The sequence below is a fragment of the Variovorax sp. Varisp46 genome, from assembly GCF_059491885.1.
The window spans coordinates 4,960,996-5,017,360 of record NZ_CP168515.1; the positions used below are offsets into that span (position 1 = coordinate 4,960,996).

Below are 56,365 nucleotides of genomic sequence, written 5' to 3' on the forward strand. Positions count from 1 at the left end.
ATTGAAAAGTCGGGAAGGCCAGGATGGTCGATTCGTCGGCAACAACTGCGAGCTTGCATCGGGAAGCGCCACCGCACAAGTGCGGAGAGCGCCCGGCGTTGCATGCGAACCGCGGTGGCAGCCGGGCCGCCGCCGCTGTGTTGAACCCCGAAGTATCCGTCAGACCACGGCGCCGGCGTTCGGGTCGTCCTCGGATTCGCCGTCGCGCTTGGCCGGGCCGCCCTTGATGAGGTCTTCGCGCTTCACGCCGAGCCACATGGCGATCGCCGCCGCCACGAAGGCCGACGAGTAGATGCCGAAGCAGATGCCGATGGTCAGCGCCAGCGCGAAGTAGTGCAGGGTCGGGCCGCCGAAGAAGAACATCGACAGCACCACCAGCTGGGTGGAGCCGTGGGTGATGATGGTCCGGCTGATGGTCGAGGTGATCGCGTTGTCGATGATCTCGGTGGTCGACATCTTCCGGTAGCGGCGGAAGTTCTCGCGGATCCGGTCGAAGATCACGACCGATTCGTTCACCGAATAGCCCAGCACCGCCAGCACCGCCGCCAGCACCGCCAGCGAGAACTCCCACTGGAAGAAGGCGAAGAAGCCCAGGATGATCACCACGTCGTGCAGGTTTGCCAGTACGGTGGCCAGCGCGAACTTCCACTCGAAGCGGAACGCCAGGTAGATCATGATGCCGACGACCACCATGCCCAGGGCTTTCAGGCCGTTGGTGGTGAGTTCGTCGCCGACCTGCGGGCCGACGAATTCGTTGCTGCGCAGCTCCACCGTCGGCTCGGCCACCTTCAGCGCGTCCATCACCTGTGCGCTCTGCTGGGCGGAGGTCACGCCCTTCTTCACGGGCAGGCGGATCTGCACCGACTTGCCGAAGCTCTGCACCTGAACTTCGGTGTAGCCCAGCTTGCCGACGATGTCGCGCACCTTGCCGACGTCGGCCGACTGCGTGTACGCCACTTCCATCACCGTGCCGCCGGTGAACTCCACCGACAGGTGCAGCCCGCGGTGGAACAGGAAGAACACCGCCAGCGCGAAGGTGACGAAGGAGATGATGTTCAGCACCAGCGCGTGGCGCATGAACGGGATGGTCTTGTGGATGCGGAAGAATTCCATGGCTGTCTCTTCTGCCTCTTACTTGGTTTCGGCCACGGCCGCGCCGTCGGTCTTCGGCCGCCAGACCGTGCCGATGGACACCGTCTTGAGCTTCTTCTTCTGGCCGTACCAGAAGTTCACGAGGCCGCGCGAGAAGAACACGGCCGAGAACATCGAGGTGACGATGCCGATGCAGTGCACCACCGCAAAGCCGCGCACCGGACCCGAGCCGAAGGCCAGCAGCGCGATACCCGCGATCAGCGTGGTCACGTTGGAGTCGAGGATGGTGCCCCAGGCGCGTTCGTAGCCCGCATGGATCGCCGCCTGCGGCGACGCCCCGTTGCGCAGTTCCTCGCGCACGCGCTCGTTGATCAGCACGTTGGAGTCGATCGCCACGCCGATGGCCAGCGCCATGGCCGCGATGCCCGGCAGCGTGAGCGTGGCCTGCAGGATCGAGAGAATGGCCACCAGCAGCATCAGGTTGACGGCCAGCGCGATCGACGAGAACAGGCCGAACAGCGCGTAGTAGATGCACATGAACACCATGATCGCGGCGAAGCCGTACATCACGCTGTCGAAGCCCTTCTTGATGTTCTCGGCACCCTGCGTCGGGCCGATGGTGCGTTCCTGGATGATTTCCATCGGCGCGGCCAGCGAGCCGGCGCGCAGCAGCAGCGCGAGGTCGTTGGCTTCGGACACGGTCATCGAACCTGACACCTGGAAACGGTTGCCCAGTTCGCCGTTGATCGACGGGGCCGTGAGCACTTCGCCCTTGCCCTTCTCGAAGATCAGCATGGCCATGCGCTTCTTGTAGTTCTCGCGGCTCACGTCACGCATGATGGTGCCGCCCTTCGAGTCCATGGTCAGGTCGACCTTGGGCTGGTTGCTCTGCTGGTCGAAGCCGGGTTGCGCGTCGGTGAGGTTCTCGCCGGTGACGAGCACCTGCTTCTTCACGATCACCGGGCGGCCCTGGCGGTCGAGGAATTTCTCGGAACCGAAAGGCACCGGCCCGCCGCTCAGTTCGGCCGAACGGCCTTCGGCGCTTTCGTCCACCATGCGCATTTCGAGCGTGGCGGTGCGTCCGATGATGGTCTTGGCCTGGGCCGGGTCCTGCATGCCGGGCAGTTGCACGACGATGCGGTCGATGCCCTGCTGCTGGATCACGGGTTCGGCCACGCCGAGTTCATTGATCCGGTTGTGCAGCGTCGTGACGTTCTGCTTGAGCGCCGCGTCCTGGATGCGGCGCGCGGCCTCGGGCTTGATGCTGGCCACGATGCGCCATTCGGCGCCCTGCTGGCTCTCGACGGTGCTGAGGTCCGGCATCGTGTCCTGGATCAGGCGCCGGGTGGTTTCCAGGCTGTCGGCGTCGCGCAGCGTGATTTCGACGGTCTGGCCGTTGCGGTTCACGGCGCTGCCGCGCACCTTCTTCTCGCGCAGCCCCATGCGGATGTCGCCGGCGAAGGATTCGGCCTTCTTGTCGAGCACGCCGCGCATGTCGACCTGCAGCAGGAAGTCGACGCCGCCGCGCAGGTCGAGGCCCAGGTACATCGGGAAGGCGTGCAGCGCGGTCAGCCACGAGGGCGAGCGCGACACGAGGTTCAGCGCCACCACGTAGGAGGGTTCGTCCGCGTTCGGCACCAGGGCCTGCTGCAGCGTATCGCGCGCCTTGATCTGGTCGTCGGTGGTGGCGAACCGCGCCCGCACCGCGGTGGGTTCGAGGCTCAGCAGTTCGGGCGTGAGGCCGGCCGTCTTGAGCAGCTCCTGCACCCTGGCCCGGGTCGACGCGTCGATCTTGACGGTCGACTTCGCAGCCGACACCTGCACCGCAGGCGCCTCGCCAAAGAAATTGGGCAGGGCGTAGATGAGCCCCACGAGCAACACGACCACGATGATCGCGTACTTCCAGACCGGGTAACGGTTCATGAGAAAGCGCTTTTTCTGAAACGGAACACGGCGTGAATTGGGGCCCTGCGCCGCAAGGCGCAAGGTTCAGCTCACGCTTTTATTGCTTGACGGCGCCCTTGGGCAGGACCTGCACCACGGCGCTGCGCTGGATCTTGATCTCGATGCCGTTGGCGATTTCGAGGCCGAGGTACTGGTCGCCGATCGAGGTGATCTTGCCGAGCACCCCGCCGGCGGTGGCGACTTCGTCGCCCTTGGCCAGGGCCTCGATCATGGCGCGGGCTTCCTTCTGGCGCTTCATCTGGGGCCGGATCATGACGAAGTACAGCACCACGAACATCAGCACCAGCGGCAGCATGCTGCCGAGGGAGGACAACATGTCACCGCCGCCGGCTGCAGCGGGCGCGGTCTGGGCGAAAGCAGAGGAAATGAACAAGAGAGTCTCCAGCAGAGGGAAGAGAAAACGATGGGAGCGCAGGACGTGCCCGCGGTTCCTTGGGCTTCGCGGCCGCGAAGGAGGCGGACCGCAAGTCAAAGCGCGGCGCGGCTTGGCCGCGCACAGCACCGGCCATTGTATTCGGCGCAGATGACCGCTCCGCGCGCTTATCCGGCGCGGCCGGGAGGGCTTTCCGGGCAGAGGATTGCGCGCCGTTTCGCTATCTTTTGAATAGCAACGGGCGCCCATCGGGCGCCCGTTGCATGGTCGACCAGCCCTGAAGAGCCCTGAAGATCAGGCCGCCGCGCGCTGCCCCTGCGGATTGCGCCACTTGGCCATCAGCTCGCTCCAGCGGGTGCGGGCCGCCGCCAGGTTGCGATCCTTCACGTGGCCGTAACCGCGGATCTGCTCGGGCAGGGCTGCGATTTCCAGCGCCAGCGCGTGGTTGTCCGCGCGCAGGCCTCCGATCACTTCCTCGATGCTGGCGCGGTACTCGCCGATCAGCGCGCGCTCGGTCTTGCGCTCCTCGGTGCGGCCGAAGATGTCGAGCGCCGTGCCGCGCAGGCCCTTCAGCTTCGCGAGGAAGCGGAAGCCCGTGAGCATCCAGGGGCCGAACTTCTGCTTCTGGAGCTGCCCCTTGGCGTCCTTCTTCGCGATGAGCGGCGGCGCCAGGTGGTAGTTGAGCTTGTAGTCGCCCTCGAACATGCCTTCGACGCGGTCGAGGAAGCTGCGATCGGTGTGCAGGCGGGCGACTTCGTACTCGTCCTTGTAGGCCATCAGTTTGAACAGATAGCGCGCGACCGCTTCGGTCAGCGCGGTGCTCTTGCCGGCGGCCGATTCGGCCTGCTGCACCTTGCCGACGAACTGCCTGTATTCGTCGGCGTAGGCGGCGTTCTGGTAGCCGGTCAGGAACTCGACGCGGCGCGCGACCAGGCTTTCGACCGATTCGCGCTTCTTGAACTCGATGACCTGGCCGGGACGCACGCGCTTTTGCAGCTCCTCAGGACGCACCGCCGCCTGGCGGCCCCATTCGAACGCCGTCTTGTTGTTCTCGACGGCCACGGCGTTGAGTTCAATGGCGCGCATCAGCGACTCGTGCGCCAGCGGGATCCAGCCCTTTTGCCAGGCGTAGCCCAGGATCATCGGGTTGACGTAGATGCTGTCGCCCATCAGCGTGGTGGCGGCGGCATCGGCGTCGAAGGTGCCCATGCCGTCGACGCCCACGGCGCGCGCGATCTCGGCGGCGCAAGCGTCTTCGGGGTTCTGCCAGTTGGCGTTGCGCACGAAAGCCGCCGTCGGCGAGCTGTGGCTGTTGAGCGCCACGTGCGTGCGCCCTTCGCGCATGCGCGCCATGGTTTCGCCGTTGACCGTGACCAGCGGATCGCAGGCCAGGATCAGGTCGGCCGCCGCGGTGCCGACGCGCGTGGTGCGGATGTCGTCCTGCGTGTCGCCGATGAGCACGTGGCTCCAGGTGGCGCCGCCCTTCTGCGCGAGGCCGGCCGCATCCTGCGTGACGATGCCCTTGGCCTCGATGTGCGCCGCCATGCCGAGCAGCTGGCCGATGGTGATCACGCCGGTGCCGCCGACGCCCGCCACCACCACGCCCCAGACCTTGCCGCCGACCAGCGACGGAATCGCGGGCTCGGGCAGCAGGCCGAACTCGGCCGGCGTGGCGCCCTTGTTCTTGCCCTTCTTCTTGAGCTGGCCGCCTTCGACGGTGACGAAGCTCGGGCAGAAGCCCTTCAGGCAGCTCATGTCCTTGTTGCAGCTGCTCTGGTTGATGGTGCGCTTGCGGCCGAACTCGGTCTCCAGCGGTTCGACCGACAGGCAGTTGCTCTGCACGCTGCAGTCGCCGCAGCCTTCGCAGACCAGCTCGTTGATGACCACGCGCTTGGCCGGATCGACGGCCGTGCCCCGCTTGCGGCGGCGGCGCTTCTCGGTCGCGCAGGTCTGGTCGTAGATGATGGCCGTGGTGCCGGGGATCTTGCGGAACTCGCGCTGCACCTCGTCGAGCAGGTCGCGGTGCTTCACCTGGACATGGTCGCCGGGGATGCTCACGCCCTCGTACTTCTCGGGCTCGTCGGTCACGATCACGACCTTCGCGGCGCCCTCGGCATGCAGGCTCTCGGCAATCTGCAGCACCGAGTGGCCTTCCGGCCGCTCGCCGACCTGCTGGCCGCCGGTCATGGCGACCGCGTCGTTGTAGAGGATCTTGTAGGTGATGTTCACACCCGCCGCGATGCTCTGGCGGATGGCGAGCAGGCCGCTGTGGAAGTACGTGCCGTCGCCCAGGTTCGCGAAGATGTGCTGGTCGGTGGTGAAGGGCTGCTGGCCCACCCATGGCACGCCCTCTCCGCCCATCTGCGTGAAGCCGATGGTGGAGCGGTCCATCCAGGTCGCCATGAAGTGGCAGCCGATGCCGCCCATGGCGCGCGAGCCTTCGGGCACCACGGTGCTGGTGTTGTGCGGGCAGCCCGAGCAGAACCAGGGCTGACGCGTCGCGTCGGCCACGCTGGTGGAGGCTTGCTGCACCACCATCGCGCGTTCCTTGGCTTCGAGGATGGCGAGTTGGGCATCAATGCGCGCGGCCATGTCGGCGCCGGCGGCGGCCAGCAGGCCGGTCTTCTTCAGGCGCGAGGCGATGGCCTTGGCGATCAGCGCGGGGTTCAGGTCGGCATTGGCGCGCAGCAGGGTGTGCGCGGTCGGGTTGGGCATCGACCATTCGCCGCCCGAGTAGCCCTCGGCCGCGTGCACTTCGCCCTCGTCGAACTTGCCGACCACGTTGGGGCGCACGTCGGAGCGCCAGTTGTAGAGCTCTTCCTTGAGCTGGTATTCGATGACCTGGCGCTTCTCCTCGACCACCAGGATCTCCTGCAGGCCGGTGGCGAATTCGCGCGTGAGCTGCGCCTCGAGCGGCCACACCACACCCACCTTGTGCAGGCGGATGCCGAGCTGGCGGCAGGCCGCGTCGTCCAGGCCGAGGTCGATCAGCGCCTGGCGCGTGTCGTTGAAGGCCTTGCCGCTGGCCATGATGCCGAAGCGGTCGTTCGGGCCCTCGATCACGTTGTGGTTCAGCCGGTTGGCGCGGATGTACGCCAGCGCGGCATACCACTTGTAGTGCATGAGCCGGGCTTCCTGCTCCAGCGCATGGTCGGGCCAGCGGATGTGCAGGCCGCCGGGCGGCATCTCGAAGTCGGTGGGGATGACGATCTCGACGCGCTCGGGGTCGATCATGGCCGTGGCGCTCGACTCGACGATCTCCTGGATCGTCTTCATGCCCGACCACACGCCCGAGAAGCGGCTCATGGCGAAGGCATGGATGCCCAGGTCGAGGATTTCCTGCACGCTTGTGGGGAAGAACACCGGCGTGCCGCAGGCCTTGAAGATGTGGTCGCTCTGGTGCGCGGCCGTGCTGCTCTTGGAGATGTGGTCGTCGCCCGCCACCGCGATCACGCCGCCGAATTCGGTGGTGCCGGCCATGTTGGCATGCTTGAAGACGTCGGAGCAGCGGTCCACGCCCGGGCCCTTGCCGTACCAGATGCCGAACACGCCGTCGAACTTGTTGGTGCCCGCGGGCGAGAAGCCCAGCTGCTGGGTGCCCCACAGTGCGGTGGCCGCCAGCTCTTCATTCACGCCGGGCTGGAAGACGATGTTCCGTTCCTTGAGGAACTTGCTTGCCTTCCACAGCGCCTGGTCGTAGCCGCCAAGCGGAGAGCCGCGGTAGCCGCTGATGAACCCGGCGGTGTTCTTGCCAGCCTGCTTGTCGCGCAGTTGCTGCAGCATGGGCAGCTTCACGAGGGCCTGGACGCCGCTCATGAAGGCACGGCCGTAGTCGAGGGAGTACTTGTCGTCGAGCGTGACGGTTTCTAGCGCCTTGCGGATGTGCTCGGGCAGCGGGGCGTTCATGGTGTCTGTCTCCGTATGGCAGGGCCTTGTGGGCCTGGCTGATTGCTTGGGTCTGTGCCCGGTAGGGCGCGAGCCCATGGTCACGCAAAGTGTATGCCGGGGTCGGCGACAGGTGTTTGCGTTCTTTGCCTCGAAAAAGCGGCTTCCAGAAAGAATCTTGCTTAAAATCCGCGCTAATGGAAAGCATCGATAAGTTCGACCTCGCAATTCTGCAAGAACTGCAGGCCGACGGTCGCCTCACCAACGCCGAGCTTGCGCAACGCGTGGGGCTCTCGGCCGCGCCCTGCTGGCGCCGGGTGCGGGCACTCGAGGAGGCGGGCGTCATCAAGGGCTACCACGCCGAGATCGACCGCCACAAGATCGGGCTCGGCGTACTTGCCTTCGTGCGCGTGGACACCGAGCGCGTCACCCACGAGGCCACCCGCAAGCTGGAGGACGCGATCCGCAGGATGCCCGAGGTGGTGGCCTGCCACTACATCAGCGGCACCGGCACCTTCGAACTCCAGGTGGTGGCGCAGGATCTCGACAGCTTCTCGTCCTTTGCGCGCCAGCAATTGATGAACCTGCCGAATGTGAAGGACCTCCACACCAGTTTCTCGCTGGGCGAGGTGAAGGCGAGCAGCGCGCTGCCGCTGGGGCATCTGGCACGCTGAGTGCATGCGGCGACGCGGCCGCCCGATAGCGACAGCCTAAAATCCCCGCCCACCACCTCCCGCCGGACGGCGAAAAACAAGGACCCCCGAATGAACTCCCTCCGCCGCGCCCTGACCCTCGGCCTCGCTGCCGCCACGCTCGCATTCAGTGCCCAGGCCCAGAACCGCGAACTCACCGTGGCCTCCAGCGCCACCTACGCGCCCTTCGCCTTCGAGAACAAGGACAAGCAGATCGTCGGTTTCGACATCGACATCATCAACGCCATCGCGAAGCAGCAGGGCCTGAAGATCAAGATCGTCAACACGCCCTTCACCGGCATCTTCGGCGCGCTGAACAACGGCGACGTCGACCTCGTCATCTCGGGCGTCACCATCAACGAGAAGCGCAAGCAGAGCTACGACTTCACGCCGCCGTACTTCGCGGCCCGCCAGCTGATCGCGCTGCCGAAGAACAGCAAGGTCGCCTCGCTGAAGGACCTGGCCGGCAAGAAGATCGCCGTGGTCAGCGCCTCCACCGCCGACGACATCGCCTCGCGCGAGTTCGGCAAGACCAACCCCGACATCCGCCGCTTCGAGAGCACGCCGCTCATCATTTCCGAGCTGGCCGGCGGCGGCGTCGATGCCGCCATGGGCGACAACGGCGTCATCGCCTATCGCGTGGCGCAGAACCCCGACCTGAAGACGCTGGACGACAAGTCCTTCCCCGAAGAGGGCTTCGGCATCGTCGTGAAGAAGGGCGACAAGGCCCTGCTCGACAAGCTCACGGCCGGCCTCGCGGCCATCCGCGCCGACGGCAGCTACGCGACGATCTACAAGAAGTGGTTCAACAAGGACCCGAACGTCCGCTGAGCCGCACCCCACCTGTGATCCGATCACGGCCGCCACGATGCGGCCGTTTGTTTTTTGAGTTTGACGCGATGAAGCGGAGGCGATAGATGGAACAACCAATTCTTCTTTTCGGATGGTTCCGATGGGACATCCTGGTCGAATACAAGGACCTGTTCTGGCAAGGCGCCTGGATGACGCTGCGCATGACCGTGGTGTGCGTGCTGCTGGGTTCGAGCTGGGGCCTGTGCCTCGCGCTCGCTCGGCTCGCGCATCCGCGCCACGCACCGTGGACCTGGGTCGCGCGCTTCTTCCTGCGCTGGCCGGCCACTGTGTACGTCAGCTTCTTCCGCGGCACGCCGCTGTTCGTGCAGATCCTGCTGATCCACTTCGCGGTGATGCCGGTGTTCATCCACCCGACGACGGGCATCCTGATCGACGGCGAGCTCGCGCGCACGCTCAAGCAGGAGCACGGCGCACTCATCTCCGGCGTGGTGGCGCTCACGCTCAATTCGGCGGCCTACATCTCCGAGGTGTTCCGCGCCGGCATCCAGTCGATCTCGCGCGGACAGTTCGATGCGGGCCGCTCGATCGGCTTCTCGCCCGCGCAGGTGATGCGCTACGTGGTGCTGCCGCAGGCCTTCCGCCGCATGCTGCCGCCGCTTGGCAACAACGCGATCGCCCTGCTGAAAGACACGTCGCTGGTCTCGGCCATCGGCCTGGCCGAGCTGGCGTACGCGGCGCGCACCGTGGCGGGTGCCTACGCGCGCTACTGGGAGCCGTACCTCGCGATCTCGGTCATCTACTGGGTGATGACGCTGGTGCTGACCACCATGCTGAGAAGGCTCGAGCACCGTCTGGCGCGCAGCGATAGAACCTAGGCACACCCCCAGGCTTCGCGCACTTCGTGTCGCTTCGCCAACCCCTTGCAGGGGGCAACACCTGAGGCCCGGCAAAGCCGGTTCCTCGGTGTTCGCGGAATGGCGGGATCGCGAAGCCTGCAGGCGTCGGGGCCAAAATAGCGCCACATGCCACCCATATCCCCCGAAGAGACACCGATCCCGCCCGTGCGGCCGCAGCCGGCGAAGCTCGCGGCCCTCGTGCCGCTCCAGCTTCCCGTGTTCCGCATGCTGTGGAGCACCTGGCTCGTCGCCAACATCTGCATGTGGATGAACGACGTGGCTGCCGCGTGGATGATGACCTCGCTGACCACCTCGCCGATCTGGGTGGCGCTGGTGCAGTCGGCCTCCACGCTGCCGGTGTTCCTGCTGGGCCTGCCCAGCGGCGCGCTGGCCGACATCCTGGACCGCCGGCGCTGGCTGGTGGCCACGCAGTTCTGGCTGGCCGGCACGGCCATCGTGCTGTGCGCGGCGCTGGCGCTCGACCTCATGACCGCACCGCTGCTGCTGGCGCTGACCTTCGCCAACGGCATCGGCCTGGCGCTGCGCTGGCCGGTGTTTGCGGCCATCGTGCCCGAGCTGGTGCCGCGCCCGCAGCTGCCGGCCGCGCTGGGCCTGAACGGCATCGCGATGAACGCCTCGCGCATCGTCGGCCCGCTCACGGCCGGCATGCTGATCGCGAGCGCAGGCACCGTGTGGGTGTTCGCGCTGAACGCGGTGCTGTCGGTGGCCTCGGGCTTCGTGGTGCTGCGCTGGCGGCGCGAGCACACACCCAACCCGCTGGGCCGCGAGAAGCTCGTCAGCGCGATGCGCGTGGGCGTGCAGTTCGTGCGGCAGTCGCAGCGCATGCGCGCGGTGCTCACGCGCATCTCGATCTTCTTCTTCCACTCGACCGCGCTGCTGGCGCTGCTGCCGCTGCTGGCGCGCAACCTCGAGGGCGGCGGCGCCGGCACCTTCACGCTGCTGCTGGCGGCCATGGGCTCGGGCGCGATCGTCGCGGTGCTGTTCCTGCCGCGGCTGCGCCAGGCGATGGGGCGCGACCAGCTGGTGCTGCGCGGCACGCTGCTGCAGTCGGGCGCCACCGCCGTCATGGCCTTCGCGCCGAATGCATGGGTCGCGGTGCCGGCGATGTTCTTCGGCGGCATGGCATGGATCACGGTGGCCAATTCGCTGTCGGTGTCGGCCCAGCTCGCGCTGCCCGACTGGGTGCGCGCGCGCGGCATGTCGATGTACCAGATGGCGATCATGGGCGCGAGCGCGATCGGCGCAGCGCTCTGGGGCCAGGTGGCCACGGTCACCACGCTGGTCGCCAGCCTGTGCGTGGCTGCCGTCAGCGGCACGCTGCTGATGCTCGCCGCGCTGCGCTGGGTGACCGACGTGAGCGGCGAGGACGACACCAGCCCCGCCCAGGCCGGCTGGGCCGCCGGCCCGCCCGCCGAGGCGCCGCAGGAAGACGGCCGCGTGGTCATCACAGTGGAATTCATGATCGACCCGGCCCGCGCCCCCGCCTTCCACCTCGTGATGCAGCAGACCCGCCGTGCGCGCCTGAGCCAGGGCGCCATCGGCTGGGAGCTGCTGCACGACATTGCGCAGCCGGAACGCTATGTGGAGCAGATCGTCGACGAATCGTGGACCGATCACCTGCGCCGCTTCAACCGCGCCACCGCGAGCGACATGGCGCTGCGCGAGCGCCGGCTGGCGTTCCACCTGGGCGAGTCGCCGCCGGTGGTGACGCGCTACGTGGTGCGGCGCTGAGCCGGGCCGCCGCCCGCGCCACCGTCAGTGGAAGAACGTCATCCGTGTCAGGAAGGTGTGGCCGGCCTCCGCCGCCATCAACCACACCAGGACCAGCAGGCACAGGGGCGGCACCAGGATGGCATAGACCAGCGACAGCCGCTCCCAGGCCATGTGCATGAAGACCGAGACGATCAGCCCCGCCTTCAGCAGCATGAAGACAATGATCAGGGTCCAGCGCAGGTACCCATGGAAATGGAAGTAGTCGACCAGGTACGACATCGTGCTGAGCACGAACAGCAGCCCCCAGATCTTGAGATAGAGGCCGATCGGATGTTGTTGGCCGGTGTCGGGGTTCATGGTCGTCCTCACCAGAGATAGAACAGCGCGAAGATGAAGACCCACACGAGGTCCACGAAGTGCCAGTACAGCCCGGCGATCTCGACGATCTGGTAGTTGCCCTTCTTGTCGTAGTCGCCGCGGATCAGCTTGAAGGCCACGGTGAACAGGAAGACCACGCCGGCCGACACGTGCAGCCCGTGAAAGCCCGTGATCATGAAGAAGGTCGAGCCGAACTGCGCCGCGCCCATCGGGTTGCCCCAGGGCCGCACGCCTTCATGCAGGATCAGCTTGGACCACTCGAAGGCCTGCATGCCGACGAAGAGTTCGCCGAGGGTCGCGGTCACGATCATCAGCGTGGCGGCGTTCACGCGGTCGCGGCGGTAGGCGAAATTGACGGCCATCGCCATCGTGCCGCTGCTGCTGATGAGCACGAAGGTCATGATCGCGATCAGCAGCAACGGGACGTCGGCGCCCGCCACGTGGAGCGCGAACACCTCGCTCGGGTTGGGCCACGGCACGGTGGTCGAGACGCGCACCGTCATGTAGCCGGTCAGGAAGCAGCTGAAGATGAAGGTGTCGCTGAGCAGGAAGATCCACATCATCGCCTTGCCCCACGAGACGTGGAACGCCTGGCGATCGGAAGACCAGTCGGCAATCAGCCCGCGCCAGCCGCTTGCGGCAAGGGTCGGATTCAACGGCGTTGCCGCGATGGTTGCGGTGTTGTTCATGGATGCCTCCTCAGGATGTGCCGCAGACGAAGCGCGCCACCTCCGGCGTCACCCACCCCAGCAGCGCGAACAGCACCAGCCACACCGCCAGCATGAAGTGCCAGTAGCGCGCGCACAGCGCGATGCGCCATGCGGCCCTGGCGGGATCGGGCCATGCGGCGTGCGCCGTCCAGGCCCACCCGACCAGCCCACCTGCCAGGTGGAGCCCGTGCATCGCGGTCAACAGATAGAAGAAGCTGCCCGCCGGATTGCCGGCCGGCATCACCTGCGCGCTCAGCAGCGCCTGCCAGGCCCACAGCTGCACGCCCAGGAAGCCCACCGCGCAGAGGCCTCCCGCCAGCAGCAGGCGGCGCGCCCGCATCGGGTCGGCGCCGCGCGATGCGCCACCGGCCCCTTGCAGCGCCACGCTGCCCGCCACCAGCAGCGCCGAACTGAGCCAGAGCTGCCACGGCAGCGCGATCGTCATCGAGTCGTCGCCGCTCATGCGCATCACGTAGGCCACGATGAAGAGCGAGAACAGCGCGGTGGCCACGCCCATGAAGACCCACAGGCCGATGCTGGCCGCGCTCGCGCGCGCATCGCGGGGCCGGCCGCCGCGGTCGCTCCAGGCGGCAACCGCGGTCGTCAAGAGACCTCCGTGCTGCGCACTGCGGTGCGAGCTTGCTTGGGAACGGCCCGGCGCTGCGCTCATGCCGGCGCTCCCCGGACCTCGCTCTGGCCTTCCGGCTCGGGCTCCCCGGCCCCGGCCTGCGGCGGCGCGTTCTGCGCGATGAAATCTTCCGCCGCGCCCGGCTCTCCATAGGCATAGGCCCACCGGTAGACCACCGGCAGCCGCGGCCCCCAGTTGCCGTGGCCCGGCGGCGTGGCGGGCGTCTGCCATTCGAGCGAGGCGGCACGCCATGGATTGGCGTCGGCCCGCTGTCCGCGCCAGGCGCTCCAGGCGAGATTGGCGATGAAGAGCAGCTGCGCCACGCCGACGATCAGCGCGACCACGGTGATGAACGTGTTCAGGGTGAATGCCGAGGGCGGGATGAACTTGTAGCCGTCGAAGTTGTAGTAGCGCCGCGGCATGCCCAGCACCCCGAGGTAGTGCATCGGGAAATAGATCAGGTAGGTGCCCAGGAAGGTGATCCAGAAATGCAGCTGGCCGAGCCGGTCGTCGAGCATGCGGCCCGTGACCTTGGGAAACCAGTGGTAGATGCCACCGAACACCACCAGCAGCGGCGCCACACCCATCACCATGTGGAAGTGCGCCACCACGAAATAGGTGCCCGAGAGCGGGATGTCCACGCTCACGTTGCCAAGGAACAGGCCGGTCAGCCCGCCGATGAGGAAGGTGCAGAGGAAGGCCAGCGCGAACAGCATCGGCACCGTCAGGTGGATGTCGCCGCGCCACAGCGTCAGGATCCAGTTGTAGACCTTGATCGCGGTGGGCACCGCGATGATCAGCGTGGTGGTCGCGAAGAAGAAGCCGAAGTACGGGTTCATGCCGCTCACGAACATGTGGTGCGCCCAGACCACCACGCTGAGCGCGCCGATGGCGACGATGGCCCACACCATCATGCGGTAGCCGAAGATGCACTTGCGCGCGTGCACGCTGATCAGGTCGGAGACGATGCCGAAGGCCGGCAGCGCCACGATGTAGACCTCCGGATGGCCGAAGAACCAGAACAGGTGCTGGAACAGCAGCGGGCTGCCGCCCTTGTAGCCCGTCACCTGGCCCATCGACACCAGCGCCGGCATGAAGAAGCTGGTTCCCAGCGTCCGGTCGAGCAGCAGCATCACGCCGCTGACGAACAGTGCCGGAAAGCCGAGCAGCGCAAGGATGGTGGCGACGAAGATGCCCCACACCGTGAGCGGCATGCGCAGCAGCGTCATGCCTTCGCAGCGCGCCTGCAGCACGGTGGTCACGTAGTTGAGGCCGCCCATCGTGGTCGCCACGATGAAGATGAGCAGCGACACCAGCATCAGCACGATGCCGCCCGCATGGCCCGGCGTGCCGGGCAGGATCGACTGCGGCGGATACAGCGTCCAGCCCGCGCCGGTCGGTCCGCCCGGGACGAAGAAGCTCGCCATCAGGACCACCACCGACAGCAGGTAGACCCAGAAGCTCAGCATGTTGAGGTAGGGAAAGACCATGTCCCGCGCCCCCACCATCAGCGGGATCAGGTAGTTGCCGAAGCCGCCGAGGAACAGCGCCGTGAGCAGGTAGATCACCATGATCATCCCGTGCATGGTCACGAACTGGTAGTAGCGCTCGGCGTTGATGAAGTCGAACTGGCCCGGAAAGCCGAGCTGCAGCCGCATCAGGTTGGACAGCACCACGCCCACCACGCCCACCGCGATGGCGGTGCAGGCGTACTGGACGGCGATCACCTTGTGGTCCTGGCTCCAGACGTAGCGGGTCAGGAAACTCCGCGGCGCGGGGTGCCCGGCGTCGTCGGCGTGGGACATGGCCTGCCCCGTGGGCGAAGAAGAGTTCATCGCGCAGCCTTCTGTTCGGCGGCAGCCTGCGCCGGCGGGCTGCCCAGACTCTGGATGTAGGCCACCAGCGCGGCCAGTTCTTCATCGGTCATTTCGATCTTGGGCATGACCGGCGGGAAGCCCTTCACATGGCGGGCCTGCGGATCGCGGATGAAGCTGCGCAGATAGGTTTCGTCGACCAGCGCGGTGGAGCCGTCCGCCATCGTCTCGGTCTTGCCGTGCAGGCCCTTCCAGGTCGGCCCCACGCGCGGGCTGCCGTCGATCGTGTGGCAGGCCACGCAGCCCTTGGCGTCCGCCAGCGCGCGGCCCTGCTCGACGCGTGCGCCGCCTGCCGCAGAGGCGCCGGCCGGAGCGGCCGGCGCCTCGGGCGCCTTGGCCTGCGACTTGGCGAAGCTCGGCAGCGCCGCGTACCAGGCCTTGTAGTTCGCCGGGTCCTCCACCACCACATAACCGCGCATGTTGGGATGGCCCACGCCGCACAGCTGCGCGCAGAGCGCCTCGTAGCGGCCCGCGACGCTCGGGGTGAACCAGAAGCGGCTGACCTGCCCCGGCACCATGTTCATCCGGGCGCGGAACGGCGGCACGAAGAAATCGTGCAGCACGTCGTTCGAGCGCATCAGCACCAGCACCGGCTTGCCGAGCGGCAGGTGCACCTCGTCGCCGGGGATCAGGAGGTCGTCCTGCCCGGCGGGGTCGCCCGGGTCGATCCCGAATGGATTGGTGGCGCTGACGAAGCGCGCGTCGCTCGCGCCCAGCTTGCCGTCCGGCCCCGGGAAGCGGAAGCGCCATTGCCATTGCTGGCCCAGCACCTCCAGCACGAGGGCGTCGCGGGGCTCCCTGACGTAGTTCGCGTACACCACGAGGCCGGGCGCCAGCAGCGCCATGATGCCGACGGTGGTGCCGCCGATCAGCCAGCGCTCGAGCTTCCTGTTCTCGGGCTCATGCGCCGCCCGGTGCCCCTCGCGATGGCGAAAGCGCACCAGCATGTAGGCGACGAACACGTTGATGACGACGAAGAAGATCCCCGTGATCACCAGCGTGATGGTCAGGGTGTCGTCCATCGGCTGCCAGTTCGAAGCCAGGGGCGTCGTCCACCATGGATTGAAGACGTGGAACAGCACCGAGCCGAGCACGATGAGCAACAGGGCGACGGCCATGATCATGTGCGGTCCCTCGGCTCGGCATCATGGGTTCAGGGCTCATTCGCGCTTCAGAGAAACGCCGGGATTCGCGGCTCTTCGCCCTCGAACCGGGCCTCGGGATGCGCAGACTGCAGCAGCGCCTCGATGTCCCGCACGCGCGAACGCGGCAAGTCCACCATCAGCAGGATCTGTCCCTGCGCGATGGCGCCCTCGAAACGCTGCAGCCTGGGACTGGGGATGGAAATGCCGATCATGCTGGCCGACCAAGTGCCGACCACGCCACCCACGACGGCCACCAGCACGGCCACTTCCCATTCGGGATCGTCGCCGAAGATCGGAAACATCAGGGCAGCCATGAGGCCGACGACGATGCCGCAGGCGCTGCCGACCGCCCACCCGGTCTTGGCTGCGTGGACCACGTCCGAGGTCTGCCACACGTTGGCCGCATGGAGCCCGGCCATGTCCATGCCTTCCGGTCCGGCGAAATGAATGCGCGCAACGTCGACGCGCGCCCGCACCAGATCGTCCATCGCCCGCCTGGCGCTCGCCAGGTCCGGCATCAGCCAGTAGATGCGTCTCTTCATAGCGTCCCCTTTCCGCCTTGCGACAAGCCGAGGAAACATGAACGACTTATATGCCCAAGGAGAGCCGCCATCAAGGGGTGCTGCATTCGGCGGCCGCGGCGTGGGTAACCCGCCAATCCATCTTTTTTTGACCGAATGGATGATTTAGATCATCATCCCCGCTCCTACTGCCCGTCACCACGAGGTACGCCACGATGAACCCGGTCCCCTTGCGCAGCCGTTTCTGGTCCGACCTGACCAGCGAAGAGTTCTCCCGCCTCGACCGTGAACGGCTCATTGCCGTGCTGCCCGTGGGCGCGACCGAGCAGCACGGCCCGCACCTGCCGATGTCGACCGACACCGCCACCATCGACGGCATGGTGCACGCCACGCTGCCGCACCTGCCCGACGACCTGCCGGTGCTGTTTCTGCCCACCGTGCCCTACGGCAAGAGCAACGAGCATTCGCGCTATCCGGGCACGCTCACGGTGTCCGCCAACACGCTGATCTCGCTGTGGAAGGACATCGGCGCCTGCGTCGCGAAGGCCGGTGTGCGCAAGCTGGTGCTCTACAACAGCCACGGCGGCCAGATGAGCGTGATGGACATCGTTGCGCGCGACCTGCGCGAGGAACACGACATGATGGTCGTGGCCGCCAACTGGTACACGCTGGGCCTGCCCGAGGGCCTGTTCACCGCGCACGAGGGCCGGCACGGCATTCACGCCGGGGATCTCGAAAGCTCGGTCATGCTGCACCTCGCGCCCGACTGCGTGCGCAAGGACCAGTTCCAGAACTTCAGCTCGATGACGGAGCAACTGGCCGCCGAGAACAAGTTCCTGTCGATCACCCCCAGCGGCAAGCTCGGCTGGCAGATGCACGACATCAACCCCGCGGGCGCGGCCGGCGACGCCACGCGCGCCACCGCCGAAAAGGGCGCCGCCGTGCTCGACCACGTGGGCCGCCGCTTCGTCGAGCTGCTGCAAGAAGTCGACCGCTTTCCGCTCTCGCGCCTCGCCAACGAACCGGCCTGGAAATGATGTCCGTCCCCACTCCACCGCGCCTGGTCACCCTGCGCAACGTCAGCAAGCGTTTCGCGAACGGCACGCTCGCGCTGCAGGGCATGACGCTCGACATCGGCGAGCACGACTTCATCAGCTTCCTGGGCCCCTCAGGCTGCGGCAAGAGCACCGCGCTGCGCCTCATCGCGGGGCTCACGCGCCTCAGTTCGGGCGACATGCACTGGTCGGGTGCCAACACCGGAAAGACGCAGAGCGACCGCGACCTGGGCTTCGTGTTCCAGGAGCCCACGCTCATGCCCTGGGCCAAGGTGTTCGACAACGTGTGGCTGCCGCTCAAGCTCGCCGGCATGAGCCGCGACGCAGCGGCGCCGGTGGTGCAGCAGGTGCTCGAGATGGTCGGCCTCTCGCGCTTTGCCGACGTGTATCCGCGCGAGCTCTCGGGCGGCATGAAGATGCGCGTGTCGATCGCGCGCGCGCTGGTCACGCACCCGCGCCTGCTGCTGATGGACGAGCCCTTTGCCGCGCTCGACGAGATGACGCGCATCAAGCTCAACAACGACCTGCTGGCCATCTGGCGCGAGCACCGCTTCTCGGTGGTGTTCGTCACGCACAGCGTGTACGAGTCGGTGTACCTGTCGAACCGCATCGTCGTGATGGCGGCGCGCCCGGGGCGCGTGATCGACGAGATCCGCATCGACGAGCCCTACCCGCGCGGCGAAGAGTTCCGCACATCGAGCCGCTACAACGCGCATTGCACGGCGGTGTCCCAATCCCTGCACGGAGCGCTGCATGGCCTCGAGATCGATCACTGAGCCCGTCGCCCTCGCGGACGCCAATGCGGATGCGGTGCCCTCCGAGGCCGCGCTGCGCGCCCACGAAGACAAGCTGCGCCGCCGCGAGTCGATGCTGCGCATCGTGGCGCCCGTCGTCATCATCGCGGCGCTCCTGCTGCTCTGGGAATGGACCGTGCGCGCCAACAACATCCCGCACTACATCCTCCCCGCACCCTCGCTCATTCTTCGCACGCTGTTCGACAACTGGGATTCGCTCTCCAGCGCCCTGTGGTTCACGATCAAGCTCACGCTGCTCGCGCTCGGTGCGGCCATCGTCGGGGGCGTGCTTCTGGCGATCGCGTTCGCGCTCTTCAAGTGGGTGGAAATCGGCCTGTTCCCCATCGCCGTGATCCTGCAGGTGACGCCGATCATCGCGATCGCGCCGCTGATCCTCATCTACGTGTCGAACACCACCGCGGCGCTGCTGCTGTGCGCGTGGATCGTGGCCTTCTTTCCGATCCTGTCGAACACCGTCATCGGCCTGAAAAGCGCGGACAGCAATCTTCGCGACCTGTTCCAGCTCTACAAGGCCTCGCCGTGGCAGACCTTCCGCTACCTGCTCGCGCCCAGCGCGCTGCCGTACTTCATGGCGGGCCTGAAGATCGCGGGCGGGCTGAGCCTGATCGGCGCGGTGGTGGCCGAGTTCACGGCCGGCACGGCGGGCAAGGAAACGGGTCTTGCATCGCGCATTCTCGAGTCGAGCTTCCGCACCGAGATTCCGATGATGTTCGCGGCGCTGCTGCTGGTGTCGTTGTTGGGCATCGTGATCTTCATCGTGTTCGCAGCCTTGTCGCGGCTGGTGCTCGGGCATTGGCACGAAAGCGAAATGCGCCGTGAGAACTAGGCTCGCCCCCAGTCTTCGCGCACTTCGTGTCGCTTCGCCAACCCCCTACCGGGGGCAACACCAGCGGCCCGGCAAAGCCGGTTCCGCGGTGTTCCCCGAACAGAGACGACAGGAAGTTCCATGAACTCCGTGCCTGCCGCCGACTGGGACGCAGTGCGCAATGACCTGCGCGGCCTCAATGTGATCACCGCGCCGGCGCAACGCAAGCAGCTGTCGAAAGACTTCTACTGGTACAGCCCCATCCTCACCGCGCAGCTCGCGGGCTGCGTGGCCGACCTCGTCGTCAAGGTCAGCACCGAAGACGACGTGCGGCAGGCCGCCGCCGTGGCCGCGAAATGGAAGCTGCCGCTCACCGTGCGCGCCGGCGGCACCGGCAACTACGGCCAGTGCGTGCCACTCGAAGGCGGCATCGTGCTCGACGTGACGCAGATGTGCCGCGTGCTCGACATCCAGCCCGGACGCATCCGCGTCGAAGCCGGCGCGCGCATGCACGACATCGACCTCGCGGCGCGCGAGACCGGCCAGGCGCTGCGCATGTGGCCCTCGACCTGGCACGTGGCCAGCATCGGCGGCTTCATCGCGGGCGGCTTCGGCGGCATCGGCTCGTTCCGCCACGGCATCCTGCGCGACCCCGGCAACCTGCTGCGCGCGCGCGTGATGACGGTGGAGCGCGAACCGCGCGTCATCGAGCTGCATGGCGACGAGATCCAGCAAGTGCACCACGCCTATGGAACCAACGGCGTGATCCTCGACGTCGAGGTCGCGCTGAGCCCGGCCGTCGAATGGGTGCACTGCACGGTGCTGTTCGAAACGTACCGCGGCGCGCTAGCCTTCGCCGTCGCGGCGCAGGCGCCCGCGCTCGACATCTTCCTGCTGTCCACGGTCGAGGCGCGCTTCTCGCCCTACTACACGGCCATGCGCGACCGTTTTCCTGCCGACCGGCATGCGGTGTTCGCCATGGTCTCGCCCGGGTCGATGGCGGACTTTCGTGCGCTGGCCGATGCACAGGGCGGCACGATCTCGGTCGCCGGCACCGAGGCCGAGCTGCTCGCCGAAGGCCTGCCCCCGGCCTACGAGTGCGCCTTCAACCACACGACGCTGCAGGCTCTGAAGGCCGATCGCAGCTGGACCTACCTGCAGGTGGCCTACGCCCAGCCCTTCGACCCGGCCGTGGTCGAGCGGCATCTGCAAATCTTCGGCGACGACGTGCTGCAGCACCAGGACTTCGCGCGCGCCAACGGCGAGTGCGGCACCTTCGGCATCCTGCTCGTGCGCTGGAAGGGCGAGGCCCACCAGTACGAGCTGATCCGCGAGATCGAGTCGCAGGGCGGCTGCAAGATCTTCAATCCGCATGTCGTCACCATCGAGGACGGCGGCATGAAGACCATCGACACGCAGCAGATCGAGTTCAAGAAGCGCAGCGATCCGATGGGTTTGATGAACCCCGGAAAAACGCGCGGCTGGTCGCCCGACATGGCCCGCGACCGCTGAAAAAGAATAGTCTTCGCATCCCGTACTTACCCAAACCTCCACAGGAGCACGTCCCCATGCGCATCCCCGCCTTCCATCTCCGCCCGTTGGCCTTCGGCCTGGCGCTGACCGCAGCCTTCGCCGCGCAGGCGCAGGAAAAAGTGGTATTCGCCACCAACTGGAAGGCGCAGGCCGGCCACGGCGGCTTCTACCAGGCGCTGGTGGACGGCACCTACAAGAAATACGGCCTCGACGTCGATATCCAGCAGGGCGGCCCGATGGTCAACAACCGGCCGATGCTGCCGGCCGGCAAGGTCGACTTCCTGATGACCGGCAACCTGCTGCAGTCCTTCGACAACGTGAAGAACGGCGTGCCCACCGTGGTCGTCGCGGCCTTCTTCCAGAAAGACCCGCAGGCCATGTTCGCGCACCCGGGCCAGGGCTTCGACACCTTCAAGGACATGGCCAAGGCGCCCGTGGCCTTCATCGGCAAGGACGGCCAGTTCAGCTTCTGGCAGTGGATGAAATCGGAGCACGGCTTCAAGGACTCGCAGCTCAAGCCCTACACCTTCAACGTCGGCCCCTTCCTGGCCGACAAGAAATCGATCCAGCAGGGCTATGCGATTTCGGAACCGCTGTCGATCAAGGCCCAGGCCGGCTTCGACCCGGTGGTGCAGCTGCTGGCCGACAACGGCTTCTCGACCTACTCGACCACCGTCGAGACGCGCGCCGACCTGATCAAGAACAGGCCCGAGACGGTGCGCAAGTTCGTCGAGGCCTCGATCATCGGCTGGAACAACTACCTCTACGGCGACAACAAGGCGGCCAACGAGATGATCGCCAAGATCAACCCCGATTCGCCCGTGGCCGCATCGCAGGGCTCCATCGAGCTGATGAAGAAGATGGGCATCGTCGACAGCGGCGAATCGCTCGCCAAGGGCATCGGCGCGATGGACGAGGCGCGCGTGAAGGACTTCTACGACAAGATGGTCAAGGCCGGCCTGTACAAGCCGGGCGAGGTCGACCTGTCGAAGGTCGTCACCACGCAGTTCGTGAACAAGGGCGTCGGTGTCGACGTCCGCAAGAAGCTGACGGGCAAGTAGGCGGCTTCGTTTTTTCCCGTGGGTCGCGCGGGGCTTGCGCCGGGGTCAGATGCCGGCGCCTGGGTTGCCATAAGGCACTGCGCGGCCTTTTATCCCCTGGGCTCTGACCCCGTCTCGCCAGCAACAAAGAAACGCTGAGCGAACCGGCCCTCAACCATGAAAACGTTAGTCATCCACTGCCATCCGAACCCCGACAGCTTCAACCACGCGCTCTACCGCACCGCGCTCGAAGCGCTCCAGCCGCGGCACCCCGTCAAGGCCATCGACCTGTACGCCGAGGGCTTCGACCCGACGCTGACCCGCGAAGAGCGCATCGCCTACCTCGACAACCCCGACCTGATCCGCGAACGCGTGAGACCCCACGTCGAGGCGCTGCTATGGGCCGAGCACCTGGTGTTCGTGTTTCCGACCTGGTTTCACGGACCGCCGTCGATGCTCAAGGGCTGGCTCGAACGGGTGTGGCTGCCGGGCGTGGCCTTCCTGCCGGCGCAGCGCAAGGGGCAGATCGCGAAGTCGGGGCTGCGGCACATCCAGCGGCTCACGGTGGTGACCACCGGCGGCTCGCCGCGCTGGTTCGTGATGATGATCGGCGACCCGGGCCGGCGGCTGTTCACGCGCGCATTGCGCGCGCTGTTCGCATGGCGCTGCAAGGTGACGTGGCTGCAGCTGCACGACATGAACGCCGTGACTGCAAGCGACCGCAGCCACTTCATCGAGCGCGTGTCGCGCAAGCTGGGCAGCATCTAGAGAACGCAGAAAGCAGGGAGACACATCACCATGAGCCTCGAACGCACGCTCACCGTACGCGTCGAACGCATCTCGCGGCAGACGCCTGAAATACTGGCCTTCGAACTGGCCCATCCGTGGGGCCGGCCGCTGCCTGCCTACGAGGCCGGCGCGCACATCGACGTGCACATGCCTGGTGGGTTCTCGCGGCAGTATTCGCTGGCGCGCGCGCCTTGCGGCGCCAACTCGTACGTGATCGGCGTGAAGCGCGAACTCGACAGCCGCGGCGGTTCGGCCTCGATGCATGAGCGCGTGCGCGAAGGCGACCTGCTCGCGATCAGCGCGCCGCGCAACACCTTTCCGCTGCGCGAGGAGGCCGCGCACCATCTGCTGATGGCCGGCGGCATCGGCATGACGCCGCTCCTGGCGATGGCGCAGGCGCTCGCGGCGCGCGGCGCATCGTTCACGCTGTGCGTGTTCGCGCGCAGCGAGGAGCACCTGGCCTTTGCCGGCGCGCTGCGCGACCCCGCGCTGGCGCCGCATCTGCGGCTGCATCTCGACCAGGGCGACGCCTCGCAGCGTATCGACCTGCGGGCGCTGCTGGCCCGACCCGCACCTGGCACGCACCTGTACGTGTGCGGCCCCGGCGGCTTCATGCAGGCGGTGCGCGACGCGGCCGCGCACTGGCCCGAAGACGCGCTGCACGCCGAATATTTCGCCGCACCCACCGATGCCGGTACCCCAACCGGCCTGCCCTTCACGCTGAAGCTCGCACGGCGCGGCATCAGCGTGCCCGTTGCCGCAGACCAGACTGCCGTCGACGCGCTGCACGAAGTCGGCATCGACATCCCCGTGTCGTGCCAGCAGGGCCTGTGCGGCACCTGCGTGGTCGAGGGCGACGGCGAAGGCGCCGAGCATCGCGACTTCTGCCTCACGGGCAGCGAGCGCCGCCACAAGGTCGCCCTGTGCTGCTCGCGCGCCAAGGGGCAGGAACTGGAACTCCAGCTGTGAGCGCGCGTCCTCCCATCAACGAAGAAGGCGACGGCGAGGCGCCCGCCACGCGCGGCCGCTCGCGCAAGTACACGCAGGTGCTCGGCCTCATCAACCAGGCCGCCATCGAAGTGTTCGCCAGCGAGGGGCTGGCCGGCGCATCGACGCAGGCCATTGCCGACAAGGCCGGGCTCTCGAAGGCGCAGTTGCACTACTACATCGAGAGCAAGGAAGCGCTGTATCGCCAGGTGCTGCAGGACATCCTCACCGACTGGATCGTGGTGTTCGGCTTCAGCGACGAGGCCTTCGGCCCGCGCAAGGTGCTGGGCGACCTGATCCAGCGCAAGATGATGTTCTCGTTCGAGCACCCGCTGCGCTCGCGCATCTTCACCGCCGAGATGTTGCGCGGCGCGCCGGTCATCGACGACATGATGGACACGAGCAAGCAGCGCACCGACCAGGCCGCCGCCGTGATCCAGAACTGGATGAACCAGGGCCTGATGGACAAGGCCGACCCGATGCTGGTGCTGTTCCACATCTGGGCCGTGACGCAGTTCTACGCCGACCACGCCACCCAGGCCGCGTACTTCCGCAACGTGGCCCAGCAGGGCGACGACAAGGACCGGCGCTACCTGATCGAGCAGGTGACGGAGTTCCTGCTGAAGGGTGCGGGCGTCAAGTAGAAGGCGAGCGCTGGGGCAGGTACATGGTGGCTTCGACTTCCACCAGCACTTCGTCCCCCGGCAGGAAGCGCGACACCTCCACCACCGTGCTCACCGGCGGCTCGCCCGGATAGAACAGGCCGCGCACGCGGTTGTAGAAGGCGTAGTGCGGCAGGTGGCGGAAGTACTGCACCAGCTTCACCACGTCTTCCATCGTGCCGCCATGCTCGGCCGCGATCTGGCGGATGCGCTCGAGCACGAACCAGCTCTGCGCGACGATGGGCGCCTCGAACACGTCGACCGACATCTGCCCCGTGGCGTAGCCGACACCCTGCAGCGCGGTGCGTGCGGCCTCGGGAATCGCGTCGTAGCCTGCGACTGCGCGGCGCGTGGCGGGGTCGACCGCGACCACGCCGCTCATGAAGACGAAATCGCCCACGCGCCTGGCGGCGGCGTAATTGGCCATTGGCTTGCCCATGCTCATTGTGTTTTCTCCAGTACCCGGCCGGCGCGGATGACGGTGCGTTGCCGTCCGCGCGGGCCGATGAGTTCGTGTTCGTCGGTTGCCGCCAACACCAGCAGGTCCGCCGGGCAGCCCGGCGCGATGCGCCCGTCCCATGCGAGCCCCAGGGCTTTCGCGGGGCTCACGGTGACGGCGTCGAGCCAGTCGGAGGCCGGGGCCAGGTGCGCCATCTGCACACCAAGGCCGAAGGTCTCCAGGAGGTCGTAGCTGCCGTAGGGATAGAAGGCGTCCTGCACGTTGTCGGTTGCCAGGCTTGCACGCAAGCCCCATGCCGCCGCCTCGCGGATGCGCGTGATGCCGCGCTGCACGGGCGTGCGGTCCCACGCGCCTTGCAGGTAGAGGTTGGTGGTGGGCAGCGCGACGAGGTGAATGCCCGCGCCGGCGCACAGCGCCAGCGTTTCATTGGCAACTCCATCGCCCTGCACCGACAGCGAGCAGGCATGGCCGCAGGCCACGCCGTTCCTGAAATTGCGCGCACGCACCAGTTGCGCGATGCTGCGCAGACCGCTGGCTTCGGCGTCGAGGCCTTCGTCGACATGGAAGTCGAGCCCCAGCCCGTGCTGCTGCGCGAGGTCGAACACGCGCCCGAGCTTGTGGACGATGCCTTCGTTGCGGTAGACGAACGCGCCGAGCACGCCGCCCGCACGCTTCACCTCGCATGCGATGCGCTCGCCGGCGGCAAGGTCGGCGAACAGGTCGAGCGGCGTGAGCGAAACGAACTGCAGCTCGACGCGGCCACGCCATTCTTCGCGCAGTGCCTCGAACACGGGCAGGGCGGCGGGCGGCTCGGGCTGCACCCAGTCGAGGTGCGTGCGCAGCGCGCGCGCGCCCGATTGCCATGCGTCGTGCAGCGCGCGCTCCATGCGCAGGCGCAGCGACTCGCCGGTCCAGCTGTCGCGGTGCTTGTTCATGCGGTCGATGGCGGCGAACAGATTGCCCTGCGCCGCACCCACGTCCTGCACGGTGTAGTTCTTGTCGATGTGCGCATGCGCCTCGACCAGTGCGCTCAGCAGCGTGCCGCGCGCGTGCTGCTGTTGAGCGCTGGCCACGACGGACCCGACCCTGTCGCCGGCCAGCGTGACGTCGAACAGCTGCGCATCGCCCGCCGCGAAACCTCGCAGCGGCACCGGAATGCGCAGCGCTTCGAGCTTCATGCGCGCTGCTGCAAGGCGCGCAACCAGCCGAGCCCGGCCGAGGTGCCGCCCGGCTCCGAACCGCGGCGCGGCCGGTATTCGCAGCCGACCCAGCCCTGCCATCCGCACTGCGCCGACACTTCGTCGATCACGTCGAACAGGTACGGGTAGTTCTGCTCGCCGATGTCGGGCTCGTGGCGCTCTGGCACGCCGGCGATCTGGATGTGGCCGACGCGGCCGGTGGGCAGGTACTTGCGGATCTTCATGGCCACGTCGCCTTCGACGATCTGGCAGTGGTACAGGTCCATCTGCACCTTGAGGTTCGGTGCGCCGACGGCCTCGACGATCTCGTGCGCCTGGTCCTGGCGGTTGAGGAAGAAGCCCGGAATGTCACGCGTGTTGATCGGCTCGATCAGCACGTCGCGGTTTGCCTTGGCAGCTTCGGCCGCGGCCCAGCGCAGGTTGTCCAGGTACACGGGCCGCAGCGCATCGCGCTCCAGGCCTTCGGGCACGAGGCCGGCCATGACGTGGATGCGGGGGCAGTCGAGCGCCACGGCGTAGTCGATGGCCCTGGCGATGCCTTCGCGGAACTCGGCCTCGCGTCCGGACAGGCAGGCCAGGCCGCGTTCGCCGCCGTTCCAGTCGCCGGGAGGGCCGTTGAACAGCACCTGCTGCAAGCCGTTGTGCTTCAGCCTTGCGAGGATCTCGTCTTTCGAAAAGTCGTACGGAAAGAGGTACTCCACGGCCTTGAAGCCGTCTTTCGCGGCGGCGTCGAAGCGGTCGAGAAAGGCGAGCTCCGGATAGAGCATCGAGAGGTTGGCGGCGAATTGGGGCATGAGGGTGTTTCTACTACCAGCGCGCCCCGAAGGTGCGGCGCAGTTCATCGATCTGTTCGGCGTTCAGCGGTGCAGGCCTTGCGGCGCTCGCAAGCATTTGAAGCCGGGCGGTTTCCTCTAGTTCCTCGAGCACGGCCATGGCGGCGGCCGGCGTGTCGTGCCAGACATTGGGGCCCAGGCGCGTGAGCATCACGGCACGGATCGGCGTGCCGGCAGCGCCGAGGCGCTCGACGGCCTGCGCCACCTGTTCGGCCGCTTCGGGCGCGCCGGGCCGGTGGTACGGGATGACCGGCACGTGGCCGACCTTCATCACGAAGTACGGTGTGAGTGCGGGCAGCAGTTCGTCGCCCGGTTCGTTCAGCGTGAGCGCAACGCAGTGCGTGCTGTGTGTGTGGATCACGCAGGCGGTGTTCGCATCGAACCTGCGCGTCGCGGCGTAAATGCGCGTGTGCAGTGCGATGGTCTTGCTGGCGCGATCGCCGCTGGTCTGCTGGCCTTGTGCGTCGAGCCTTGCCAATCGGGCCGGGTCGAGAAAACCGAGGCATGCGTCGGTCGGTGTGATCAGGAAGCCGTCGTCCAGCCGCACGCTGATGTTGCCGGCGGTGGCATGCACGTAGCCGCGCTCGAACAGGCTGCGGCCGACGCGGCAGATTTCTTCGCGGGCTTCGTTCTCGGTCATGCGAGCACTGTAAATGCCTTGGTGAAGAAATCGTCACTGCCGAAGTTGCCGGACTTCAGTGCGATGTGCACACCCGTCTCGGGCGCGGCGTCGGAGCGCGCGTGGCACCACGGCACACCGGGGTCGATCTGCGGGCCGATCTGCATCTGCGCGATGCCTAGCGCCTGCACGCATGCACCCGAGGTTTCACCGCCGGCCACCACCAGCTGGTGTACGCCGCGTTCGACCAGGCCGCGCGCGATGGCTGCAATGGTGCGTTCGACCATCGCGCCGGCCTCCTCGACACCGAGCCTGCCTTGCACCGACTTCACGGCGCCGGCTTCGGCGGTCGAGTAGACGAGCACGGGGCCCTTGTCGATCAAGGGCGTGGCCCAGGCCAGCACTTCGGCGGCAACGTCCACGCCCGCGGCGATGCGCAATGGGTCGACGGCCATTGCCGCGCCGCCGCGCTGGATGAAATCGAGCACCTGCCGGTTGGTGGCGAGCGAGCAGCTGCCCGAGACCACCGCGGTCCTGCCACCGGCCTTGGGCAACGCACTGGCCTGCGACGAAGGCGCGAGCCCGAAGTTGGCCGGCAGGCCGATGGCCACGCCCGAGCCTGCGGTGAGCAGCGGCATCTTCGCAAGCGCCGGGCCCATACGCAGCAGGTCGTCGTTCGACACCGCGTCGACGATGGCGATGCCCACGCCCTCGGCCTTCAGCTGTGCGATGCGCTCGTCGATGGCGGCCGCGCCGCGCGCCACCACGGTGTAGTCGATCAAGCCCACCTTGCGCTTGCACTGCGCCTGCAGCACGCGCACGAGGTTCGGGTCGGTCATCGGCGTGAGCGGGTGGTTCTGCATGCCGCTCTCGTTGAGCAGCACCTCGCCCGCGAACAGGTAGCCCTTGAACACGGTGCGCTTGTTGTCGGGGAAGGCGGGCGTGGCGATGGTGAAGTCGCATTGCAGCGCGTCCATCAGCGCCTCAGTCACGGGGCCGATGTTGCCCTGCGCCGTGCTGTCGAAGGTGGAGCAGTACTTGAAGTAGATCTGCCGCGCGCCCTGCGCCTGCAGCCAGCGCAATGCGTCGAGAGACTGCGCGATGGCCCCGGCCGGCGCGATGGTGCGCGACTTGAGGGCGACGACGACGGCATCGACGTCGGCATCGAGCGGGCCTTCGGGCACGCCGATGGCCTGCACCACGCGCATGCCCGCGCGCACGAGGTTGTTGGCGAGATCGGTGGCACCGGTGAAATCGTCGGCAATGCAGCCGAGCACGAGCTTGGCCATGGCTCAGCCCTTCACAGGCAGCTTCACGGCCTGCGCGTTCTCGCGAACGTAGTCGCGCAGGATGGCGTCGAAGCTTGCGTCGGCCTTCAGGCCCAGCGCCTCGGCGCGTGCCGCGTGGATGCGGCTGGGCCAGCTGGTGACGATCTTCGCGATGGCCGCATCGGGCTCCCAGTCGATGAGTCCGGTTGCCTCCTTGCCGGCGATGCGTTCGAGCGCCTGCGCCATCTCGCGCACGGTGGTCGTCAGCGCGGGCAGGTTGATGGCGGTGCGCGCCCCCCATTCGGCAGTGCTGGCCGTGGCCGCGCGCACGATGCCCGCGACGGTGTTGCCGGGCGAGGCCAGCGCGACCGGCGTGTCGGGCGACACCGGGCAGCGCGCGCGCTCGCCGGCCAGCGGCTCGCGCAGCATGCCGCTCAGGAAGCTGGAGGCCGCGCCGTTGGGCCGGCCGGGGCGCACCGACACCGTCATGAGCCGCACGTTGCGGCCCTGCACGAAGCCCTTGCGCGTGAAGTCGGCCACCAGCTGCTCGCCGATGAATTTCTGGATGCCGTAGCTGTTCTGCGGCGTCGGCAGCGTGGTGTCCTCGATCACGGCCGGCAGGCGCTGTTCAGGCGAATCTCCAAACACCGCGACCGAGCTGGAGAACACGAACACCGGCGAGTGGCCCGCGCGGCGCGCGGCTTCGAGCAGGCCGCGCGTGGCGTCGAGGTTGCTGCGCATGCCGAGGTCGAAGTCGGCCTCGCATTCACCGCTGACGGCGGCGGCGAGATGGAACACGAGCTGCGTCTCGGCGATGGGCAGCGCGCCGTTGCCTAGTTGTTCGAGCAGGTCGCCCTGCACGAACTGGATGCGCGCGTCGCCGGCCAGGTCGGCGGGCGGCGGCACGCGGTCGGCCAGCGTGATGCGCGACACGGGCTGCGCGGCGCCGCCGGCCAGTGCGAGGTTGCCGCCCGCGAGCAGCGTGCGGGCGAGGCGGGCGCCGAGGAAGCCGCAGCCGCCGGTGATGAGGATGTTCATGCTGTGTGTCTCTGCTTTCTACTTCAGGCTTGTTTTTTCGGGGCCGGCACTTCAATGCCCGGGAAGATCTTGATGACCGCGCTATCGTCTTCGCGCGCATAGCCCGCGGTCGAGGCCTGCATGAACATCTGGTGCGCGGTGGACGACAGCGGCAGCGGGAACTTGCTGGCGCGCGCCACGTCGAGCACCAGGCCCAGGTCCTTCACGAAGATGTCGACCGCCGACAGCGGCGTGTAGTCGCCCGCGAGCACATGCGCCATGCGGTTCTCGAACATCCAGCTGTTGCCCGCGCTGTGCGTGATGACCTCGTAGAGCGCGGCCGGGTCCACGCCTTCGCGCAGGCCCAGCGCCATTGCCTCGGCCGCGGCCGCGATGTGCACGCCGGCCAGCAGCTGGTTGATGACCTTCACCTTGCTGCCAGCGCCTGCCGAGTCGCCCAGGCGATAGACCTTGGCGGCCATCGCGTCGAGCACGGCGCCTGCCTTCTCGTAGGCGGCGGGCGTGCCGGCGGTCATCATCGTCATCTGGCCGCTCGCGGCCTTGGCGGCGCCGCCGGAGATCGGCGCGTCGAGGTACAGGATGCCCAGCTTCGCGAGGCGCGCCTCGAGCGCCACCGACCAGTTCGGGTCCACCGTGGAGCACATCACGAAGAGGCTGCCGGGCTTCATCGAGGCGGCGCATCCGGGCGTGGTGCCGTCGCCGAACAGCACCGACTCGGTCTGCGCGGCATTCACGACCACGCTGACCACGATGTCGCACTGCGCGCCGAGCGCGGCCAGCGTGCCGCAGGCCGTTCCGCCGTCGCGCGCGAAGGCTTCGGCCACCTCGCGGCGCACGTCGAACACGTGCGGCGCATGACCCGCGCGGCGCAGCGATTGCGCCATGCCGGCGCCCATGGCGCCGAGGCCCACGAGGCCGACGACTGGAGAATTGGAGGAAGAGGTCATCAGGATGTTCTTTCGATCAGCGATTCACGAGTTGCTTCGGCGTGAGCCACACGCCGATGGCGCCGAGCACCAGCGCCGCGGCCAGCACGTACATGCCGATCTGCGTGCTGCCCGTCAGATCTTTCAGATAGCCGATGAGGTACGGGCTCACGAAGCCCGCGAGGTTGCCCACCGAGTTGATGGCCGCGATGCCGGCCGCAGCCGCCGTGCCCGACAGAAAGGCGGTAGGCAGCGACCAGAACAGCGGCGCGCAGGTCAGCACGCCGGCCGCGGCGAGCGACAGGAAGGCGAGCGACACGGCGGTGTTCTGCGTGTACGAAGCCGCGACCGTGAAGCCGATGGCGCCCATCAGCGCGGGCACGATCAGGTGCCAGCGGCGCTCCTGGCGACGGTCGGCGCTGCGGCCGAAGAGGTTCATCGCGACGATGGCGCAGACGAACGGGATCGCGCTGAGCAGCCCGATGTGGAGGTTGCCCTGCACGCCCGTGGCCTTGACCAGCGTGGGCAGCCAGAAAGTCAGCGCGTATTGGCCCATGACGAAGGCGAAGTAGATCAACGCCATCCACCATATGCGCACATCGCGGAACACGCCAGCCACCGAGTGCGGCCCCTTGGCGCCGTGCTCGGCATCGCGCGCTATCTCGCGCTGCAGCAGCGCCTTTTCCGCCGCGTCGAGCCAGCGTGCCTGCGCAATGCCGTTGTCGAGGTAGACCAGCACCATCACGCCCACGATCACGGCCGGGACGGCCTCGATGATGAACATCCATTGCCAGCCGCTCAGCGACGCCGCGCCGTGGAAGCTGTCCATGATCCAGCCCGACAGGGGGTTGCCGAAGATGCCCGCCACGGGAATCGCCGACATGAACACCGCGATGATCCGCGCGCGCCGGTGGGCCGGGTACCAGTGCGTGAGGTACAGGATCACGCCGGGGTAGAAGCCCGCCTCGGCCACGCCGAGCAGGAAGCGCAGGATGTAGAAGCTGGTCGGCGTCTTCACGAACATGAAGCAGGCCGACAGCAGGCCCCAGGTGATCATGATCCGCGCGATCCAGATGCGTGCTCCGACGCGGTTGAGCAGCAGGTTGCTCGGCACCTCGAACAGGAAGTAGCCGAGGAAGAAGATGCCCGCACCCAGGCCGAACACGGTCTCGCTGAAGCCCAGGTCCTGCCCCATCTGCAGCTTGGCGAAGCCGACGTTGACGCGGTCGAGGTACGCGACCACGTAGCAGAGCATGAGGAAGGGCACGAGGCGCCAGAACACCTTGGCGTAGGTGCGCTTTTCGAGCGCGGCATCGGCTGTGGCGGACGGCGCGGCGTGCGTGGCGCCGGCCGGGAGGGTGGAAGAAGTCATGAAAAGGTTTGTCCCGCTTTATTTGTCAGGTCATCATACAAATTTGAGTTTTATTGATTGACCCGGGGAAACCCGAAGGCAACGCCTCCTGCGGCGACTTTCTGGTGTCTTTATGTGTCGGCGGACTCAGCTGCCGACAGGCCAGCCTTCGACCAGGGGCCGCGCGAGTTGCGCGCCTTCCTGCTGCCAGAACGCGGGATCGGCCAGCTCGATGCGGCGGATCGCGTTGTCCATGTGGCTCTTGGCCGCCTCGCGCGCGCGCAGCGGGTCGCCAGCCTCGATGGCCTCGACGATGCGCGCGTGTTCCTGCGCCACTTCGCGCGCGAAGTCGGCGCGGCGCGCCTCGTTGGCGCGCGTGACGCGGGTGGCGCCATGCAGGAACTGGCGCAGGTACTGCAGCGTGCCGATCAGGAACGGATTGCGCGCCGCCTCGGCGATGGCGCGGTGGAAGCGCACGTCCTCGTCGGCGCCGTTGCCGCCCGCCTCGACCGCCGCATGCAGCGCATCGATGGCCTCGCGGATGCGCTGCACGTCGTCGGCCGTGCGGCGCTCGGCGGCCAGCGCGGCCACTTCGGCCTCGAGCGCACGGCGCACCTCGACCATCTGGATGACGGCTTCGCGCGAGGCGACGTGCGGCATCTCGAAGCGCAGCGGCTCGACACCGGCGGCACGCACGTACACGCCGCTGCCCTGGCGCGAGTCGAGCAACCCCAGCGACTTGAGCCGCGACACGGCCTCGCGCACCACCGTGCGGCTGACGCCGAACTGCTCGGCCAGCGCGGCCTCGGTCGGCAGGCGGTCGCCTTCGGAAAGACGCCCGCTGCGCACCTCGGCCGCGAGCGCATCGGCCACCTGGTCGGCGAGGCGGACGGCGGGAGCGAGGGACTGGAAGCGGGCGGTCATGGGTGCGATGGAGGTGGGGCCTGCGACTCTAACGCAGGCCCTGCGCGGCCGCCGGCGCTCAGTTCAGCGCGTGCCGCGCGGCGTTTGCAATGCTCGCGGCATCCACCCCGAAGAATCCGCGCAGCGCCGCACGCGTGTCGCTGCGGCCGAAGCCGTCGGTGCCCAGCGTGAGGTAGCGGCGGCCTTCGGGCAGGAAGGCGCGCACGCTCTCGGGCACGGCGCGCACGTAGTCGGTGGCGGCAATGACCGGTGCCTTGCCGCTGCCCTTGCCGAGCTGCAGCGCGATGAAGGGCGTGCCGGCTTCTTCACCAGCCAGCGCGCGCTGCTCGCAGGCTTGGCCGTCGCGCGCAAGCTCGCTCCAGCTCGTGACGCTGAACACCTCGGCCTCGATGCCTTCATCGGCCAGCAGCTGCGCGGCCTTGACGACTTCCGTCAGGATCGCGCCCGAGCCCATCAGCGTGACCTTCTTCTTCGCCTTGCCGGAGGCCGGCGAATACACGCCGAAGCGGTAGCACCCGCGCAGGATGTCGCCTTCCGCACCTTCCGGCACATCGGGCTGCGCGTAGTTCTCGTTCATGAGCGTGACGTAATAGAACACGTCCTTCTGCTCGACCATCATCTCGCGGATGCCCGCGTCGACGATCACCGCCATCTCGCCCGCATAGGCCGGGTCGTAGGCCTTGCAGTTGGGAATGGTCGCGGCCACGAGGTGGCTGCTGCCGTCCTGGTGCTGCAGGCCTTCGCCGCCGAGCGTGGTGCGGCCCGACGTGGCACCGAGAAGGAAGCCGCGTGCGCGCTGGTCGGCCGCGGCCCAGATCGCATCGCCCACGCGCTGGAAGCCGAACATCGAGTAGTAGATGTAGAAGGGCAGCATGGCCAGTCCATGCACGCTGTAGCTGGTGGCCGCGGCCGTCCAGCTCGCGATGGCGCCGGCTTCGCTGATGCCTTCTTCAAGAATCTGCCCGTCGGTCGCTTCGCGGTAGCTCAGCACCGAGCCGATGTCTTCGGGCGCGTAGCGCTGGCCCACGCTCGAATAGATGCCCACCTGCTTGAACAGGTTGGCCATGCCGAAGGTACGCGCCTCGTCGGCCACGATGGGCACGATGCGCGGGCCGAGCGCAGCGTCCTTCATGAGGTTGCCCAGCATGCGCACGAAGGCCATGGTGGTGCTCATCTCCTTGCCGGCCGCGGCGGTCGCGAACTGTGCGTAGCTCGCGATGTCGGGCTTGGGCACGATGTCGCACGCTGTCTCGCGGCGCGGCATGGCGCCGCCAAGCGCCTCGCGGTGCTGGCGCAGGTAGCGCATCTCGGCGCTGTCCTCGGCCGGGCGGTAGAAATCCATCGCGATGGCCTGCGCATCGGTGAGCGGCAGGTTGAAGCGGTCGCGGAATTCAATGAGGTCCACGTCGCCCATCTTCTTGTGCGAGTGCGTGGTCATCTTGCCCTGCGCGGCGCTGCCCATGCCGTAGCCCTTCTTGGTGTGGGCGAGGATCACGGTCGGCTGGCCCTTGTGCCTGGCCGCTGCCGCGTAAGCCGCATGGATCTTCACGAGGTCGTGGCCGCCGCGCTTCAGGCGGTCGATCTGCTCGTCGGTCATGCCTTCGGCCAGGCGCGCGAGCTCGGGGTTCTGGCCGAAGAAGTTGTCGCGGTTGAAGCGGCCGTCCTTGGCGGCGAAGGTCTGCATCTGGCCGTCGACGGTGTGGGCGAACACGCGCGCGAGCGCACCGCTCACGTCCTGCGCGAAGAGGCCGTCCCAGTCGCTACCCCACACGAGCTTGACGACGTTCCAGCCCGCGCCGGCAAAGAGCTTTTCGAGTTCGTCGATGATGCGGCCGTTGCCGCGCACCGGGCCGTCCAGGCGCTGCAGGTTGCAGTTGACCACCCACACGAGGTTGTCGAGCTTCTCGCGCGCGGCGAGCGTCAGCGCGCTCATCGATTCGGGCTCGTCCATCTCGCCATCGCCGAACACGCCCCACACCTTGCGGCCTTCGCAGTTCAGCAGGTTGCGGTGCGTGAGGTAGCGCATGAAGCGCGCGTGGTAGATCGAGCTGATGGGGCCGATGCCCATCGAGCCGGTGGGGAATTGCCAGAAGTCCGGCATCAGGTACGGATGCGGATAGCTGCACAGGCCGCGCGCGCCGCTGCCGTCGGTGAAGGCGGGCGCGGTGAGTTCCTGGCGGTAGTGGTTCAGGTCTTCTTCGCCGAGACGGCCTTCGAGGTAGGCGCGCGCATAGACGCCCGGCGCGCTGTGCGGCTGGAAGAACACGAGGTCGCCGCGGTGCTGCTCGCTGCGCGCATGGAAGAAGTGGTTGAAGCCGGTTTCGAACAGATCGGCCGCGCTCGCGTAGCTGGCGATGTGGCCGCCGAGTTCGCCATACGCCTGGTTGGCCTTGGCCACCATCGCGAGCGCGTTCCAGCGCATCAGCGAGGCGAGCTTTTCCTCGATGGCGAGGTCACCCGGGAACGGCGGCTGGTCTTCCACCGCGATGGTGTTGACGTACGGCGTCGCGAGTTCGGGCTGCCAGCCGATGCGCTGCTGCCGCGCGAGCCGGGCCAGCTCGACCAGCATCTGCTTTGCGCGCTGCGGCCCCTGCGTTTGCGCCAGCGCCAGGAAGGCGTCGCGCCATTCGGCGGTCTCGGCGGGGTCGGGGTCGTGCGAGAGCGGCGTGTCGAGCAGCAGGGCACGCATCTGGTCGGGCGAAATCGGGGCGTTCATATCGGCACTTTAGGCCGCCACGCGAAAAATTAGCTACTGGCGAAGCCAATTCCCTGCGAGCGTCGCAGCATAAAATTCCGTCAATCTTCAACCTTCCGGCATTTCATGCAACTCGACGCCATCGACCTGCGCATTCTCGACGAGCTGCAGCGCGACGGCGCGCTGTCGAACGTGGAGCTGGCGCGGCGCGTGCACCTGTCGCCATCGCCCTGCCTCGCGCGGGTGAAGGTGCTCGAAGCGAACGGCGTGATCGGCCGCTATGTGGCGCTCCTCAGCGCCAAGGCGCTGGGCTTGGGGCTCAACGTGTTCATCTCGATCAGCCTCACGACGCAGAGCAAGCAGTCGCTCGCCGATTTCGAGCAGCGCATCGCCGAGCACGACGAGGTGATGGAGTGCTACCTGATGACGGGCGACAGCGACTACCTGATCCGCATCGCGGTGGCTGACATGGCGGCGCTGGAGAAATTCATCCTGGAACAGCTCACGCCGATTCCGGGGATCGAGAAGATCCGCTCCAGCTTTGCACTGAAGCAGGTCAGATACAAGACGGCGCTGCCGTTGCCGAAAGGATAGGCACTCCCCCAAGCTTCGCGCACTTCGTGTCGCTGCGCCTTCCCCCTCGCCGGGGGCAACACCAGAGGCCCGGCAGAGCCGGTTCCTCGGTGTTTCCCGAAAGGGGGGTGGCTCCTGCGAGGATCAGAGGCCGATCAGGCCGCCGTCGTTTTTCGTGATGACGATGGTTGCCGAGCGTGGGCGGGTGTTGCCGCCATCGGGCCAGTGGCTGAGGAACTTCGTCGGATCGGAGATGTTCCCCTTGGCCGTGCTCTCGCCTGGGTGCTGGATGTTCACGAACAGCGCGCGGCCGTCACCCGATTCGGCGATGCCGGTGATCTCGCAGTCGATCGGGCCGACCAGGAAGCGGCGCAGGCCGTCGGTGCCGGGGGCCTTGCCGATGAAGGTGGCCTGCGTGGCGGTGGTGGAACCGTCGACGTTGGTGATGGTCTTCGCGCCGCCGTCGCCGACCTTGCCCGGCAGGGCGGCCAGCAGCATGCAGTTGGTCACGTCGGTGTACGCGCCGTCGTCGGTTTCCAGCCACAGCAGGCCGGGCGCCGCCTGGCTGAACCACATGCCGTCGGGGCTGGAGAAGTCATTGTCGGCGCCGAGGGCGGACAGGTTCACGTCGGCCGATGCAGTCGAACGAGCACCGAACAGGTACACGTCCCACTTGAAGGTCACCGCGGTCGGGTCGCCGTTGGTGTCGGCAAAGCGCACGATGTGGCCGTTCGGGTTGCCCTTCTGGTCCGTGCCGGTGGTCGTCTTGTCGTTGTAGAAGCGCGGGTTGGCGGCGTCGGTCTTGCCGATCGGGCGCGAGCTGGCGTTGGTGTTGGTCAGCGTGACGTAGACCTCGCCGGTCTTCGGGTTGACGGCCGTCCACTCGGGGCGGTCCATCTTGGTAGCGCCGGCGGCGTCGGCGGCGTGGCGCGCATTGACCACCACGTCGGCCGCGTCGGCGAAGGCATAGGCGGAGTAGCTCGCGGTGATGTTGTTGACGCCGAGCTTCAGTTCGAGCCAGTCACCCGTGCCGTCGGCCTTGAACTTGGCCACGTAGAGGCGGCCGTCGTCCATGTACTTGTCGCCGGCGGCCATGCCGCCGCCGATGTCGGCCGCGTCCCAGTTCTTCGTGGAGACGAACTTGTAGATGTACTCGTTGCGCGAATCGTCGCCCATGTACCAGACCAGCGGCTTGCCGACCACGACCGGGCCCAGGCAGGCGCCTTCATGGCCGAAGCGGCCGAGCGCAGTGCGCTTCTTCGGCGTGCTCGTGGGGTTGAACGGGTCGATCTCGACGACCCAGCCGTAGGTGTTGGAGCCGTTGCGGTAGTCGTCGGTGGCGGTGCCGCCCACGACCACGACTTCGGTGTTCCAGCGGCCGTAGAGGTTGTCGGCCGTATCGGGCGTGACGGTGGCCCACAGCTCGCGGCCAGTACTCGAAACGCCATAGCGGCTGAAGGACGCCAGTTCCTTGGCCGTACGGTTGGCATTGTCGTTGGCGGCGATGCGGCGGAAGTAGCCGGCCCAGTTTTCCTCGCAGGTGAGGTACGTGCCCCACGGCGTGGTGCCGTTGGCGCAGTTGTTGAGCGTGCCGCGGGTCTTGCTGCCGTCGGTCGAGTACTTGGTCTTCAGGTAGTCGGTCTTGGCGGCCGGGCCCGAGAAGCTCATCTCGGTGAGCGTGTGGACGCGGCGATTGAGGGTCGAGTCCTGCTTGTAGCTCCAGGTGCTGCCGCTCTTGTTGACCTCGATCAGGCTCACGCCGTGCAGGTAGAACTCGCGCAGCACTTCGTCGGCGACGGTGCGCGCGGCCGCGTTGCCGGTGCCGCTGATGGTCTGGCCGGTGGAGTGCAGGAACAACGGCGTGATGGCCTCGTGGTTCATCACGAGCAGGCCGCGCGATGCGCCGGCGGGGTCCCACTTGTTCGACGCGTTCATGCCGAAGTAGGTCATGCCGTCGTGGTGGTCACCCGCGCGACGGTCGTACGTGGTGGCGTCGTCGGAACCGTCGTTCTTGTAGGCGGCGACGCCCGAAGCGATCGGATCACCCAGGCGATAGAGCACGCTGGCGGTGTAGCCTGCGGGCACGGTCACGACATCGGCGAGGCTCTTGGCCACGGGATTGAAGCCGAGCTTCATCGCAGCGGCAGGTGCGGGCGCGGGCGCGGGCGCTGGCGAAGGCGCCGGGGCGGGAGCGGGTGCCGGAGGCAGCACCGGGAACGCGGTGCCGCCACCTCCACCACCGCCGCAGGCCTGGAGCAGCGCCGTGCCGGCGGTGCCGACGCCCAGGCCGAACAGGTGGCGGCGGCTCAGGCGCGAGGCGATCAGGTCGGTGAACGAGGGGTTCGACGTGGGGTTGGTGCCGATGTCGTCGAGGTCGACCGAAGGATCGTCGGTGCGGGTATTTGCGGTCATGCGCAATGTCTTTCTTCATGGATTGGGGGAAACCAGCCCGTGAAGTTAGGCACTTCGTATGACGGCTCAATGAAACACTCAGCTTCCCGTCAGGTTGAATTGATCCACCAAGTGCCGCGCCCTGCTCAGGGAGCGGGCGACTGCCTCGGCCACAGCGCCCACAGGCGCAGCGGCTGGTTCATGCTCGCCGCGAGGCGGCCCGCGTCGGCGCCGGTGCCCGCGAAGTAGTCGGCGCGCACCGCGCCGAGGATGGCGCTGCCGGTGTCCTGCGCCACCACCAGTTTCTGCAGCTGCGCCGCCGGCCCGCTGGACGCCAGCCACACCGGCGTGCCGTACGGGATGCTCTCGCGGTCGACCGCGATGGAGCGGCCGGCCGTGAGCGGCACGCCTTGCGCGCCGCGCGGGCCGAAGGCGGCGTCGACCTCGCTCATCGTCTCTTCGCGGAAGAACACGTAGCGCGGGTTGCTCCACATCAGTTGCGACACGCGCTGCGGGTTCTGCGCGGCCCAGGCCTTGGTGTCGTCGGGCCACTTGCCGACCTTGGTCACGCCCTGGCTGATCAGCCATTGCTGCACGCTGCGGTAGGGCTGCTCGTTGGTGGCCGAGAAGGCCATTCGCACGGTGTGCTGCCAGCCGTTGGCCTCGGTGATGCGCAGGCGCCCCGAGCCCTGGATGTGCAGCATCAGCGCGTCGATGGGGTCGGCCATCCACGCGATCTCGCGGCCGCGCAGCGCGGCCTGCGCTTCGGGCAGGGTCTCGATCTCCTGGCGCGTGTACCACGGGCGGCGCGGCACCAGGCCGTCCGGGGCCTGGTAGATCGGCACGTTGAAGGTGGCGGTGGGCACGCGCGAGGCTTCGTACACCGGCTCGTAGTAGCTGGTGAGCTTGCCCTCGGTCTGGCCGTTCAACGCCTCGACGCGGTAGGGCTGCAGCCGCTCGGTCATCCACTGGCGCTGCTCTTCGGGCGTGGCGATGGTCAGCTGGCGCACGTCGCGGCACAGCGGCGCGAAGGCGGCGTTGGGTCGCACGCAGTTCGCCAGCAGCGCGATCCACGCCTCGTGCAGCGGGTCTTCGCCGAAGCCCGGCAGTTCCGTCCAGCCGACCGGCACCCAGCGGCTCTTGGGATGCGCGAGCGAGCCGGTGAGCGGACCGAGGTCGCGCGGCGGGGTGGCGGAGGGGCGGGCGGGGGCCTCGGGCGTGCGCGGGCCGGTGGAACAGGCGGCGAGCGTTGCTACGATCACAAGCCCGACCAGCCACTGGAGTCCATTTCTCATGGGTTTGATTCTGCTTGAAGCCCTCGCCGCGGGACTCGTGTTCATCTTGATCATTTGGTGGACCATGTTTTCCGGCCGCAACAAGGGCGAATTGCACGACGACGACCCACCCGAAGCCGGCCGCGACGCCACCAACGGGAACCCGCCGCCGGAAACGTGAATTGCTTGCGCAGTCCCGCGCCGCGCAGCCATGTCGGACAATCGCCCCATTGCTATTACTTTAGTAGCAATCATCGCAGCATTGACGCGCGATGGCGAAACTTTTCTTATTTTCCCCAGGGCTTTGAGCCCGTACCATCGCGTACGCCCGGAAGCTAAGCTGTGGCCCGCCTGAATCATCCTTGAAAGGGATTGCCATGAAAAAGTTCGTACTCGCAACCACCGCCACGGCGCTCATCCTGTCCGGCTGCGCCGGCGGCATGACTGACACGCAGCGCAACACCGGCATCGGCGCCGGCATCGGCGCGCTGGGCGGCGCCGCCATCGGTTCGGCCACGGGCGCGGTGGTCGGCGCGGCCGCCGGCGCGCTCGGCGGCTACCTGTGGTCGCAGCGCATGGAAAACCAGAAGCGCCAGATGGAAGCCGCCACGCAGGGCACCGGCGTCGCCGTGACCCAGACACCCAACAACGAGCTGAAGCTGCAGATTCCGAGCGACGTGTCCTTCGACGTGGGCCGCGCCAACATCAAGCCGAACTTCGCGCCGGTGCTCGACCAGTTCGCCAACGGCCTGCGCAACAACCCGAACGCCGAGGTGCGCATCATCGGCCACACCGACAGCACCGGCTCGGACGCCATCAACAACCCGCTGTCGGTCGAACGCGCGGCCAGCACGCGCGACTACCTCGTGGCGCACGGCGTGAACGCGGCGATCTTCCGCATCGAGGGCCGCGGTTCGCACGAACCCATTGCCGACAACAACAGCGACGCAGGCCGGGCGCAGAACCGCCGCGTCGAAATCTACATGGGTGAGCGCGGGCCGCGAGGCTGAGCGTTCACCGCATGGGGAAACCGGCCGCGCTGAAAGGCCGGTTCCCGCCACTACCGTTCCATTGGTCCATTAAGAGGGAATCTCATGAGGAAGTTCGTTGTTTCGAGTGCGGCCGCGGCCGCGTTGCTTTTCATCGCGGGCTGCGCTTCGCAGTCGCAGCCGCCGGCCACCGCCGCGCCGGCCGCCGCAACGGCCGCGCCAGCCAACAGCTGGACGGCCCGCCTGGCCGCGTTGAAGACTGATCTCGAAACCTCCACCAAGGGCACGGGCGCGGTGATCGAGCAGACCGCCGACAACCAGCTGCACGTGGTGATCCCGAACGAGCTGTCGTTCGACTCCGGCCGCGCCAACGTCAAGCGCAACCTCGCGCAGGTGCTCGACAAGGTCGCCGAAGGCCTGAAGAGCGCCACCGCCGCCAGCGTGCGCGTGGTGGGCCATACCGACAACACCGGCAGCGAGGAAGGCAACGAGCGCCTCTCGGTGAGCCGCGCGGACAGCGTGCGCAACCACCTGGTGAGCCGCGGCGTGTCGACCACGGCCATCACGACCGATGGCCGCGGCTCGCGCGAGCCGCTGGCCGACAACGGCACGGTCGCAGGCCGCGCACAGAACCGCCGCGTCGAGATCTTCGTCGCCGAGAAAGCCTGACCCCCAGGCTTCGCGCACTTCGTGTCGCTTCGCCAACCCCCTTTCAGGGGGCAACACCTGCGGCCCGGCAAAGCCGGTTCCGCGGTGTTCGCTTGGAAAAGGCCGGGCGCCGCCGTTAAAGATCTCTGAGGCGGTTGGCTAGTTCTACGGCTGACTTCACTTCCATTTTTTCGAACACGCGCGCGCGGTGGACTTCCACCGTGCGCACGCTGATCGCGAGCTGGTCGGCGATCAGCTTGTTCGGCAGGCCCTCGACCACGAGCCGCATCACGTCGCGCTCGCGGTCGGTCAGCTCGGCGATGCGCTCGCTCAGTCCGCGGCGCAGGCGCTGCACTTCCAGCGCCTGCAGCGACGCACTCAACGCATGTTCGATGCGGTCGACGAGCGCGTTGTCCGAGAACGGCTTCTCGCAGAAATCGAAGGCACCGCGCTTCACCGCATCGACGGCCGTCGGCACGTCGGCGTGGCCGGTCAGGAAGATCACCGGCATCGCTGGCAGCAGGCCGCGCTCGGCCAGCCGGTCGAACAGCACCAGCCCGCTGGTGCCGGGCATGCGCACATCGAGCAGCAGGCACAGCGGCTGTGCGGGCAGCGGGCCCTGGTCGAGGAACTGCTCGAACGCCTCGGCACTGCCGAAGTGCTCGCTGGCCAGGCGGCGCGAGCGCAGCAGCCAGGCCAGCGCCTCGCGCACGCTGGCGTCGTCGTCCACGATGAAGATCAAGCCGTCGATCAGTGGTTGCATGTCATGGGATCCAGCAGAAGATTGATTGTCTGAAGGGCGCCGTCAAGCGGCCGGCAGCGTGAAACGGAATACGGTGCCGCGCGGCTTGTTCGGCTCGAACACCAGCGCCCCGCCGTGCTGCTCCACCACCGTGCGGCACAGGCTCAGGCCGAGCCCCATGCCGTCGGCGCGCGTGGTGAAGAAGGGGGTGAAGAGCCGCTCGGCCACGTCCTCGCCGATGCCACTGCCCAGGTCGGCCACCGAGAATTCGAGCCAGCGCCGCCCGTCTTCCTGTCCCGTGCCCCCCACCGCGACGGCACGCGCCACGCGCAGCCGCAGCACGCGGCTGCCGGCGTTGTCGGGGCCGTCCATGGCCTGCATCGCATTGCGCGCGAGGTTCAGCAGCACCTGCTCGACCAGCGTGCGGTCGCACATGGCCGCCGGCAGGCGGTCCTCGAGCACCACCTCGATGGTCACGCCGAGCTTGCGCGCCTGCAGCCGCACCAGGGGCAGCACCGCGTCGATCAGCGCCTGCGGCGCGACGGCCTCGCGCGTGCGGTCGCGCCGGCGCACGAAGTCGTGCACGCTGCGAATGACCTGGCCCGCGCGATCGGCCTGCTCGGCGATGCGCCTCACCGCCATCGCCACTTCGCCCTGGTCGCCCTTCGCATGCGGGCCGAGCAGGTTGAGCGAGCCGCTCGCATAGCTGGCGATGGCGGCCAGCGGCTGCGTGAGCTCGTGGCTCAGCAACGATGCCATCTCGCCGACGGTCGCCAGCCGTGCGCTGGCCTGCAGCCGCTCCTGGCTGGCGCGCGAGAGCTCCTCGATGCGGCGCTGCTCGCTCACGTCGATGAACGCGCTCATCCAGCCGGTCTGCACCTTGTGGGCGTTGATCAGCGGCGCTTCGAAGATCAGCACCGGAAAGCGCGTGCCGTCCTTGCGCATGAAGACCGACTCGAAGCCTTCGCGCGGCGGCATGCCGCCGGCAAGGCGCCGGGCCTGCCGCTGCTGATACTCGTGCGCCAGTTCGGTCGGCCAATAGGGTGCGTCGGCGCTGTCCGCCATGAGCTCCTCGGGGCTGAAGCCGACCATCTCGCAGAAGGCCGGGTTCACGTAGGTGATGCGGCCCTGCAGGTCGCGCGCGCGCAGGCCGGTGATGACCGAGTCTTCCATCGCCTTGCGGAAGGCCAGCGCGTCGGCCAGGTCGCGCTCGGCGCGCAGGCGCCTGCGCGTGTCGCGCGCGAGCAGCACCAGCACCGACACCAGCGCGATCGAGATTGCCGTGACCAGCGCGGTGAGCATGTTCGGGAACAGGTCGGGCGCGGCGCGCCAGCCGTCGACGCGCAGCATCAGCGCGGCGCCCGGCAGGTCGATCAGCTGCTGCGAGGTGAACACCCGCGTACCGACTCGCCGCGAACTGCCGAGCGCCACCAGCCGCGTGCCGTCGGCCTCGGTGAATGCCACTTCCTGGCCGCGCGTGAGCGTGGGGCCGACCAGCTCGATCAGCGCATCGCGCAGCGAGTAGCTCGCCACGAGGTAGCCGCCGCCATCGATCGGCAGGCACAGCTCCATCACCTCGATGCCGCCGCCACCGGCGATCGGCACGTAGTGGCTCGGCGAATAGGCCGGCGCGCCGAGCTTGCGCGCGGCGGCGCAGGCCAGCGTCACGTCGGACTGCTCGGGACCGCGGCTCTCCTCGTCGAGGAGGCGCATGCGGTAGGGCGTGTTGACGGCCTGCTGCGTGCGCATGGCGGCATCGCGCCATTCGAGCCGCAGCCATTCGCGGTGCTCGCGCAGCAGCGCGGCCGCGGCCGTGGACCATTGTGTGCGGTCGGCGCCCGCGGCCTGCGTGGCGCGCAGGCTCTGCGCATTGCGCTGGAAGCCGCTGCGCAGGTCGGAGACGGCGTCGGCGGTGTCGCGGTCGAGCGCGGCCTGCACCTGCTCGACCTCGTGCCGGCCGGCGAGCCACACCACCGTCACCAGCAATACCGACACCAGCACCGCCATCAGCAGCCACAGGAACCAGCGCTGCCACAGCGAGCGCAGCCGCGCGAACGCCAGCAGCGCCCACCGCTGCGGTGCGACGGTCAGCAGCGCATCGGACATCGCTAGAGAACGCGGTGCGAAAGCACGGGCAGCTGCGCGCGCGTGCTTTCGACCCTCGCGGCATCGATGTCGAACAGCACCACGCCTTCTTCGCTGGCCTGCTGCGCGACCACCGCGCCCCAGGGGTCGACGACCAGCGACTGGCCCCAGGTCCGGCGGCCGTTCTCGTGCGTGCCGCCCTGCGCGGGTGCGACCACCCAGGCCAGGTTCTCGATGGCGCGGGCGCGCAGCAGCACCTCCCAGTGGGCGGCGCCGGTAGTGCGCGTGAAGGCGCTGGGCACCAGCAGCAGGTCGGCGCCCTGCTTCGCGAGCGCGCGGTAGAGCTCGGGAAAGCGCAGGTCGTAGCACACGCTCATGCCCACGCGCCAGCTGTGGCCGTCGCGCGAGGGCAGGTCGAACACCACGGGCTGCGTGCCGGGCGCGATGACGCGGCGCTCGTCGTAGCGCTCGGTGCCGTTGTCGAAGAAGAAGAGATGGATCTTGTCGTAGCGCGCCACGCACCGCCCCTGGGGCGAGAAGGCCAGCGAGCTGTTGAACACGTGCTCGGCGTCGGTGCTCTCGATAGGCAGCGTGCCGCCGACGATCCACAGGCCGAACTCGCGCGCCGCGTCGGCCAGGAAGCCCTGCACCGCGCCGGCGCCGGCGGTCTCGCGCAGGCCCAGCTTGTCGGTGTCGCGCGCGCCCATCATGCAGAAATACTCGGGCAGCACCGCCAGCTCGGCGCCGGCCGCGGCCGCCTGCGCGAGCAGGCCGTGGGCGCGAGCGAGGTTGGCTTCGCGGGCGATGGCCGACACCATCTGGATGGCTGCGACTTTCATTGCGTGGTCTCCGTTTTCTTGCCTTCGTTCGCGGCCGGCGAACCCGGCAGGCCGGGGATGGCCGGAATGCTCTGGGGCAGCAGTTGCAGCGTGCGCGGCACCTTCGCTATTTTGGGGTCGGCCCAGGTGCCTTCGATATGGAACTCCTGCGTGGCGGCCGCCGCCAGCGGCTTGCTCAATACCCATTGGGCGAGGAAGGTGCCCAGGCCGATGGCCGGGTTGATGGCGGTGGCCACGAGCGCGGCCGTGCCCGCATTGATCTCGGGCACCACCACCACGCGCAGGTTCTGCGTCTCGCGCACGATGTCGGCCGAGCCGTCCATCAGCGCGGCGGCGTTGACGCCCTTCATCTGCAGGTTGTTGGTGCTGGCGATGCCCTTGTTGATCTTCGCGTCGCCGCGAATGAAGTCGAAGGCGAAGCCCTGGCTGAAGACGTCGCGGAAGTCGAGCGTGAGCCGGCGCGGCAGCGCCTGCAGGCTCAGCACGCCGAGCAGCTTGGCCAGGCCCGGGTCGGCCTTGAGGAACTGGCCCTGCTCCACGTCGACCTGCAGCTGCCCGCCCAGGCTCGGGTAGTCGAGCGAGAACGGCGAACCGCGCCAGTTGACATCGCCCTCGATCCGCCCGCGGCCGCGCAGCAGCACGCCCGGCATGCCGAAGCGCGTGAGCAGGTCGCCGGCATCGCTGATGTCGAGCTTGAACGTCATGGCGGTGCGGCGCTGGCCGGCCGCGGCACCAGCCACCGCCGCCCAGCTGCCCTTGGCCGCGAAGCTGGCCTCGGGCATGGTGAAGGTCAGCTTGTTGAGCGCCCATTCGCGGCTCGCGCCCCCGCGGTTGACCGCGTCGATCTCGGCGCGGCCCAGGCGCTTGCCGAGCAACTCGAAATCGTCGATCACGATGTCGAGCGCCGGCAGGGTGCCGGGCTGCTCGTCGAGCAGGGTCTCGACCTGCGTGGCCTCGGCCGGTGCGATCTTCAGCCGCGCGAGCCGCGCATGGAGGCGCCCGGCCTGCGCGTGGCGGTATTCCGCATAGCCGCTGAGTTCGGTGGCGTCGATGTTGGCGCGCCAGACAGCGCCGTCGCGCGTACCGCCGAGCACCACGTTGTGCAGCGTGCGGCCCGCGATGCCGAGCTGCTGCGCGCGCACCGCGATGCGCGTGGGCAGGTAGGCCTGCGAGGGGTCGTCGGTGCGCTCCGCCGTCTCGGTGCCGGTGCCGGTCGCCTCGCCGAGCAGCGCCTGCCATGCCGCCATGTCGAGCTTGGCGACGTTGACGTTCGCGAACACGCCTTTGTCGGGCAGGCTGGCCGTCTCGCCGGCCGCGAGGCCGACGCCGATGCTGCCGCGCAGCACGCGCGCCTCGTTGCCAGCGAGATCGCGCACGTACTGGACGGCGCCGACGCGGCCGAGGTCGAGCAAGAGCTGGTCCTGCGTGGCGACGATGGCACCCTGTTTCGTGGTTTCGCGCGCGAGCACCTTCTTCTCGATGCGCAGCGGCATCTGCTCTTCGGCCGTCTTCACGAGCGGCGGCGGCAGCTGCAGCGCCAGGCCCTGCAGGCTGCTGGTGAGCGAGAACTCGGGCGTGCCGTCGCGCATCGAGAAAGTGGCCGCATAGGGTGTACTGCCGGTCGCCTTCTTCGCGAGGCGGGCGAGCCAGTCGACCTCGCGCGCACCGCGCAGGCCCTCGGCCGTGGCCGTGCCCTGCGCCTTCAGGGCCACCTCGCGATTCGGGCCGGTGAAGCGGCCGCGGCCTTCGACGCGGATGTCGCCGCCGAGCAGCCTGGCCTGCACGCCGGCCAGGGAAAAGCCGGTTTCGGTGAAGCTGAGCGTGCCCTTGGCCTGCGTGAGCGAAGGCGCCTCGGGCACGACTTGCAGCTCGTTGTCGGCCAGCGCCACAGTGGCCTGCACCTTGGCGTTTTCCATGGCCGCGAGGGGCAGTTCGAGGTGCAGCTTGTAGTCGGCCGAACCGGTGGCGCGCGCGGTCCGCATGATCTCGCCGGTTTCGCCGGCCAGCGGCGCGCCCGCGCGCAGCACCTCGCCGAGCGGCCCCTTGGCCTGCGCATCGACGCGCAGCACCGAGGCATGGTGCGACATGTCGGCGATCTGCGCCTCGGCCTTGGTGATCTCGACACCGGGTGCACCGACGATCCGGCCGCGCGCGTTGCGCACCAGCATGCCGGCGCGCTCGAACACGAGCTCGCCCGACAGGCCGGTGAGCGGCGGCCACACCGGGGCGGGCGTGCCGTTGCGCAGCGGCGCGGAGGACGGCGGCACGTAGGCGTAGTTGACGTCGGCCACCTTGGCGGCGATGCGGAAGTCGCCCTGCTTCGGGTCCATGAAGGGCATGTCGTGCAGGTCGCCGCGCACGCGGAAGTCAACGCTGCTGGCGACGCCCTTGGTGACGGCGTTGCGCACGTAGTCGCGCGTGTGCTGCGGAATGTCGAGCGGCAGGTAGCGGAACACGCGCGTGCCGTCGGCGCGGGTCAGCTTGCCCTGCAGGTCGAGCACGCCGGGAAAGCGTCCGTGGCCGCTGGAGACGGCCGGGTCGCTGGTGCGCCAGGTGGCTTCGGCATCGCCCTCGGCGTCGGTGTTGGCGAAGCGCAGCTTCGACAGCTGCAGCTGCGCGTTGCCGTTGTCGAGCTTCCATTGCAGCTGCGCCGAGAGCCGGTCGATGGGAATGACCGGCTCTTCGAACACGCCCGGGAATTCGAGCGTGCCCTGTGCGATGGCGAGCGTGGCGGTGCCGCCGGTGTGGGTGGCGTCGAAGTCGACCGCGGCGCCGCTCAGGCCGGGGGTGCCGGGACGGGTCTTGGGCGGTGTGGCCGCCGCATCCAGCCTGCCGGGCTGCGAGGCGATGCGCAGGCCGCTGACGCGGCCCTTGGCCTGGTAGCGGCTGGGCGCCCCCAGCGGGCCCTGCCAGTTTAGGTCGACGCGCTCGACGAGGCCGCGCGGTGCGTAGGCGTCGAGCATGCGGTGCGTGGCGTCGCCCAGCGGCAGCCGGTCGGCGATGAGGGCCAGCGCAGCCAGGTCGAGGCGGTCGGCTCGCAGCGCGCCGTGCTCGGGCGTGCGGCCCCGGTTCGGCGTGTGCTGCAGCCACAGGTTGCCACCGGGCCAGCGCAGGCCGTCGCTGGTGTCGAACTGCAGCGCGGTGGTCGAGAACTCCAGCGTCTCCTCGGTGAGCTGCCCCGCGAGGCGGCCCGTGACGGTGCGCAGCACCAGCGGCTGCAGGCCCTTGTCGAGCGACACGTCGACCTTGTCGAGCCCCAGGTCGGCCGCGCCGCCGACGACCTGGCCGTCGTCCACGTCGGCCCACAGGCGCAGCGCGCCGTTGCCTTCGCGGATGCGGGCGTCGAGCGACACGTACTGGCCCAGCCGGGTCACGTCGATGTAGGGCAGGTCGGCATAGAGCTGGCCGTCCCAGGTCTGCCAGTGGCCGCTGCGGATGGACAGCAGCGGCTGGCGGAACTGGCCGCGCAGGGTGAAGCGCTGGCCCCAGCCGGCCGGCGGCGTGGCGTCGAGCCGCAGCCCGTGGCGCCGGGCACTGTTGCGCGCGACGAAGCGCACGTCCGTCAGCAGCAGCGGTTCGGCCTGGCGCTGCTCGTCGGTCCAGCGCACGGTGCCGCCTTCGATGACCAGTTCGCGCTGGGCAAAAAACCAGTCAGCACCGCGAGTTTCTCCGCTCGTGTCGGTCGCCATGTGCAAACCGGCCACATGGAGTTTTCCCTGAGTGTCGCGGCGCACGTCGAGTTGCGGTCCCTCGATGTAGAGCTGCTCGAAGTTGAGCCTCCAGAGCGAGCGCGGCGACACGCTGGCCACCACGCGCACGAGGCGCAGGGCCTCGCGCTTGCCGGCGTCGAGCAGCACCACGTCGCGCAATTCGAAGGCCGGGAAAAGCCCTTCGGAGCGGGCGGTGATCGATCCGATGCGGACCGGCACGCCGATCGCCTTGCTAGCCTGTGCCTCCAGTGCACCGCGGAAATCGCCGATTCGCGGCACAATCCACGCGTGTAGGACAACGACTGACAGCGCCAGCAGAAGCCATGCAGCGATCAACAGACTCAGCAGCCAGCGCGCTGTCACAGCGGTTAATTTGAGCAGACGTGAAGGGGAAGACGCCGTGTCGTTCATTGAGGATCGCGCTGTGTCGGGAATTATGACCGCCAGCATTCAGAGGGGTTCCACGGAAACCAGCATCAGTGTGAACCACTTGCCAGACACTTCGACGCAGGCCGCGTCATCTTCTTACTCACGCTTCGTGCAGCGCCTGCGTCGCAGGTATGCGGCCGAGCTTTCATTGCTTCCCCCTGGTGCGCCGCGGCGCGAGTCGATGATGGTGGCTTACGAGGCATTGCGCCGGCGTGGGGACAACGTCGGCGATGCACTGCGGATTGTGCGGCAGCTCGTGATGGAGCGGCTCGTGACCCTCGACTGCGACGAACAGGCGCCGCTGGCCGTGGTGACCACCGCCGTCACCGAACTGGCTGAGCTGGCACTCGATATTGCGTGCCAGGACGCCTGCCACGAACTCGACACCGCGCACGGCGCCCCGCTTGGCCCCGAAGGCCAGCGCTCGCAGCTGTGGATCGTCGGCATGGGCAAGCTCGGCGCGCGCGAGCTCAACGTGTCGAGCGACATCGACCTGATCTACCTCTACGACGTCGACGGCGAAACCGCCGGCGATGCCGACGGCCGCGGCCGGCTGTCGAACCAGGAATACTTCGGGCGCGCCGTGAAGCGCATCTACGCGCTGGTGGGCGACACCACCGAGCACGGCTTCGTGTTCCGTGTCGACCTGGCGCTGCGGCCCAACGGCAATTCGGGCCCGAGCGTGGTCTCGCTCGATGCGCTCGAAGAATATTTCCAGGTGCAGGGCCGCGAGTGGGAGCGCTTCGCCTGGATGAAGAGCCGGGTGGTGGCGCCGCGCGACATCGTGCTCGCGGGCCAAGCCCAGGGGCTGCGCGGCGCGGTGCTGCCTTTCGTGTTCCGGCGCTACCTCGACTACAGCGTGTTCGATTCGCTGCGCGTGCTGCACCGGCAGATCCGCGAGCAGTCGGCGCGCCGCAGCGCCGGGCGGCCCGAGCGCGCCAACGACGTGAAGCTGTCGCGCGGCGGCATCCGCGAGATCGAGTTCACCGTGCAGCTGCTGCAGGTGGTGCGCGGCGGCCAGTTCCCCGAACTGCGCACGCGGCCCACGCTCGATGCGCTGCAGCGCCTCGCGCGCGCCAACCTCATGCCGCAGGAAACCGCCGATGCGCTGGCGGCGGCCTATGAGTTCCTGCGCCGCGTGGAGCACCGCATCCAATACCTCGACGACCAGCAGACCCACGCGCTGCCGGTGTCCGACGACGACCTGCGCTGGATTGCCCAGACCATGGGCTACGACTGCTGCGCCTTCCTCGAGCAGCTCGACACGCACCGCGAGTTCGTCGCGCAGGAGTTCGACAAGCTGCTCGGCGGCGAGAAGCCCTGCAACGGCAAGTGCAATGGCAAGAAGGCCTCCGCCGCGCCGGCCGATCTCGCCGATCTGCTCGACGATCTGCCAGCCGCCTTCGCCGACCGCATCCGCGACTGGTGCGAAACGCCGCGCGTGCTCGCCCTGCGCGAGGAGACGCGCGGGCGACTGCGCCAGCTGGTGCAGCGCACCGGCCAATGGCTCAAGGAGCCCGATGGCGACGGCCCGGGACAAACGCCGCGCCATGTCGACGCGGCCTTGCGCTGGGCCGACTGGATCGAACCGCTGCTGCGCCGCGAGAGCTACCTCGCGCTGCTGGTCGAACGCCCGGCCGTGCAGCAACGCCTGCTGCGCCTGCTCGGCGCCGCGAAGTGGCCCGCGCGCTACTTGATGCAGCACCCGGGCGTGATCGACGAGCTGGCGAGCGACGAAATGCTGTCGGGCCGCTTCGTGGCCGCCGAGTTCGAGCGCGAGCTCGAGGCGCGCCACGCCTCGCTCACCCGCACCGGCGAAGCCGACGAAGAGCGCCTGCTGAACCTGCTGCGCCACGCCCACCACGCCGAGGTGTTCCGCACGCTGGCACGCGACGTCGATGGCCGCATCACGGTCGAGCAGGTGGCCGACGACCTGAGCGCGCTGGCCGACACCACTTTGCGCGTGACCGCCCACTGGTGCTGGCCGCACGTGCGCAACCGGCACCGCGAGGTGCCGCAGTTCGCGATCATCGGCTACGGCAAGCTGGGCGGGAAGGAACTGGGCTACGGCAGCGACCTCGACATCGTGTTCGTCTATGACGACGACGACGAGCGCGCCGGCGAGGTCTACGCCGCCTATGTGCGCAAGCTCATCAACTGGCTCACGGTGAAGACGCGCGAAGGCGACCTGTTCGAGATCGATACCGCCTTGCGTCCCAACGGCAACTCGGGCCTGCTGACCACCAGCTTCGAAGCCTACGAAAAGTACCAGCTCGGCCGCGGCAGCAATACCGCGTGGACCTGGGAACACCAGGCCATGACGCGCGCGCGCTTCGTGCTCGGCAGCGAGGACCACGGCGCCGAACTCGGCGCGCGCTTCGACCAGGTGCGCGAGGCCGTGCTGGTGTCGCCGCGCGACCGCGAGGCACTGAAGGCCGAGATCATCGCGATGCGCGACAAGCTGCGTGGCGCGCGGCCCGTGAAGGCCGACCGGTTCGACGTGAAGCACAGCCCCGGCGGCATGGTCGACGCCGAATTCGCGGTGCAGTTCCTGGTGCTGTCGTCGTCGGGCGAGCACCCCGAGCTGATTCCGAACGTGGGCAACATCGCCCTGCTGCTGCGCGCCGAACTCGCGGGACTGCTGCCTGAAGGCGTGGGCCGCAATGCGGCACGGGCCTATCGCGAGCTGCGCCGCGTGCAGCATCGCGCGCGCCTGAACGAAGAGCCGACCCAGGTCACACCGCCCGCACTGGCCGCCGAGCGCGACGCGATGCTGGCACTATGGAAGGCCGTATTTGGCTGACGGCGTCCGTTCTCCCGCCACCACCGCGCTGGCCGCGTGCGCGGTCGCCGTCGCCATCCTTCTTGCGGGCTGCGCCAGCGGTCCGCGCAGCGGCGGCGGCGTTGCCAGCGGCCGCGACGGGCCAGGCACGAACATTCCGCCGGACCTCGCCAGCGTGCCCGACGCCGAGCCCCGCATCGAATCCATCCGTGCCAGCGGCGGCACCAGCAAGCCGTACACCGTGCTGGGCCGCGGCTACCAGCCGATCACCGACGACCGGCCCTTCCGCGAATCGGGGCTAGCCTCCTGGTATGGCCGCAAGTTCCATGCGGCATCCACTTCGAGCGGCGAGCCCTACGACATGTACGCAATGACCGCCGCGCACAAGACGCTGCCGCTGCCGAGCTACGTGCGCGTGCGCAACCCCGCCAACGGGCGCGAGGTGATCGTGCGCGTGAACGACCGCGGGCCCTTCGTGGACGGCCGCGTCATCGACCTGAGCTACACGGCCGCGCTGAAGCTCGACCTGCTGCGCGGCGTGGCACCGGTGGAGATCGAGCGGATCACGAACGAGGACATCCGCACCGGCGCATGGCGGCGCGACGCCGGCACGGCCTACGCCGCTGCGCCCGCCCTCGTGCCCGTCTCCGCGCGGGTGCCGGCGGCACGTGTGGCGAGCGCGCAGCAAGTGCGGGTGCCGGCCGAATGGGTGGCGCCGATAGCCGCGGCGGACAACGACATGCCGCCGCCCGCGTCGACGATGCCGGTCGCGCCGCAAACACCGATGGCGACGGGCAATCCGCCCGGCACCGAAACCGAATCGGCACAGTGGCCGCCTTCCACGCCGCCACGCCAGGCCATCGTGGTGAACGACCTCGCGCCGCTGCAAGCCGCACCTTCACCATCCGCGCTGCCGGCGGCCGGAGCGCCCGCACCGTCCACCGCCCTGCCGGGCTTCTGGGTTCAGCTCGGCGCGTTCCGTGAGCGCGAAGGTGCCGAGAGCCTGCAGAACCAGGCGTCCCGCGGCGTGCCTTCGCTGGCATCGCAGCTGCGGGTTTTCAGCGAGGCTGGCACGCACCGGCTGCAGGCCGGTCCCTTCACCTCGCGCAATGCGGCCGGCGAGGCGGTCACGCAGCTGCGCGAGAGCCTGCGCATCTCGCCGATGGTGGTGGAGCGCCGCTGAGCGCTGCCCCGAGGCCGCCTCGGCGACGGCTCAGGGCATGGCCTTGACGGCCACCGGCATGCGCATGCCGACGCCCATGCGGTTCCAGGCATTGATCTGCGCGATGGCGACGGAAAGCTCGGCGATCTCGACTTCGCTGAAATGCGCCCGCAGCGCCTCGAACTCGGCGTCGCGGCCGCCATGGTGCTCGGACAGACGCGTCAGCGTTTCGGCCCAGGCGAAGGCGGCACGCTCGCGCTCGCTGAAGAAGCTCACTTCGCGCCAGGTCGCGAGGCTGTTGATGCGCTGCCAGTCTTCGCCCTGCTGGCGCAGGTCGCGCACGTGCATGTCGAGGCAATAGGCGCAGCCGTTGATCTGCGAGACACGGGCGTAGACCAGGTCGAGCAGCGTCTTGCCGAGCGTGGTGGCCTCGTAGGCGCCGTTCACGCCGAGCATGGCCTGGAAGGCCTTGGGGACGGTCTTGTACCAGTTGAGACGGGGGGTGCTGTTCATGGTGCTCTGACTCCAATGAGTGGGTTGAAACGAATCTGCCTACCCCCTGAAGACGTGCCGGCCGAGCGCCTTGTGACACACCGCGCGAAATTATTCTTTCGGCGAAGAAAAATACAGGCGTGCGATGTGCGCCAGCTTGTCCGGGTTGCGCTGCGCGCGGATGCGCACGATCCGCTCGTCCTCGATCTCGAAGGTCTGGGCCGATTCGAGTGCGCCGTCGACGAAGCGCAGCAGCCCGGGCTCGCCGTTGATCTCGACCAGCTCCATGCGCACCGCCGGCCCCAGGCGGCGCCAGAGCGCGAAGTAGAGCTGCGCCAGGCGCTGGCTGCCGCGCAGGATCTTGCTGAAGCTCTGCACCTTGCCGCCGCCGTCGCCAATGAGTTCGACGTCCTCGGCCATCAGCGCCTTCAGGTCCTGCAGGCTGCCGCGCGCGGCGGCGTCGGCGAAGGCGCGCAGCAGGCGCTGGTGCGTTTCGCGCGGCACGCTGAAGCGCGGGCGCCCCTCCTGCACCTGCGCCTTGGCGCGGTGCACGAGCTGGCGGCAGGCGGCCTCGCTCTTGCCGAGCGTGCGGGCGATTTCGTCGTAGTCGGCGTCGAACACTTCGCGCAGCAGGAAGGCGGCGCGGGCCTCGGGCGCGAGGCGCTCCAGCACCGCGAGGAAGGCGACGGAGATGTTGTCGGCGCGCTCGAGCAGCTGTTCGGGGCTTTCGGGCGCATCGGTCAGCACGGGCTCGGGCATCCAGGCGCCGATGTAGTGCTCGCGCTGGACCTTGGCGGCGCGCAGCCGGTCGATCGACAGGCGGGTGACGACGGTCACGAGCCAGGCTTCGGCGCTGTCGAAGCTCGCCTTGTCGGCTTCGTGCCAGCGCAGCCAGGCGTCCTGCACGACCTCTTCGGCCTCGGCCATGGAGCCGAGCATGCGGTAGGCGATGCCCTGCAGGCGGCTGCGGTGGCTGTCGAAGGTGAGGGTCGGGTCGTCCATGGCCATAAGACGGATGACGGCCGAGGTTTGTGACAACCCCTAAAGAGAGGGTGGCATTTCCGGCAGGGCCGCCGCGCACGGCCGCCCCTCGCAGGGGGCTGGCGAAGCGACACGAAGCGCGCGCAGCCTTGGGGGCGAACAACAGCTATGCGCCTTGGTATTCAGGCTTGGGGCCGAGGGTCGCCGCGATTTCCTTGCGGTACCGGTTCAGCTCCTGCACGGTCTTGAAGCTGCGGTTCATCAGCAGGCTCAGGTTGTGCAGGATGCGCTCGCCGACCTTGGTTTCCCAGACGGCGTCGAACTTGATCTGCTTGTCGAGCCAGTGCTCCAGCCAGTCCGGGTCGGGCATGCGGCTCTGGATGGTGTCGTTGGGGAACAGCGCCTTGTTGACGTGCAGGTTCGTCGGATGCAGCGCCTGCGCGGTACGGCGCGCGCTGGCCATCAGCACGCCGACCTTGGTGAAGGCGGCACGGGCCTCGTCGCCGAACTTCTCCATCGCGCGCTTCATGTATCGCAGGTAGGCGCCGCCGTGGCGGGCTTCGTCCTGGCTCAGCGTGGTGTAGATGTGCTTGATGACCGGCTCGGTGTGCCACTGGGCGGCGCGGCGGTACCAGTGGTTGAGGCGGATTTCGCCGCAGAAATGCAGCATGAGGGTTTCGAGCGGCGGGGCCGGGTCGAAGTCGAAGCGCACTTCGTGCAGTTCCTGCTCGGTGGGCGCGTGCTTGGGGCTGAAGCGCTTCAGGTATTCCATGAGCACCAGCGAATGCTTCTGCTCCTCGAAGAACCAGATCGACATGAAAGCGGAAAAGTCGCTATCGTGGCGGTTGTCGCGCAGGAACATCTCGGTGGCCGGCAACGCCGCCCACTCGGTGATGGCATTCATCTTGATGGTCTGGGCCTGCTCTTCCGACAGCAAGGAAGCGTCGAACGACTGCCAGGGAATGTCCTTGTCCATGTCCCAACGGACGGATTCGAGTTGTCTGAAGAGTTCCGGATAGAGCATCAATGTCTTTCTATGGCCGCCGATTTTAGTCGGCCCGTTTGGCGCGACCATGACAGACGCGCGATGATGCGGATATACGCGCCGCTGCGGCACGGATGCACATCTCCTTTTTGAACCAGGATCCCGCGATGCGAACCCTTTTCTTATTGTCGACGCTCTGGCGATGCGCCCCCGCGGTTTCCCTCGTGGCGGGCCTCGTTTCGATGCTGCCGGCCCACGCCCAGACAGCCTCCGCGGCACCCGCTCCGGCAGAGGCCGCGGGATGTCCTGCAATCCTGCAACACACCTTCCCAAGGCTGCAGGACGAAAAACCCCAGTCTTTGTGCCAGTATTCCGGCAAAGTGGTTCTGGTGGTCAATACGGCCAGCTTCTGCGGTTTCACCCCGCAATACAAGGGGCTGGAGTCGCTGGACATGAAATATCGCGCGCGCGGGCTCGTGGTGCTGGGCTTTCCGTCGAATGACTTCGCCCAGGAATCGGGCTCCAACAAGGAAATTGCCGACTTCTGCGAAAGCACTTTCGGGGTGAAATTCCCGATG

At 68.0% G+C, this 56,365-nt stretch carries 49 protein-coding genes (2 of these 49 running past the window's edge); 19 read left to right on the forward strand and 30 right to left on the reverse strand.

Features of this window, described 5'->3' with window-relative positions:
* From ACEN9N_RS23560 to ACEN9N_RS23580, 5 genes are all read right to left on the reverse strand, one after another.
* Positions 1 to 2: a 2-nt sliver of a DUF1631 family protein gene (locus tag ACEN9N_RS23560; RefSeq protein WP_495654642.1), read on the reverse strand. Its footprint begins 2,377 nt before the window's first position; a 2-nt sliver of its 2,379-nt coding sequence is all that appears in the window; its start codon straddles the left edge of the window (only 2 of its three bases are visible, at positions 1 to 2); its stop codon lies off the left edge, out of view.
* Between the two features lie 157 nt (positions 3 to 159).
* Entirely contained in the window at positions 160 to 1,113 is a 954-nt protein-coding gene (gene secF, locus ACEN9N_RS23565) for a protein translocase subunit SecF (protein ID WP_495654643.1), read from the reverse strand.
* A gap of 18 nt (positions 1,114 to 1,131) precedes the next feature.
* Positions 1,132 to 3,015 (reverse strand): protein translocase subunit SecD, encoded by a 1,884-nt coding sequence (secD, locus tag ACEN9N_RS23570; RefSeq protein ID WP_413314052.1) that lies wholly within the window; start codon positions 3,013 to 3,015, stop codon positions 1,132 to 1,134.
* Positions 3,016 to 3,094: 79 nt separating this feature from the next.
* On the reverse strand, positions 3,095 to 3,430 hold the full coding sequence (gene yajC / locus ACEN9N_RS23575) for a preprotein translocase subunit YajC (protein WP_007829092.1): 336 nt from the start codon (positions 3,428 to 3,430) through the stop codon (positions 3,095 to 3,097).
* A 294-nt stretch (positions 3,431 to 3,724) separates the two neighbouring features.
* Positions 3,725 to 7,336 carry an indolepyruvate ferredoxin oxidoreductase family protein gene (locus ACEN9N_RS23580; RefSeq protein WP_495654644.1) on the reverse strand — a complete coding sequence of 1,204 codons (3,612 nt, stop codon included), beginning with the start codon at positions 7,334 to 7,336 and terminating at the stop codon, positions 3,725 to 3,727.
* Between the two features lie 176 nt (positions 7,337 to 7,512).
* Between ACEN9N_RS23580 and ACEN9N_RS23585 the strand changes: the two genes are divergently transcribed.
* The 4 genes from ACEN9N_RS23585 (at position 7,513) to ACEN9N_RS23600 (ending at position 11,468) form a co-directional block, all read left to right on the forward strand.
* Positions 7,513 to 7,989 (forward strand): Lrp/AsnC family transcriptional regulator, encoded by a 477-nt coding sequence (locus tag ACEN9N_RS23585; protein ID WP_007829095.1) that lies wholly within the window; start codon positions 7,513 to 7,515, stop codon positions 7,987 to 7,989.
* 90 nt (positions 7,990 to 8,079) lie between these two features.
* Entirely contained in the window at positions 8,080 to 8,838 is a 759-nt protein-coding gene (locus ACEN9N_RS23590; RefSeq protein WP_495654645.1) for a basic amino acid ABC transporter substrate-binding protein, read from the forward strand.
* 86 nt (positions 8,839 to 8,924) lie between these two features.
* Positions 8,925 to 9,695: an amino acid ABC transporter permease gene (locus tag ACEN9N_RS23595; RefSeq protein WP_495654646.1), complete on the forward strand. Its 771-nt coding sequence runs from the start codon at positions 8,925 to 8,927 to the stop codon at positions 9,693 to 9,695.
* Between the two features lie 147 nt (positions 9,696 to 9,842).
* The gene (locus ACEN9N_RS23600) at positions 9,843 to 11,468 is read left to right on the forward strand and encodes an MFS transporter (protein WP_007829101.1); all 1,626 of its coding nucleotides are present in this window, start codon (positions 9,843 to 9,845) and stop codon (positions 11,466 to 11,468) included.
* 24 nt (positions 11,469 to 11,492) lie between these two features.
* Here ACEN9N_RS23600 and ACEN9N_RS23605 read toward each other — a convergent pair whose 3' ends face one another.
* Genes ACEN9N_RS23605 through ACEN9N_RS23630 form a run of 6 tightly spaced genes read right to left on the reverse strand, consistent with a single transcriptional unit; the run spans position 11,493 to position 16,727 of the window.
* Positions 11,493 to 11,807, reverse strand: a complete 315-nt coding sequence (locus ACEN9N_RS23605) for a cytochrome C oxidase subunit IV family protein (RefSeq protein ID WP_007829103.1) — start codon at positions 11,805 to 11,807, stop codon at positions 11,493 to 11,495.
* A gap of 8 nt (positions 11,808 to 11,815) precedes the next feature.
* Positions 11,816 to 12,517 (reverse strand): heme-copper oxidase subunit III family protein, encoded by a 702-nt coding sequence (locus ACEN9N_RS23610; RefSeq protein WP_007829105.1) that lies wholly within the window; start codon positions 12,515 to 12,517, stop codon positions 11,816 to 11,818.
* Positions 12,518 to 12,527: 10 nt separating this feature from the next.
* Positions 12,528 to 13,145 carry a cytochrome c oxidase subunit 3 family protein gene (locus tag ACEN9N_RS23615; protein ID WP_495654647.1) on the reverse strand — a complete coding sequence of 206 codons (618 nt, stop codon included), beginning with the start codon at positions 13,143 to 13,145 and terminating at the stop codon, positions 12,528 to 12,530.
* Between the two features lie 59 nt (positions 13,146 to 13,204).
* Positions 13,205 to 14,971, reverse strand: a complete 1,767-nt coding sequence (gene ctaD, locus ACEN9N_RS23620) for a cytochrome c oxidase subunit I (protein WP_495656416.1) — start codon at positions 14,969 to 14,971, stop codon at positions 13,205 to 13,207.
* 26 nt (positions 14,972 to 14,997) lie between these two features.
* Complete coding sequence (locus ACEN9N_RS23625) at positions 14,998 to 16,164, reverse strand: cytochrome c oxidase subunit II (RefSeq protein WP_007829111.1); 1,167 nt, start codon at positions 16,162 to 16,164, stop codon at positions 14,998 to 15,000.
* Between the two features lie 47 nt (positions 16,165 to 16,211).
* A complete protein-coding gene (locus ACEN9N_RS23630; protein ID WP_007829115.1) occupies positions 16,212 to 16,727 on the reverse strand; it encodes a hypothetical protein in 516 nt (171 codons plus the stop codon).
* Between the two features lie 194 nt (positions 16,728 to 16,921).
* Between ACEN9N_RS23630 and ACEN9N_RS23635 the strand changes: the two genes are divergently transcribed.
* The 8 genes from ACEN9N_RS23635 (at position 16,922) to ACEN9N_RS23670 (ending at position 24,374) form a co-directional block, all read left to right on the forward strand.
* On the forward strand, positions 16,922 to 17,743 hold the full coding sequence (locus ACEN9N_RS23635; protein WP_495654648.1) for a creatininase family protein: 822 nt from the start codon (positions 16,922 to 16,924) through the stop codon (positions 17,741 to 17,743).
* Positions 17,743 to 18,537 (forward strand): ABC transporter ATP-binding protein, encoded by a 795-nt coding sequence (locus ACEN9N_RS23640; protein WP_495656417.1) that lies wholly within the window; start codon positions 17,743 to 17,745, stop codon positions 18,535 to 18,537. Before ACEN9N_RS23635 ends, ACEN9N_RS23640 begins: the two co-directional genes overlap by 1 nt.
* On the forward strand, positions 18,515 to 19,402 hold the full coding sequence (locus tag ACEN9N_RS23645; protein ID WP_495654649.1) for an ABC transporter permease: 888 nt from the start codon (positions 18,515 to 18,517) through the stop codon (positions 19,400 to 19,402). The genes ACEN9N_RS23640 and ACEN9N_RS23645 overlap by 23 nt, the downstream gene beginning before the upstream one ends.
* Positions 19,403 to 19,522: 120 nt before the next feature.
* Complete coding sequence (locus ACEN9N_RS23650; protein ID WP_495654650.1) at positions 19,523 to 20,893, forward strand: FAD-binding oxidoreductase; 1,371 nt, start codon at positions 19,523 to 19,525, stop codon at positions 20,891 to 20,893.
* Positions 20,894 to 20,949: 56 nt separating this feature from the next.
* A complete protein-coding gene (locus tag ACEN9N_RS23655; RefSeq protein WP_495654651.1) occupies positions 20,950 to 21,975 on the forward strand; it encodes an ABC transporter substrate-binding protein in 1,026 nt (341 codons plus the stop codon).
* Positions 21,976 to 22,131: 156 nt separating this feature from the next.
* On the forward strand, positions 22,132 to 22,722 hold the full coding sequence (locus ACEN9N_RS23660) for an NAD(P)H-dependent oxidoreductase (protein WP_495654652.1): 591 nt from the start codon (positions 22,132 to 22,134) through the stop codon (positions 22,720 to 22,722).
* Between the two features lie 30 nt (positions 22,723 to 22,752).
* Positions 22,753 to 23,712, forward strand: a complete 960-nt coding sequence (locus ACEN9N_RS23665; protein WP_495654653.1) for a PDR/VanB family oxidoreductase — start codon at positions 22,753 to 22,755, stop codon at positions 23,710 to 23,712.
* On the forward strand, positions 23,709 to 24,374 hold the full coding sequence (locus ACEN9N_RS23670; protein WP_007829134.1) for a TetR family transcriptional regulator C-terminal domain-containing protein: 666 nt from the start codon (positions 23,709 to 23,711) through the stop codon (positions 24,372 to 24,374). Before ACEN9N_RS23665 ends, ACEN9N_RS23670 begins: the two co-directional genes overlap by 4 nt.
* On the opposite strand, the gene ACEN9N_RS23675 is transcribed toward ACEN9N_RS23670, so the two are convergent.
* The 10 genes from ACEN9N_RS23675 to mdeB all read right to left on the reverse strand — a co-directional run bounded on the left by ACEN9N_RS23675 (position 24,367) and on the right by mdeB (position 35,726).
* Positions 24,367 to 24,837 (reverse strand): RidA family protein, encoded by a 471-nt coding sequence (locus tag ACEN9N_RS23675; RefSeq protein ID WP_007829136.1) that lies wholly within the window; start codon positions 24,835 to 24,837, stop codon positions 24,367 to 24,369. The two genes, ACEN9N_RS23670 and ACEN9N_RS23675, sit on opposite strands and share 8 nt — an antisense overlap.
* Entirely contained in the window at positions 24,834 to 26,030 is a 1,197-nt protein-coding gene (locus ACEN9N_RS23680) for an amidohydrolase family protein (protein WP_413314064.1), read from the reverse strand. Before ACEN9N_RS23680 ends, ACEN9N_RS23675 begins: the two co-directional genes overlap by 4 nt.
* Positions 26,027 to 26,845 (reverse strand): 2-oxo-tetronate isomerase, encoded by an 819-nt coding sequence (gene otnI / locus ACEN9N_RS23685; protein ID WP_413334321.1) that lies wholly within the window; start codon positions 26,843 to 26,845, stop codon positions 26,027 to 26,029. Before otnI ends, ACEN9N_RS23680 begins: the two co-directional genes overlap by 4 nt.
* A gap of 13 nt (positions 26,846 to 26,858) precedes the next feature.
* A complete protein-coding gene (locus ACEN9N_RS23690; RefSeq protein WP_495654654.1) occupies positions 26,859 to 27,524 on the reverse strand; it encodes a class II aldolase/adducin family protein in 666 nt (221 codons plus the stop codon).
* A complete protein-coding gene (gene otnK, locus ACEN9N_RS23695) occupies positions 27,521 to 28,792 on the reverse strand; it encodes a 3-oxo-tetronate kinase (RefSeq protein ID WP_495654655.1) in 1,272 nt (423 codons plus the stop codon). Before otnK ends, ACEN9N_RS23690 begins: the two co-directional genes overlap by 4 nt.
* Before the next feature lie 3 nt (positions 28,793 to 28,795).
* Entirely contained in the window at positions 28,796 to 29,809 is a 1,014-nt protein-coding gene (denD, locus tag ACEN9N_RS23700) for a D-erythronate dehydrogenase (RefSeq protein WP_007829145.1), read from the reverse strand.
* 23 nt (positions 29,810 to 29,832) lie between these two features.
* Positions 29,833 to 30,756 carry an L-threonate dehydrogenase gene (ltnD, locus tag ACEN9N_RS23705; RefSeq protein WP_413334328.1) on the reverse strand — a complete coding sequence of 308 codons (924 nt, stop codon included), beginning with the start codon at positions 30,754 to 30,756 and terminating at the stop codon, positions 29,833 to 29,835.
* Positions 30,757 to 30,772: 16 nt separating this feature from the next.
* Complete coding sequence (locus ACEN9N_RS23710; RefSeq protein WP_478178898.1) at positions 30,773 to 32,107, reverse strand: MFS transporter; 1,335 nt, start codon at positions 32,105 to 32,107, stop codon at positions 30,773 to 30,775.
* Positions 32,108 to 32,233: 126 nt separating this feature from the next.
* A complete protein-coding gene (locus ACEN9N_RS23715; RefSeq protein WP_495654656.1) occupies positions 32,234 to 33,010 on the reverse strand; it encodes a FadR/GntR family transcriptional regulator in 777 nt (258 codons plus the stop codon).
* Between the two features lie 58 nt (positions 33,011 to 33,068).
* On the reverse strand, positions 33,069 to 35,726 hold the full coding sequence (mdeB, locus tag ACEN9N_RS23720; RefSeq protein ID WP_495654657.1) for an alpha-ketoglutarate dehydrogenase: 2,658 nt from the start codon (positions 35,724 to 35,726) through the stop codon (positions 33,069 to 33,071).
* A 105-nt stretch (positions 35,727 to 35,831) separates the two neighbouring features.
* Here mdeB and ACEN9N_RS23725 point away from each other — a divergent pair, with 105 nt between their 5' ends.
* Positions 35,832 to 36,299 carry an Lrp/AsnC family transcriptional regulator gene (locus ACEN9N_RS23725; protein WP_413314073.1) on the forward strand — a complete coding sequence of 156 codons (468 nt, stop codon included), beginning with the start codon at positions 35,832 to 35,834 and terminating at the stop codon, positions 36,297 to 36,299.
* 123 nt (positions 36,300 to 36,422) lie between these two features.
* Here ACEN9N_RS23725 and ACEN9N_RS23730 read toward each other — a convergent pair whose 3' ends face one another.
* Both ACEN9N_RS23730 and mltA read right to left on the reverse strand, forming a co-directional pair.
* A complete protein-coding gene (locus ACEN9N_RS23730; protein ID WP_495654658.1) occupies positions 36,423 to 38,690 on the reverse strand; it encodes a PhoX family protein in 2,268 nt (755 codons plus the stop codon).
* Positions 38,691 to 38,815: 125 nt separating this feature from the next.
* Positions 38,816 to 39,964, reverse strand: coding sequence for a murein transglycosylase A (gene mltA / locus ACEN9N_RS23735; RefSeq protein ID WP_478178895.1), 1,149 nt, complete (start codon positions 39,962 to 39,964; stop codon positions 38,816 to 38,818).
* Here mltA and ACEN9N_RS23740 point away from each other — a divergent pair.
* The 3 genes from ACEN9N_RS23740 to ACEN9N_RS23750 all read left to right on the forward strand — a co-directional run bounded on the left by ACEN9N_RS23740 (position 39,963) and on the right by ACEN9N_RS23750 (position 41,601).
* Positions 39,963 to 40,124, forward strand: a complete 162-nt coding sequence (locus ACEN9N_RS23740) for a hypothetical protein (RefSeq protein WP_007829159.1) — start codon at positions 39,963 to 39,965, stop codon at positions 40,122 to 40,124. The genes mltA and ACEN9N_RS23740 overlap by 2 nt on opposite strands.
* A gap of 196 nt (positions 40,125 to 40,320) precedes the next feature.
* Positions 40,321 to 40,953, forward strand: a complete 633-nt coding sequence (locus ACEN9N_RS23745) for a YiaD family glycine zipper/OmpA-like lipoprotein (protein WP_495654659.1) — start codon at positions 40,321 to 40,323, stop codon at positions 40,951 to 40,953.
* Positions 40,954 to 41,037: 84 nt separating this feature from the next.
* Positions 41,038 to 41,601, forward strand: a complete 564-nt coding sequence (locus tag ACEN9N_RS23750) for an OmpA family protein (protein WP_007829163.1) — start codon at positions 41,038 to 41,040, stop codon at positions 41,599 to 41,601.
* Positions 41,602 to 41,716: 115 nt separating this feature from the next.
* Here the strand turns inward: ACEN9N_RS23750 and ACEN9N_RS23755 are convergent, their stop codons facing one another.
* The 4 genes from ACEN9N_RS23755 to ACEN9N_RS23770 are packed head-to-tail and all read right to left on the reverse strand — an operon-like array spanning position 41,717 to position 49,367.
* Positions 41,717 to 42,343, reverse strand: coding sequence for a response regulator transcription factor (locus ACEN9N_RS23755; RefSeq protein WP_007828807.1), 627 nt, complete (start codon positions 42,341 to 42,343; stop codon positions 41,717 to 41,719).
* A 42-nt stretch (positions 42,344 to 42,385) separates the two neighbouring features.
* Complete coding sequence (locus ACEN9N_RS23760) at positions 42,386 to 44,428, reverse strand: two-component system sensor histidine kinase NtrB (protein ID WP_007828806.1); 2,043 nt, start codon at positions 44,426 to 44,428, stop codon at positions 42,386 to 42,388.
* Between the two features lie 2 nt (positions 44,429 to 44,430).
* Entirely contained in the window at positions 44,431 to 45,246 is an 816-nt protein-coding gene (locus tag ACEN9N_RS23765; protein ID WP_495654660.1) for a carbon-nitrogen hydrolase family protein, read from the reverse strand.
* Positions 45,243 to 49,367 carry a YhdP family protein gene (locus ACEN9N_RS23770; RefSeq protein WP_495654661.1) on the reverse strand — a complete coding sequence of 1,375 codons (4,125 nt, stop codon included), beginning with the start codon at positions 49,365 to 49,367 and terminating at the stop codon, positions 45,243 to 45,245. Before ACEN9N_RS23770 ends, ACEN9N_RS23765 begins: the two co-directional genes overlap by 4 nt.
* A 25-nt stretch (positions 49,368 to 49,392) precedes the next feature.
* Between ACEN9N_RS23770 and glnE the strand changes: the two genes are divergently transcribed.
* The gene (glnE, locus tag ACEN9N_RS23775) at positions 49,393 to 52,188 is read left to right on the forward strand and encodes a bifunctional [glutamate--ammonia ligase]-adenylyl-L-tyrosine phosphorylase/[glutamate--ammonia-ligase] adenylyltransferase (RefSeq protein WP_042672691.1); all 2,796 of its coding nucleotides are present in this window, start codon (positions 49,393 to 49,395) and stop codon (positions 52,186 to 52,188) included.
* Positions 52,181 to 53,350, forward strand: a complete 1,170-nt coding sequence (locus ACEN9N_RS23780; RefSeq protein ID WP_495654662.1) for a septal ring lytic transglycosylase RlpA family protein — start codon at positions 52,181 to 52,183, stop codon at positions 53,348 to 53,350. The genes glnE and ACEN9N_RS23780 overlap by 8 nt, the downstream gene beginning before the upstream one ends.
* Before the next feature lie 30 nt (positions 53,351 to 53,380).
* Here the strand turns inward: ACEN9N_RS23780 and ACEN9N_RS23785 are convergent, their stop codons facing one another.
* From ACEN9N_RS23785 to ACEN9N_RS23795, 3 genes are all read right to left on the reverse strand, one after another.
* Positions 53,381 to 53,842, reverse strand: coding sequence for a carboxymuconolactone decarboxylase family protein (locus tag ACEN9N_RS23785; protein WP_007828797.1), 462 nt, complete (start codon positions 53,840 to 53,842; stop codon positions 53,381 to 53,383).
* 90 nt (positions 53,843 to 53,932) lie between these two features.
* On the reverse strand, positions 53,933 to 54,823 hold the full coding sequence (locus ACEN9N_RS23790; protein ID WP_495654663.1) for an RNA polymerase sigma-70 factor: 891 nt from the start codon (positions 54,821 to 54,823) through the stop codon (positions 53,933 to 53,935).
* Positions 54,824 to 54,968: 145 nt separating this feature from the next.
* Positions 54,969 to 55,826 carry a ferritin family protein gene (locus ACEN9N_RS23795; protein WP_042672690.1) on the reverse strand — a complete coding sequence of 286 codons (858 nt, stop codon included), beginning with the start codon at positions 55,824 to 55,826 and terminating at the stop codon, positions 54,969 to 54,971.
* A 128-nt stretch (positions 55,827 to 55,954) separates the two neighbouring features.
* Between ACEN9N_RS23795 and ACEN9N_RS23800 the strand changes: the two genes are divergently transcribed.
* Positions 55,955 to 56,365 carry the 5' portion of a glutathione peroxidase gene (locus tag ACEN9N_RS23800; protein ID WP_007828791.1) on the forward strand. Its footprint extends 204 nt past the window's final position, so the window shows 411 of its 615 coding nt (coding positions 1–411); it begins with the start codon at positions 55,955 to 55,957; the stop codon falls past the right edge of the window.

Excerpts from the sequence above, each read along its gene's own strand:
- ACEN9N_RS23595 (WP_495654646.1), top strand. The coding sequence starts at position 8,925 with ATGGAACAACCAATTCTTCTTTTCGGATGGTTCCGATGGGACATCCTG.
- ACEN9N_RS23725 (WP_413314073.1), top strand. The coding sequence starts at position 35,832 with ATGCAACTCGACGCCATCGACCTGCGCATTCTCGACGAGCTGCAGCGC.
- ACEN9N_RS23740 (WP_007829159.1), top strand. The coding sequence starts at position 39,963 with ATGGGTTTGATTCTGCTTGAAGCCCTCGCCGCGGGACTCGTGTTCATC.
- ACEN9N_RS23585 (WP_007829095.1), top strand. The coding sequence starts at position 7,513 with ATGGAAAGCATCGATAAGTTCGACCTCGCAATTCTGCAAGAACTGCAG.
- ACEN9N_RS23650 (WP_495654650.1), top strand. The coding sequence starts at position 19,523 with ATGAACTCCGTGCCTGCCGCCGACTGGGACGCAGTGCGCAATGACCTG.
- denD (WP_007829145.1), bottom strand. The coding sequence starts at position 29,809 with ATGAACATCCTCATCACCGGCGGCTGCGGCTTCCTCGGCGCCCGCCTC.
- ACEN9N_RS23580 (WP_495654644.1), bottom strand. The coding sequence starts at position 7,336 with ATGAACGCCCCGCTGCCCGAGCACATCCGCAAGGCGCTAGAAACCGTC.
- ACEN9N_RS23730 (WP_495654658.1), bottom strand. The coding sequence starts at position 38,690 with ATGACCGCAAATACCCGCACCGACGATCCTTCGGTCGACCTCGACGAC.
- secD (WP_413314052.1), bottom strand. The coding sequence starts at position 3,015 with ATGAACCGTTACCCGGTCTGGAAGTACGCGATCATCGTGGTCGTGTTG.
- ACEN9N_RS23755 (WP_007828807.1), bottom strand. The coding sequence starts at position 42,343 with ATGCAACCACTGATCGACGGCTTGATCTTCATCGTGGACGACGACGCC.
- ACEN9N_RS23680 (WP_413314064.1), bottom strand. The coding sequence starts at position 26,030 with ATGAAGCTCGAAGCGCTGCGCATTCCGGTGCCGCTGCGAGGTTTCGCG.
- ACEN9N_RS23630 (WP_007829115.1), bottom strand. The coding sequence starts at position 16,727 with ATGAAGAGACGCATCTACTGGCTGATGCCGGACCTGGCGAGCGCCAGG.
- ACEN9N_RS23660 (WP_495654652.1), top strand. The coding sequence starts at position 22,132 with ATGAAAACGTTAGTCATCCACTGCCATCCGAACCCCGACAGCTTCAAC.
- ACEN9N_RS23750 (WP_007829163.1), top strand. The coding sequence starts at position 41,038 with ATGAGGAAGTTCGTTGTTTCGAGTGCGGCCGCGGCCGCGTTGCTTTTC.
- ACEN9N_RS23605 (WP_007829103.1), bottom strand. The coding sequence starts at position 11,807 with ATGAACCCCGACACCGGCCAACAACATCCGATCGGCCTCTATCTCAAG.
- ACEN9N_RS23790 (WP_495654663.1), bottom strand. The coding sequence starts at position 54,823 with ATGGACGACCCGACCCTCACCTTCGACAGCCACCGCAGCCGCCTGCAG.
- ACEN9N_RS23610 (WP_007829105.1), bottom strand. The coding sequence starts at position 12,517 with ATGAACAACACCGCAACCATCGCGGCAACGCCGTTGAATCCGACCCTT.
- ACEN9N_RS23590 (WP_495654645.1), top strand. The coding sequence starts at position 8,080 with ATGAACTCCCTCCGCCGCGCCCTGACCCTCGGCCTCGCTGCCGCCACG.
- ACEN9N_RS23715 (WP_495654656.1), bottom strand. The coding sequence starts at position 33,010 with ATGACCGCCCGCTTCCAGTCCCTCGCTCCCGCCGTCCGCCTCGCCGAC.
- otnK (WP_495654655.1), bottom strand. The coding sequence starts at position 28,792 with ATGGCCAAGCTCGTGCTCGGCTGCATTGCCGACGATTTCACCGGTGCC.
- otnI (WP_413334321.1), bottom strand. The coding sequence starts at position 26,845 with ATGCCCCAATTCGCCGCCAACCTCTCGATGCTCTATCCGGAGCTCGCC.
- ACEN9N_RS23625 (WP_007829111.1), bottom strand. The coding sequence starts at position 16,164 with ATGATCATGGCCGTCGCCCTGTTGCTCATCGTGCTCGGCTCGGTGCTG.
- ACEN9N_RS23665 (WP_495654653.1), top strand. The coding sequence starts at position 22,753 with ATGAGCCTCGAACGCACGCTCACCGTACGCGTCGAACGCATCTCGCGG.
- ACEN9N_RS23795 (WP_042672690.1), bottom strand. The coding sequence starts at position 55,826 with ATGCTCTATCCGGAACTCTTCAGACAACTCGAATCCGTCCGTTGGGAC.
- secF (WP_495654643.1), bottom strand. The coding sequence starts at position 1,113 with ATGGAATTCTTCCGCATCCACAAGACCATCCCGTTCATGCGCCACGCG.
- ltnD (WP_413334328.1), bottom strand. The coding sequence starts at position 30,756 with ATGACCTCTTCCTCCAATTCTCCAGTCGTCGGCCTCGTGGGCCTCGGC.
- glnE (WP_042672691.1), top strand. The coding sequence starts at position 49,393 with ATGACCGCCAGCATTCAGAGGGGTTCCACGGAAACCAGCATCAGTGTG.
- ACEN9N_RS23760 (WP_007828806.1), bottom strand. The coding sequence starts at position 44,428 with ATGTCCGATGCGCTGCTGACCGTCGCACCGCAGCGGTGGGCGCTGCTG.
- ACEN9N_RS23635 (WP_495654648.1), top strand. The coding sequence starts at position 16,922 with ATGAACCCGGTCCCCTTGCGCAGCCGTTTCTGGTCCGACCTGACCAGC.
- ACEN9N_RS23785 (WP_007828797.1), bottom strand. The coding sequence starts at position 53,842 with ATGAACAGCACCCCCCGTCTCAACTGGTACAAGACCGTCCCCAAGGCC.
- ACEN9N_RS23770 (WP_495654661.1), bottom strand. The coding sequence starts at position 49,367 with ATGAACGACACGGCGTCTTCCCCTTCACGTCTGCTCAAATTAACCGCT.
- mltA (WP_478178895.1), bottom strand. The coding sequence starts at position 39,964 with ATGAGAAATGGACTCCAGTGGCTGGTCGGGCTTGTGATCGTAGCAACG.
- ACEN9N_RS23710 (WP_478178898.1), bottom strand. The coding sequence starts at position 32,107 with ATGACTTCTTCCACCCTCCCGGCCGGCGCCACGCACGCCGCGCCGTCC.
- ACEN9N_RS23690 (WP_495654654.1), bottom strand. The coding sequence starts at position 27,524 with ATGACCGAGAACGAAGCCCGCGAAGAAATCTGCCGCGTCGGCCGCAGC.
- ACEN9N_RS23640 (WP_495656417.1), top strand. The coding sequence starts at position 17,743 with ATGTCCGTCCCCACTCCACCGCGCCTGGTCACCCTGCGCAACGTCAGC.
- ACEN9N_RS23765 (WP_495654660.1), bottom strand. The coding sequence starts at position 45,246 with ATGAAAGTCGCAGCCATCCAGATGGTGTCGGCCATCGCCCGCGAAGCC.
- ACEN9N_RS23745 (WP_495654659.1), top strand. The coding sequence starts at position 40,321 with ATGAAAAAGTTCGTACTCGCAACCACCGCCACGGCGCTCATCCTGTCC.
- ctaD (WP_495656416.1), bottom strand. The coding sequence starts at position 14,971 with ATGTCCCACGCCGACGACGCCGGGCACCCCGCGCCGCGGAGTTTCCTG.
- mdeB (WP_495654657.1), bottom strand. The coding sequence starts at position 35,726 with ATGAACGCCCCGATTTCGCCCGACCAGATGCGTGCCCTGCTGCTCGAC.
- ACEN9N_RS23600 (WP_007829101.1), top strand. The coding sequence starts at position 9,843 with ATGCCACCCATATCCCCCGAAGAGACACCGATCCCGCCCGTGCGGCCG.
- ACEN9N_RS23655 (WP_495654651.1), top strand. The coding sequence starts at position 20,950 with ATGCGCATCCCCGCCTTCCATCTCCGCCCGTTGGCCTTCGGCCTGGCG.
- ACEN9N_RS23675 (WP_007829136.1), bottom strand. The coding sequence starts at position 24,837 with ATGAGCATGGGCAAGCCAATGGCCAATTACGCCGCCGCCAGGCGCGTG.
- ACEN9N_RS23645 (WP_495654649.1), top strand. The coding sequence starts at position 18,515 with ATGGCCTCGAGATCGATCACTGAGCCCGTCGCCCTCGCGGACGCCAAT.